General features: G+C 69.3%; 49 protein-coding genes, 1 tRNA gene, 1 pseudogene and 1 riboswitch (2 of these 52 cut by a window edge). Of the genes and pseudogenes, 20 read left to right on the top strand and 31 right to left on the bottom strand.

Going from position 1 to position 57,065, the window contains the following annotated elements; all coding sequences use genetic code 11:
- The 3 genes in view from L3V18_RS16650 to L3V18_RS16640 are tightly spaced (at most 38 nt apart) and all read right to left on the bottom strand, a layout consistent with a single transcriptional unit that may run on beyond the window.
- Positions 1-660 carry the 5' portion of a LytR/AlgR family response regulator transcription factor gene (locus tag L3V18_RS16650; protein ID WP_237056409.1) on the bottom strand. 75 nt of this gene lie to the left of the window's left edge, so only the first 660 of its 735 coding nucleotides appear in the window; its start codon is at positions 658-660; the stop codon falls past the left edge of the window.
- The gene (locus L3V18_RS16645; RefSeq protein ID WP_237056408.1) at positions 657-1,700 is read right to left on the bottom strand and encodes a sensor histidine kinase; all 1,044 of its coding nucleotides are present in this window, start codon (positions 1,698-1,700) and stop codon (positions 657-659) included. Before L3V18_RS16645 ends, L3V18_RS16650 begins: the two co-directional genes overlap by 4 nt.
- A gap of 38 nt (positions 1,701-1,738) precedes the next feature.
- Positions 1,739-2,668, bottom strand: a complete 930-nt coding sequence (locus tag L3V18_RS16640) for an alpha/beta fold hydrolase (protein ID WP_237056407.1) — start codon at positions 2,666-2,668, stop codon at positions 1,739-1,741.
- A gap of 188 nt (positions 2,669-2,856) precedes the next feature.
- Here L3V18_RS16640 and metF point away from each other — a divergent pair, with 188 nt between their 5' ends.
- The 3 genes from metF to L3V18_RS16625 all read left to right on the top strand — a co-directional run bounded on the left by metF (position 2,857) and on the right by L3V18_RS16625 (position 5,507).
- On the top strand, positions 2,857-3,681 hold the full coding sequence (metF, locus tag L3V18_RS16635; protein ID WP_237056406.1) for a methylenetetrahydrofolate reductase [NAD(P)H]: 825 nt from the start codon (positions 2,857-2,859) through the stop codon (positions 3,679-3,681).
- 127 nt (positions 3,682-3,808) lie between these two features.
- Positions 3,809-4,513 (top strand): hypothetical protein, encoded by a 705-nt coding sequence (locus tag L3V18_RS16630; protein WP_237056405.1) that lies wholly within the window; start codon positions 3,809-3,811, stop codon positions 4,511-4,513.
- Between the two features lie 73 nt (positions 4,514-4,586).
- Positions 4,587-5,507, top strand: coding sequence for a branched-chain amino acid transaminase (locus L3V18_RS16625; protein WP_425493551.1), 921 nt, complete (start codon positions 4,587-4,589; stop codon positions 5,505-5,507).
- Positions 5,508-5,776: 269 nt separating this feature from the next.
- Here L3V18_RS16625 and L3V18_RS16620 read toward each other — a convergent pair whose 3' ends face one another.
- From L3V18_RS16620 to L3V18_RS16590, 7 genes are all read right to left on the bottom strand, one after another.
- On the bottom strand, positions 5,777-7,111 hold the full coding sequence (locus L3V18_RS16620; protein WP_237056403.1) for a sensor histidine kinase: 1,335 nt from the start codon (positions 7,109-7,111) through the stop codon (positions 5,777-5,779).
- Positions 7,098-7,781 carry a response regulator transcription factor gene (locus tag L3V18_RS16615; protein ID WP_237056402.1) on the bottom strand — a complete coding sequence of 228 codons (684 nt, stop codon included), beginning with the start codon at positions 7,779-7,781 and terminating at the stop codon, positions 7,098-7,100. Before L3V18_RS16615 ends, L3V18_RS16620 begins: the two co-directional genes overlap by 14 nt.
- Before the next feature lie 408 nt (positions 7,782-8,189).
- Complete coding sequence (locus L3V18_RS16610) at positions 8,190-8,639, bottom strand: hypothetical protein (RefSeq protein WP_237056400.1); 450 nt, start codon at positions 8,637-8,639, stop codon at positions 8,190-8,192.
- 193 nt (positions 8,640-8,832) lie between these two features.
- Positions 8,833-9,744 (bottom strand): 30S ribosomal protein S6--L-glutamate ligase, encoded by a 912-nt coding sequence (rimK, locus tag L3V18_RS16605; protein WP_237056398.1) that lies wholly within the window; start codon positions 9,742-9,744, stop codon positions 8,833-8,835.
- Positions 9,745-9,780: 36 nt separating this feature from the next.
- Positions 9,781-10,299, bottom strand: coding sequence for an ATP-dependent zinc protease family protein (locus tag L3V18_RS16600; protein WP_237056396.1), 519 nt, complete (start codon positions 10,297-10,299; stop codon positions 9,781-9,783).
- A gap of 111 nt (positions 10,300-10,410) precedes the next feature.
- Positions 10,411-10,484, bottom strand: a tRNA-Gly gene (locus L3V18_RS16595).
- Positions 10,485-10,596: 112 nt separating this feature from the next.
- Positions 10,597-12,429 carry an autotransporter domain-containing protein gene (locus L3V18_RS16590; RefSeq protein ID WP_237056393.1) on the bottom strand — a complete coding sequence of 611 codons (1,833 nt, stop codon included), beginning with the start codon at positions 12,427-12,429 and terminating at the stop codon, positions 10,597-10,599.
- A 298-nt stretch (positions 12,430-12,727) separates the two neighbouring features.
- Between L3V18_RS16590 and thiS the strand changes: the two genes are divergently transcribed.
- The 4 genes from thiS to L3V18_RS16570 all read left to right on the top strand — a co-directional run bounded on the left by thiS (position 12,728) and on the right by L3V18_RS16570 (position 16,664).
- Entirely contained in the window at positions 12,728-12,925 is a 198-nt protein-coding gene (thiS, locus tag L3V18_RS16585; RefSeq protein ID WP_237056391.1) for a sulfur carrier protein ThiS, read from the top strand.
- A 224-nt stretch (positions 12,926-13,149) separates the two neighbouring features.
- Positions 13,150-13,944, top strand: coding sequence for a thiazole synthase (locus L3V18_RS16580; protein ID WP_237056389.1), 795 nt, complete (start codon positions 13,150-13,152; stop codon positions 13,942-13,944).
- Positions 13,944-14,726, top strand: a complete 783-nt coding sequence (gene trmB, locus L3V18_RS16575) for a tRNA (guanosine(46)-N7)-methyltransferase TrmB (protein ID WP_237056387.1) — start codon at positions 13,944-13,946, stop codon at positions 14,724-14,726. The genes L3V18_RS16580 and trmB overlap by 1 nt, the downstream gene beginning before the upstream one ends.
- Before the next feature lie 99 nt (positions 14,727-14,825).
- Positions 14,826-16,664 carry an SLC13 family permease gene (locus L3V18_RS16570; protein ID WP_237056386.1) on the top strand — a complete coding sequence of 613 codons (1,839 nt, stop codon included), beginning with the start codon at positions 14,826-14,828 and terminating at the stop codon, positions 16,662-16,664.
- A 332-nt stretch (positions 16,665-16,996) separates the two neighbouring features.
- On the opposite strand, the gene L3V18_RS16565 is transcribed toward L3V18_RS16570, so the two are convergent.
- Positions 16,997-17,869 carry an NAD(P)-dependent oxidoreductase gene (locus L3V18_RS16565; RefSeq protein ID WP_237056384.1) on the bottom strand — a complete coding sequence of 291 codons (873 nt, stop codon included), beginning with the start codon at positions 17,867-17,869 and terminating at the stop codon, positions 16,997-16,999.
- 176 nt (positions 17,870-18,045) lie between these two features.
- Here L3V18_RS16565 and L3V18_RS16560 point away from each other — a divergent pair, with 176 nt between their 5' ends.
- On the top strand, positions 18,046-18,873 hold the full coding sequence (locus L3V18_RS16560) for an AraC family transcriptional regulator (RefSeq protein WP_237056382.1): 828 nt from the start codon (positions 18,046-18,048) through the stop codon (positions 18,871-18,873).
- A 35-nt stretch (positions 18,874-18,908) separates the two neighbouring features.
- Here the strand turns inward: L3V18_RS16560 and L3V18_RS16555 are convergent, their stop codons facing one another.
- The gene (locus tag L3V18_RS16555) at positions 18,909-19,250 is read right to left on the bottom strand and encodes a Rieske (2Fe-2S) protein (protein WP_237056380.1); all 342 of its coding nucleotides are present in this window, start codon (positions 19,248-19,250) and stop codon (positions 18,909-18,911) included.
- A gap of 145 nt (positions 19,251-19,395) precedes the next feature.
- Here L3V18_RS16555 and L3V18_RS16550 point away from each other — a divergent pair, with 145 nt between their 5' ends.
- The 6 genes and pseudogenes from L3V18_RS16550 to L3V18_RS16525 all read left to right on the top strand — a co-directional run.
- Positions 19,396-19,722, top strand: a complete 327-nt coding sequence (locus L3V18_RS16550) for a hypothetical protein (RefSeq protein WP_237056379.1) — start codon at positions 19,396-19,398, stop codon at positions 19,720-19,722.
- Positions 19,723-19,785: 63 nt separating this feature from the next.
- The gene (locus tag L3V18_RS16545) at positions 19,786-20,508 is read left to right on the top strand and encodes a fumarylacetoacetate hydrolase family protein (protein ID WP_237056378.1); all 723 of its coding nucleotides are present in this window, start codon (positions 19,786-19,788) and stop codon (positions 20,506-20,508) included.
- Positions 20,509-20,595: 87 nt separating this feature from the next.
- Positions 20,596-21,015, top strand: coding sequence for a large-conductance mechanosensitive channel protein MscL (gene mscL / locus L3V18_RS16540; RefSeq protein ID WP_237056377.1), 420 nt, complete (start codon positions 20,596-20,598; stop codon positions 21,013-21,015).
- A gap of 181 nt (positions 21,016-21,196) precedes the next feature.
- Positions 21,197-22,654 (top strand): M28 family peptidase, encoded by a 1,458-nt coding sequence (locus L3V18_RS16535; protein WP_237056376.1) that lies wholly within the window; start codon positions 21,197-21,199, stop codon positions 22,652-22,654.
- Positions 22,655-22,711: 57 nt separating this feature from the next.
- The gene (locus L3V18_RS16530) at positions 22,712-23,176 is read left to right on the top strand and encodes an NIPSNAP family protein (RefSeq protein ID WP_237056375.1); all 465 of its coding nucleotides are present in this window, start codon (positions 22,712-22,714) and stop codon (positions 23,174-23,176) included.
- 86 nt (positions 23,177-23,262) lie between these two features.
- Positions 23,263-23,490, top strand: a pseudogene (locus tag L3V18_RS16525) (RebB family R body protein); the annotation flags it as partial.
- A 617-nt stretch (positions 23,491-24,107) separates the two neighbouring features.
- On the opposite strand, the gene L3V18_RS16520 reads toward L3V18_RS16525, so the two are convergent.
- From L3V18_RS16520 to pyk, 14 genes are all read right to left on the bottom strand, one after another.
- Positions 24,108-24,776 carry a methyltransferase domain-containing protein gene (locus L3V18_RS16520; protein WP_237056374.1) on the bottom strand — a complete coding sequence of 223 codons (669 nt, stop codon included), beginning with the start codon at positions 24,774-24,776 and terminating at the stop codon, positions 24,108-24,110.
- Positions 24,777-24,787: 11 nt separating this feature from the next.
- Complete coding sequence (locus tag L3V18_RS16515; RefSeq protein WP_343226352.1) at positions 24,788-25,639, bottom strand: TrmH family RNA methyltransferase; 852 nt, start codon at positions 25,637-25,639, stop codon at positions 24,788-24,790.
- 27 nt (positions 25,640-25,666) lie between these two features.
- On the bottom strand, positions 25,667-27,109 hold the full coding sequence (locus L3V18_RS16510; RefSeq protein ID WP_237056372.1) for an alanine/glycine:cation symporter family protein: 1,443 nt from the start codon (positions 27,107-27,109) through the stop codon (positions 25,667-25,669).
- A 145-nt stretch (positions 27,110-27,254) separates the two neighbouring features.
- Entirely contained in the window at positions 27,255-27,839 is a 585-nt protein-coding gene (locus L3V18_RS16505) for a GNAT family N-acetyltransferase (protein ID WP_237056435.1), read from the bottom strand.
- An 80-nt stretch (positions 27,840-27,919) separates the two neighbouring features.
- The gene (locus L3V18_RS16500; protein WP_237056370.1) at positions 27,920-31,057 is read right to left on the bottom strand and encodes an efflux RND transporter permease subunit; all 3,138 of its coding nucleotides are present in this window, start codon (positions 31,055-31,057) and stop codon (positions 27,920-27,922) included.
- Between the two features lie 3 nt (positions 31,058-31,060).
- The gene (locus tag L3V18_RS16495; RefSeq protein ID WP_237056369.1) at positions 31,061-32,257 is read right to left on the bottom strand and encodes an efflux RND transporter periplasmic adaptor subunit; all 1,197 of its coding nucleotides are present in this window, start codon (positions 32,255-32,257) and stop codon (positions 31,061-31,063) included.
- Between the two features lie 305 nt (positions 32,258-32,562).
- Positions 32,563-33,162, bottom strand: coding sequence for a NapC/NirT family cytochrome c (locus L3V18_RS16490; RefSeq protein ID WP_237056367.1), 600 nt, complete (start codon positions 33,160-33,162; stop codon positions 32,563-32,565).
- Position 33,163: 1 nt separating this feature from the next.
- Positions 33,164-33,709 carry a nitrate reductase cytochrome c-type subunit gene (locus tag L3V18_RS16485; protein WP_237056365.1) on the bottom strand — a complete coding sequence of 182 codons (546 nt, stop codon included), beginning with the start codon at positions 33,707-33,709 and terminating at the stop codon, positions 33,164-33,166.
- Between the two features lie 152 nt (positions 33,710-33,861).
- Positions 33,862-36,402, bottom strand: a complete 2,541-nt coding sequence (gene napA / locus L3V18_RS16480; protein ID WP_237056363.1) for a periplasmic nitrate reductase subunit alpha — start codon at positions 36,400-36,402, stop codon at positions 33,862-33,864.
- Complete coding sequence (locus L3V18_RS16475) at positions 36,399-36,707, bottom strand: chaperone NapD (RefSeq protein ID WP_237056361.1); 309 nt, start codon at positions 36,705-36,707, stop codon at positions 36,399-36,401. Before L3V18_RS16475 ends, napA begins: the two co-directional genes overlap by 4 nt.
- On the bottom strand, positions 36,700-37,209 hold the full coding sequence (gene napF / locus L3V18_RS16470; protein WP_237056359.1) for a ferredoxin-type protein NapF: 510 nt from the start codon (positions 37,207-37,209) through the stop codon (positions 36,700-36,702). The genes L3V18_RS16475 and napF overlap by 8 nt, the downstream gene beginning before the upstream one ends.
- Before the next feature lie 10 nt (positions 37,210-37,219).
- Positions 37,220-37,408, bottom strand: coding sequence for a periplasmic nitrate reductase, NapE protein (gene napE / locus L3V18_RS16465; protein WP_237056357.1), 189 nt, complete (start codon positions 37,406-37,408; stop codon positions 37,220-37,222).
- A 182-nt stretch (positions 37,409-37,590) separates the two neighbouring features.
- Positions 37,591-38,601, bottom strand: coding sequence for a class I fructose-bisphosphate aldolase (locus L3V18_RS16460; protein ID WP_237056355.1), 1,011 nt, complete (start codon positions 38,599-38,601; stop codon positions 37,591-37,593).
- Positions 38,602-38,965: 364 nt separating this feature from the next.
- On the bottom strand, positions 38,966-40,432 hold the full coding sequence (gene pyk, locus L3V18_RS16455) for a pyruvate kinase (protein WP_237056354.1): 1,467 nt from the start codon (positions 40,430-40,432) through the stop codon (positions 38,966-38,968).
- A gap of 237 nt (positions 40,433-40,669) precedes the next feature.
- Between pyk and L3V18_RS16450 the strand changes: the two genes are divergently transcribed.
- Positions 40,670-41,974 carry a short-chain fatty acid transporter gene (locus L3V18_RS16450; RefSeq protein ID WP_237056353.1) on the top strand — a complete coding sequence of 435 codons (1,305 nt, stop codon included), beginning with the start codon at positions 40,670-40,672 and terminating at the stop codon, positions 41,972-41,974.
- A gap of 66 nt (positions 41,975-42,040) precedes the next feature.
- On the top strand, positions 42,041-42,652 hold the full coding sequence (locus tag L3V18_RS16445; RefSeq protein ID WP_237056352.1) for a GNAT family N-acetyltransferase: 612 nt from the start codon (positions 42,041-42,043) through the stop codon (positions 42,650-42,652).
- 58 nt (positions 42,653-42,710) lie between these two features.
- Here L3V18_RS16445 and L3V18_RS16440 read toward each other — a convergent pair whose 3' ends face one another.
- From L3V18_RS16440 to L3V18_RS16425, 4 genes are all read right to left on the bottom strand, one after another.
- Complete coding sequence (locus L3V18_RS16440) at positions 42,711-43,358, bottom strand: HAD-IA family hydrolase (RefSeq protein ID WP_237056351.1); 648 nt, start codon at positions 43,356-43,358, stop codon at positions 42,711-42,713.
- Positions 43,358-44,548, bottom strand: a complete 1,191-nt coding sequence (locus tag L3V18_RS16435; protein WP_237056350.1) for a phosphoglycerate kinase — start codon at positions 44,546-44,548, stop codon at positions 43,358-43,360. Before L3V18_RS16435 ends, L3V18_RS16440 begins: the two co-directional genes overlap by 1 nt.
- A gap of 438 nt (positions 44,549-44,986) precedes the next feature.
- Positions 44,987-46,459 carry a DUF3999 domain-containing protein gene (locus L3V18_RS16430; RefSeq protein WP_237056349.1) on the bottom strand — a complete coding sequence of 491 codons (1,473 nt, stop codon included), beginning with the start codon at positions 46,457-46,459 and terminating at the stop codon, positions 44,987-44,989.
- Positions 46,456-49,182, bottom strand: coding sequence for a DUF2339 domain-containing protein (locus L3V18_RS16425; protein ID WP_237056347.1), 2,727 nt, complete (start codon positions 49,180-49,182; stop codon positions 46,456-46,458). Before L3V18_RS16425 ends, L3V18_RS16430 begins: the two co-directional genes overlap by 4 nt.
- Positions 49,183-49,308: 126 nt before the next feature.
- Positions 49,309-49,622, top strand: a riboswitch (cobalamin riboswitch).
- A 303-nt stretch (positions 49,623-49,925) separates the two neighbouring features.
- Between L3V18_RS16425 and L3V18_RS16420 the strand changes: the two genes are divergently transcribed.
- The 3 genes from L3V18_RS16420 (at position 49,926) to L3V18_RS16410 (ending at position 55,541) form a co-directional block, all read left to right on the top strand.
- A complete protein-coding gene (locus tag L3V18_RS16420; protein WP_425493553.1) occupies positions 49,926-52,343 on the top strand; it encodes a ribonucleoside-diphosphate reductase subunit alpha in 2,418 nt (805 codons plus the stop codon).
- On the top strand, positions 52,340-53,353 hold the full coding sequence (locus L3V18_RS16415) for a ribonucleotide-diphosphate reductase subunit beta (protein ID WP_237056345.1): 1,014 nt from the start codon (positions 52,340-52,342) through the stop codon (positions 53,351-53,353). The genes L3V18_RS16420 and L3V18_RS16415 overlap by 4 nt, the downstream gene beginning before the upstream one ends.
- 481 nt (positions 53,354-53,834) lie before the next feature.
- Complete coding sequence (locus L3V18_RS16410; RefSeq protein WP_237056344.1) at positions 53,835-55,541, top strand: sensor domain-containing diguanylate cyclase; 1,707 nt, start codon at positions 53,835-53,837, stop codon at positions 55,539-55,541.
- Positions 55,542-55,598: 57 nt separating this feature from the next.
- Here L3V18_RS16410 and gap read toward each other — a convergent pair whose 3' ends face one another.
- On the bottom strand, positions 55,599-56,600 hold the full coding sequence (gene gap, locus L3V18_RS16405; RefSeq protein WP_237056343.1) for a type I glyceraldehyde-3-phosphate dehydrogenase: 1,002 nt from the start codon (positions 56,598-56,600) through the stop codon (positions 55,599-55,601).
- 301 nt (positions 56,601-56,901) lie between these two features.
- On the opposite strand from gap, the gene L3V18_RS16400 reads away from it, so the two are divergent.
- On the top strand, positions 56,902-57,065 hold the 5' portion of the coding sequence (locus L3V18_RS16400) for an OmpW/AlkL family protein (RefSeq protein ID WP_425493550.1). It continues 460 nt past the right edge of the window; 164 of the gene's 624 nt are visible here — the first part of the coding sequence; the start codon lies at positions 56,902-56,904; its stop codon lies beyond the right edge, outside the window.

Genomic DNA, 57,065 nt, shown 5'->3' with positions numbered 1-57,065 from the left:
CAGTTCGTAGCCGTCGCCGACCGCCAGGTCGATCTTCCGCACCATCCGCAGGTTGACCAGGGTGTTGCGGTTGGCACGGAAGAACAGTGCCGGATCCAGCCGCGCTTCCAGCGCGCTCAGGCTGCGCGCGATCGTGGCCTTGTGCTCGCTGAACCGGACGCTGGCGTAGTTGCCGTCGACCACGATCCGGCTGACCTCGTCCAAAGTAACGAACCAGCAGCGCTCACCATCGCGCAGGAACACCTGGTCGCCGGCACCGAGAAACGGCCGTTCCGGCGCCGGAGCCGCTCCGCGCTGCGCCAGTCGCTCACGGACCCGCGCCAGCGCCTCGCCCAGGCGCGTCGGGTCGACCGGCTTGAGCAGGTAGTCGAGGGCGTTCGCGGCAAAGGCCTGCAGCGCGTAACGGTCGTAGGCGGTGGTGAACACGACCGCGGGCGCCGTTTCGAGCGCGTCCAGCAGGTCGAAGCCGGAACCGGACGGCATCTGGATGTCGAGCAGCAACAGATCCGGCAGCAGCCGCTCCACCGCCGCACGCGCGGCCGGCACGTCGTCGGCCTCGCCGACCACCTCGACCTCGTGGTGCGCGGCCAGCAGCGTGCGCAGCTCCTGTCGCGCCAGCCGGGTGTCGTCGACGATCAGCGTGCGCAGCGTTGCGGTCATTGCGCGATCTCCAGCCGCGCCAGCACGCGCGGACCGTTCTGCTGCAGTTCGAAACGGTTGCCGGGCTCGCGCGCGAGCCGCGTGCGCAGGTAGGCGAGGCCGACCCCATGGCCGCCGGCCGAGGCGTCCAGCCGCCCCGGGTTGCTGACCTCGATCATCAGGCGGTCGTCGTGCCGCCAGGCGGAAACTCCCAGGTCGCCGCCACCCGGCACGGTCGCGATGCCGTGCCTGATCGCGTTCTCCACCAGCAGCTGCAACAGCATCGGTGGCAGCTGCGCGTCGAGCGCGGCGCCGGCGATGTCGCGATGCACGCGCAGGCGGTCCTCGTAATGCAGGCTTTCCACCGCCAGGTAGTCGTCCACCACCGCCAGCTCTTCGACGAACGCGACCGATTCGCGCTGGCTGTGCTCCAGCGCGTGACGCAGGATGTTGGACAGGCGGGTGACCGCCTCGCGCGCCCGCGCCGGCTCCTCGTTGATCAGCGCCCGCACGTTGTTGAGGGCGTTGAACACGAAGTGCGGATTGAGCCGCGCGCGCAGTGCGTCCAGCTCCAGCACGCTGCGCTGCGACTCGGCCCGCAGCCGCGCGAGTTCGCTCTGCCGGCGCTGCGACAGCAGCTGCCAGCCGCTCCACAGGGCCAGCCACAAGCCCAGGATCAGGCTGGTCTGCACGGTGTAGAGCAGCATCGCACGCGGGCCATAGGCATCTCCGGCAGGCAAACCGACCCAGCCCAGCGCATCGGCCAGCACCAGCACGCTGCGTGCCGCCAGTTGCAGCAGGAATCCTCCCAGCACTACTGCCACCACCAGCCGCCACACCAACGCGAGCGGGGCCAGCGCGAACCAGCCATTGCGCAGTGCCAGCCAGCGCACCACGCCGGTCAACAGCCACAGACCGGCGCCGAGCGCTCCCGCCAGCCACGCCACCAGCGGGATGATCCGGCCTCCTGCGGCCAATGCCTGCAGGCCGAGGATGAATCCGGCGTAGGCCATCGCCGGCAGCAGGTTGAGCAGGGCGAAGCGCAGATCGGTACGGGTCATTGCATTCCCCGGAAGGATGGCGGCGCGGATGGAATGAACTACCGCCCCGCGGCGGGCAGGAAGTCGCGCACCTGCGCCTGCAGCCATTGCGGATCGTCCCACATCAGGAAATGGTAGCCGTCATCGCTGAGCTCGATGCGCGCGCCGTCCAGCTCCGCGTACTGCGTCTTGAAGGTCTGTTCGACCGAATCCCGGGTCGCCCCGAAGCGGGCGTACGCTGCCCATGAGCCCAGCACCAGGGTCGGCACGCGGACTTCGCCGAGCCGCCCGCGCAGATCGAGGGTCAGCATTTCGTACATCGCCTGCGCGGTGGTCGCACGGTCGCTGGCCTCGCCCCAGGCGACCAGGGTGTCGACCCGCCGCGGATCCCGGGTCATCCCCTGCACGGCGTTGACGATGCCGGCCCGGTAGGCGGCCTCGTCCTGCTCCCGCATGCGGGTACGCATCGCCTCGGCCATCGGCCGGGACGACTCGGCGGTGGCCGCCGGGTTCTGCACCGCGCCGAGGAAGGCGAGCGCGTCCACCACGATCACGCGATCGAACGCCGCGGGCCGTTCGACCGCCATCTGCAGCGCGACGAAGCCGCCCAGGCTGTGCCCCATCACCACCGGGCGCTCCAGCTTGCGGACCTCGACGTAGTCGAGCAGGCGATCGCGCATGGCATCCAGCCAGTCGCCCTCCGCCACCTGCCCGATCGCCGGCTGGCCGGCAAAGCCCGGCAGGGTCACGATGTGGCATTGCACATGGTCGGCCTGCAGCGCGGCACAGGTCTCGGTCCAGGTTTCGCCGGCGCTGTTGAGGCCGGGAATCATCAACACCGGCCGGCCTTCGCCGACGACCTCGACACGGATGTCGCGGAAGCCGTGCGTATCGGCCTTCGACTGACCGGAACCGATCGCGGCCATGATGGCGACGGCGATCGCGATCCAGCGCGATACCGGCTTGCAGAACGGGGACGAACTGGACATGTCGCATTCCTCGAAGTGGAGTGGCATCCAGCATGGGCATCGCCACTGCGACCGGGGACAAAAAATGAGGAACGGCCGCCTGGCCGGACGACCGGCGGCCGGGACGGACGGCCCACCGCGCCCCGTATTTGAATATTTATCGCGATGAAGCGATATAATTCCGCGGAAACCACCGCCCCGGCCGGCCCATGATCCCGATCAGCTTCGAGTTCTATCCGCCCAAGACCGATGAGCAGCGCACGCAACTCGACCGCACCGCGGCCAAGCTCAAGGCCCATGCACCGGAGTACGTAAGCGTGACCTTCGGCGCCGGCGGATCGACCCTCAGCCATACCCCGGAAGCGATCCAGCGCCTGGCGAGCGGTTACGGCTACAGCGCCGCACCGCACATCACCTGCATGGGCGGTTCGCGCGAGGAGATCCGTGGCCTGCTGAAGCTGTACAAGGCAATGGGCGCGCGACGCCTGGTCACGCTGCGCGGCGACCTGCCTTCGGGCATGGTCAGTCCCGGCGACCTGCGTTACGCGAGCGAGCTGGTCGAGTTCATCCGCGCCGAGACCGGCGACCACTTCCACGTCGAGGTCGCCGCCTATCCCGAGACCCACCCGCAGGCGCGCGACGCGCACGCCGACCTGGCCCACTTCAAGCGCAAGGTCGATGCGGGCGCGGACGGCGCGATCACCCAGTACTTCTACAACTCGGATGCCTACTTCCGTTTCGTCGACGACGTGCGGGCGGCCGGCGTCGGCATCCCGATCGTGCCGGGCATCATGCCGATCTCGAATTTCAGCCAGATCCGCCGTTTCTCCGAGATGTGCGGCGCCGAGATCCCGCGCTGGATCGCGCAGCGGATGCTGGCCTACGGCGACGACGCGGCCAGCGTGCGCGCGTTCGGTGCCGACGTGGTCGCCCAGTTGTGCCAGCGTTTGATCGATGGAGGTGCGCCGTCGCTGCACTTCTACACCCTCAACATGGCCCGGCCGACCCAGAGCGTCATCGAACGGCTGGCCTGAACGCGGTCCCGGAGCGCTGCCGAAAACCCGACCTCCGTATTACCCGCGACGGGCGCCACGGCGTTAGGCTCGCGGGATGCCATCGCCGCGCCCGTCCGCCGCTCTCCGCTCCCAGCACGCGGCGCCCGTGCTGACCGGGCTGCTGGCTGTCGGCGCCCTGCTCGCGCTGCCGGCGCCCGCGGCCGGCCAGATCCGGCGCTGCACCGCGGCCGACGGCACCAGCGTGTTCACCGACCGTCGCTGCGAGGACGTCGACAGCGTGTCCCGGCGTCCGGATGCCGGCGCGTCGACCGGCCGCTCCGGCCTGTACCGTCCGCGCTGCATGCGCAGCATCGACGAGCTGGTGTTCGAACTGGGGCTGGCCTTCGACAGCCAGGACGCCAACCGCCTGGCCGGGCTGTATCACTGGGCCGGGATGTCCTCCAGCAGCGGTTACGCGGTGATCGAGCGGCTCGACCGGCTGGTCCATCGACCGCTGATAGGCTTCGTGCCGATAATGCCGGCGCCACCGGATCCCATGCCCCTGCCCACGCCCGTGCCGGCCTCGATGGCGGAGCGCGGTGCTGCCGGCGACACGTCATCGCCATCGCCGGCGACGACCGGCGACTGGACCGACTGGGGCCGTCCGCTGCCGTCCGATCCGGAGCCTCCGCCGTCGGCAGACCCACCGCCGGCCTCGCCCGCCCCGCCGGAGCCTTCGCCGACATCCACGCCTCCGCCGCAACGCCCGGTCGCGCTGCGGATCGAGCAGACCCTGTCCGACGGCAGCACCCCGTCCAGCACGGTTTTCGGCCTGACCCGCCACTTCGGCTGCTGGTGGCTGCGCGACTGAGCCGGCCGCCGCATGCAGACACTTGGGCACGGTCGCGGCACGCGGCAGAATGGGCGAGTTTTCCCGACTTCGGATGCCCGCAATGCAGTACCCCGACTGGATCTGGCACAACGGCGACATCAAGCGCTGGCAGGACGCGACCACGCACATCATGGCCCACGGTCTGCACTACGGTTCGTCGGTGTTCGAAGGCATCCGCTGCTACGAGACCCCCGACGGCCCGGCGATCTTCCGCCTCACCGACCACAACAAGCGGCTGTATGCGTCGGCCCGGATCTACGACATGGCGTTGCCGTACGACCTGGACACGATCAACGCCGCCTGCCGCGAGGTGATCCGCCGCAACGGCCTGAGCCGCGCCTACCTGCGGCCGTTCGCGTGGCGCGGTCTGGGCGGCTTCGGACTGTCGGCGGAAACGCCGATCGAGATGGCGGTCGCGACCTGGTTCATGGGGCCGTACCTGGGCGATGAAGCGCTGGAGACCGGCATCGACGCCTGCGTGTCGAGCTGGCAGCGCTTCGCCCCCAACACCATTCCGGCCGGCGCCAAGGCCGGCGGCAACTACCTGTCGGGCCAGCTGATCGCGCGCGAGGCGCGGCGCCTGGGCTTCGGCGAGGGCATCGCGCTGGCGTCGACCGGCCTGCTCAGCGAGGGCGCCGGCGAGAACCTGTTCCTGGTCTTCGACGGCGCGCTGCACACGACCCCGGTCAGTGCCGCGCTGCTCAACGGCATCACCCGCAACAGCCTGATCACCCTGGCCCACGACCACGGCATCGAGGTGGTTGAACGCGACCTGCCGCGCGAGTACCTGTACCTGTGCGACGAGTTGTTCATGTGCGGCACCGCCGCCGAGATCACCCCGATCCGCTCCGTCGACGGTCGCCAGGTCGGCACCGGCAGGCCTGGCCCGGTGACCCGCAGGCTGCAGGAACTGTTCTTCGGACTGTTCGACGGCCGCACCCCCGACCGCCACGGCTGGCTGGAGGCCCTGTAGGCCGAGGTCTTCTCCGATCACGGGAGCTACGGTAGGAGCGGCGCAAGCCGCGATGGAGCTTTCATGGGACGGCTCGATCGCGGCTGAGCCGCTCCTGCGATATCGGCGCGCACCACCCTGGGTCGGGAGGCGATTCGCGTGGGCGCGAGTGGGAGATGGAAACGCGACGGCGGGGAGCCAGAGGTTGCGGTCGCGCCGCAGGCTTTGGGGACTCACGGGCACAGCCGGGGGATCGCGGCTTACGCTGCTCCTACACCCCTCCTACGGGGCTAGCGGGTGTGGAAGCTTAGCGTCGCGACCACGCCCTCGACCTCGCCGGGGGTGACCCGGACGCTCCAGCCGTAGAGGTCGCACAGCCGCCTCACGATCGACAGGCCGATGCCGCCGCCCTGCGAGTGGCCGGCATGGGTGCCGCGGTAGCCGCGCTCGAACAGCTTGGCCGCATCTTCCGCGCTCAGGCCGGGACCGGAATCGATCACCTCGACCGACTCCGGCAGCAGGCGGACGATCACTTCGCCGCGCTTGGTGTATTTGACCGCATTGCCGATCAGGTTGCCGAGCGCGACCGAGACCGCCGCCTCCGGGGCGTCCACGACCAGCTCCGAGCGCCCCTCGATCCGCAGCTCCAGCGGCTTGCCGGCGATCTGCGCGCGGTGGGCATCGAGCAGCTGTTCGGCGAGCCTGCCGACGTCGGTGGCCCCGTGGCCGCGCTCGTTGCGCGAGAGCAGCAGCAGCGCGCTGATCAGGTCGGTGCACTGCGCCTCGGCGCGCTGGATCCGCAACAGCCGGCTGCGGGTCTTGTCGTCGAGATCGGGCGCCGACAGCAGCAGTTCGACCGCACCCTTGACCACTGCCAGCGGTGTGCGCAGCTCGTGGCTGACGTCGGCGTTGAACTCGCGGTCGCGCTGGACCACGTCGGTCAGGCGCGCGGAATAGTCGTCCAGCGCCTCGGCCAGCTGGCCGACCTCGTCGTCCGGGAAGTGGCTGGCGAGCTGGTCGGGCCGCGAGCTGCTGCCCGATTCCTTCAGCCGCGTGGCCAGTTCGGACACCGGGCTCATCACCCGCGAGGCCGCCCACCAGCCGACCAGCAGCGACAACAGCGTGAACACCAGCACCGAGCCATAGATCGCGCGGTTGAACTGCTTCTCGCCCCTGACCGACTGGGTCATGTCGTAGGCGAGAAAAAACCATTCGTTGGGCGTCTTGCGCACCGCCAGCTTGTAGGCGAACGGCGAACCGTCGGGATTGGTGCCGGAGATGTTGTGGATGCCGTCGCCGAGCTCGTACCAGTCCGGCTGCTCGTAGCGCAGCGTCTCGAAGTTCTCGCGCTTGACCACACGCCCGACCATCTGCTGGAAATCGATGCCAGGGGTCTGTCCCGGCGCGGAGTAGTACTTGTCCGCGTAGGCGTCGATGTTGCTGTTCATCACGTCTTCGACCAACTGGTTCTCGACCCGGGTGCGGGTGTAGTTGGTCGCCCACGCGAACAGCGCGGTCAGCCCGAAACCGAGCAGGACGAAGGCCAGGATGATGCGGCTGCGGAGCTGGCGCCGGAACCGCCGGCGGCGGCGCAGGCGCCGGGGCGCTGCTTCAGCCTCGGTCATCGGGCGGTGCGATGCGGTAACCGATGCCATGGCGGGTCTGGATCAGCGGCGTCTCGAAGGGCTTGTCGGCGACCGCGCGCAGGCCGTGGATGTGCACGCGCAGGCTGTCGGAGTCGGGCAGCTCCTCGCCCCACACCCGGGTCTCCAGTTCCTGCCGCGTCACCACGGCCGGCGAGGCCTCCATCAGCGCCTGCAGGATCTTCAGCGCGGTCGGGTTCAACTGCAGCAGCTTGCCCTGGCGACGCACTTCCAAGGTGTCCAGGTTGTATTCCAGGTCGGCGACGTTGAGCACGCGGGTCTGCACGCCGCGGCCGCGCCGCGCCAGCGCGTTCAGCCGCACCTCGACCTCCTGCAGCGCGAACGGCTTGATCAGGTAGTCGTCGGCACCGGAGTCGAAGCCGGACAGCTTGTTTTCGAGGCTGTCGCGTGCGGTCAGCATCAGCACCGGCGTCTGCTTGCGGGCCTCGTTGCGCAGCTTGCGGCAGACCTCCAGGCCGTCCATCCCGGGCAGGTTGAGATCGAGCACGATCGCGTCGAAGTCGTGGACGACGGCCAGGTGCAGCCCGGTGATGCCGTCGGCAGCGAAGTCGACGGTATGGCCGCGATCTTCCAGGAAGTCGCCAAGATTGGCGGCGATGTCCTGATTGTCCTCGATCACAAGTATGCGCATCACGCCTTCCTTCAATGTGGGGTATCGGTGGCAACAGGATTTGGACAGGCGCCGCTGGCATCCGGTTCCGCGACTGTCGGTCACCGCTCAGCGCCGATTCTGCCAGAGCCGTCCGCGAACGCCGCGGCAAGAAAAAGCCCAGGGGCGGGATCGCCGCACCTGGGCCAACAATGCAAAGGGTACTGCCCCGATACCGTAACCCGCTGTATCCAGCCGACTGACTTGGAACCGGCAGAGCTGCGGTCAGGCAAGACTACCCCGGATCCGATTAAGCTGTCGTTAAAGGGTTCGACCTTCCTGCAACTTCGCCAGCAAGATACCGACAAATTCGCCGAAACTGCAGCCATATTCTACTAAAACACGAAATTCCGACTACTGGAGGGCCAATCGATCCAAGGCGACGGGCACTCACATGCTGCGGTCGCGCAGGACGCTTTCCGGGGTGACGTTGCCCGCGGGCAGCGATTCCACGCTGGCCTCCCTCTGACGACGGCGCTCGGCGACGGTCATGCAGGAGCTGGTCACGAACCGGCTTCCCGTCCGCTGTTCGCGCCGGCATACCAGCCGGCTGTCCTCGGCTGCCGCCGTGAGGATCTGGTTCACCGTTTCCTGCTCGTTGAACAGCTCGACCTGCTCGTCCGGCTGCATCTGCACGACCGGGCCGGACTGCTCGATCAGCCGCTGCATCCGGTCCAGCGAGGCCTTCACGCGCATCCGGTCCTCGGCCGTCAACTCGGCATATTTCTCGCCGTCGGCCAGGTCCCGCTCGATGACGGAGCGCTGCGAATCGAAGCTCCGGCTCCCGCGCAGGTCCATCTGCATCGCGGCCGCGTTGCCGGCGACGCCCGCGAGCAGCAACAGGACCAGGGACGGGAGCAAGGGGCGGGAACGGGAAAGACATGACTTCATCGGAAACTCCTTCTCACGGGTGATCGGCGCGTCGATCGGGCGCCGGAACGCCGACGCTACGCCAACGCCGGCCCGCCGCGAGCCCGCTCCTGCGATGCCGCCAGAAACGGCAAAAGCCGGAAGACCAGCCCTCTCCCCGCGCTCAGCCCCGGCGTGCGGCTGCGCGCTTGGCCGCGCGACGCTTGTGGCGGTCGGCCGAGTAGCGGACGATCTCGGTGGCGACGTCGACGCCGGTCGCCTCCTCGATCCCCTCCAGTCCCGGCGAGGCGTTGACCTCAAGCACCAGCGGCCCGCGCGCGGAACGGATCAGGTCGACGCCGGCCACGCCCAGTCCGAGGACACGGGCGGCGCGGATGGCGACGTCCTGTTCGGTCAGGCTCGCCTTCACTCCACGGGCGCGGCCGCCGCGATGGAGGTTGGAGCGGAAGTCGCCCTTGGGCGCCTGCCGCTTCATCGCCGCGACCACCTTGCCGCCGACCACGAAGCAGCGCAGATCGGCGCCCTTGGCTTCGGCGACGAACTCCTGCACCAGGAACTGCGCGTACAGGCCGCGCAATGCCTCGATCACGCCGCGCGATGCCGACAGCTTCTCGGTCAGCATCACCCCGGCACCCTGGGTGCCCTCGTTGAGCTTGATCACGTGCGGCGGCGGACCGAGCATCGACAGCAGGTCGTTGGTGTCGTCGGGGTTGTCGCCGAACACCGTGGCCGGCAGGCCGATACCCTGGGCGGCGAGCATCTGGTGGCTGCGCAGCTTGTCGCGCGCGCGCAGGATCGCGTCGGACGGATTCGGAGTGAAGGTGCCCATCAGCTCGAACTGGCGCAGCACCGCGCTGCCGTAGCGGGTCACCGACGCGCCGATGCGCGGGATCACCACGTGGTACCCGCTCATCTCGCGGCCCTTGTAGTGCATCTGGAAGCCGTCGGTGGCGATCCGCATGTAACAGCGCAGCGGATCGAGCACGCGCACGGAGTGGCCCTGTTCGCGCGCGGCTTCGGCCAGACGCCGGGTCGAGTACAGCTTGGTGTTGCGCGACAGGATCGCGAACTTCATGGCGGCGACATCCGGTGCGACGACTTCATGGCGGCGTCATCGGGGAACATGGGGACGGCGATGAACGGTGGCACCGTCCGCCGGGGGACGGCCGTGGAGAAAGGAGCGTGCCGGATCGATCGTGAACGTCGGGGCGATGGCGGTGCGTCCCAGCAGCATCGGGAACAGCATGCCGCGCCGGTCCGACAGATTGATTTCAATCTCGCGCTCGATGCCGGCCAGGCGCATGGTCGTGCACAGGAACACCCGGCGGGTGGTATGGCCACCGGAGTCGGTCACCTCGCGCTCGTCGAACACCGGCGCGACCGCTTCGACCGCGCGGATGCCGGCCTCTCCGTCCGTGTCCGGTCCCGCGCCCGGGGTCAGCGCGAAGCCGACCCACGGCGCCCCGCCCTCGACGAAACGCCATTGGCGATCGACATGCAACGCCGAACTGCGCGCGCCGCTGTCGACCTTGGCGCGGACCGCATCCAGACCGAGCGCCGGCAGCGCGACCCATTCGCGCCAGCCGAGCACGATGCTGGCAGCCGCCGGCGTCGGTGTCGGGTTCGACATCGGATCTCCTGGAGACGTTGGACGCTGCCGCAGCCGCGCAGCGCGACGGATGGGGGCCGGAACGAACGACGGCGGCCCCGTCCGCTAGGAATCGGGGCCGCCGCCGGAAACTGGAGCGGGTGATGGGAATCGAACCCACGCCATCAGCTTGGGAAGCTGAGGTTCTACCATTGAACTACACCCGCATGCGGCAGAGTCTACGCTCCGCGCCGGCCTCCAGGCAACGCGTCGGACCGGCGCCCGGGACAGGCGCCGGCCCTGCTTCGCGGCCGACCGGCTCGTGCAACGACCAACCGGTCAGAACCCGCGACCGAGGTTGAGGAACACCGAGACCGTGTCGGTCCCCTCGCGGGCCACCATTCCGGACAGGCCGACATCGGCATCCAGACCGAACATCCGGCTGCGCGCGCCCACGGTCAGCGTGCCGTAGTCGTCGTCGATCCGCAGCCCCGGCACCGCATAGGGCGCGGCGGCCGGCAACGACTGCAGACGCGCGAACGCCTCGTCGTCGCGGTCCTCGAACTCGTGCTCCCAGGCGACCCGCGCATACGGCGCGAGGTGCTCGCCGGCCTGGACCTGGAACTGCCAGCCGACGCTGCCGACCAGCGAATCGATGTCCTGTTCGGCGTAGGCCAGCGAGGTCGACAGCGATGCCTGGTTCTCGGCCAGTTCGTCGATCTCGATCGTCTGCGACACCAGCGAGACCACCGGGCCGTGCCGCAGCGCGCCGTGGACGAACTCGTAGCCGGCGTCGACGGCGACGGTCAGGTTGCTGCCGTCGGCCGAACCGCGATGCTGGCGGGTCGCCTCGCCCAGCGCGACCTTGCGGTCGAAGTCGTAGCTCGACCAGCTGTAGCCGAGCTGTCCGGTCACCCACGCGCGCTCGCCACGCCAGCCGAGATAGCCGCCGAGGCTCGCATCGTCGTAGGAAAACTCGCCATGGTCGCGACCGAAGTCGAGGGTCTGTCGGCCGTAGCCGAGATAGCCACCGTAGACCAGGTTGCCGCTGCGCCAGTCGACGCCGGCCATCAGCGCCGGCCCCAGTCCCTCGGCATCGACCATCAGCCCCGCATCCTCGTCGAAGCGCTGGTAGTCGCCGCGCAGGTCGGCCCAGCCGCGCATGCCGTCGCCGTCCGCACGCCCGTCCAGTTGTGCGGAAACGCGTCCGGCGCGGGTACGGCCGGTCAGGCTCTGCGCATGTGACATCAACGTGGCGTGGCGTGGCGCCTCGAGGATCGAGACCGCGTAGTCGGCCAGGATCCCGTGCGCCTTCGACGAAGGGTGCACGCCGTCGGCGAAGGCGTGGGTGTCGGCGGCGTCGGGGGTCACGTAGGTGCCCGGATTGCAGGTGACCGACTGCGCGGTGATCTGCGGCTGGCAGGCGGTGCCGGTGACGTTGCTGAAACCGTAGGCCGTCGGATCGGCGACGATCTCCTGCAGCAGGTGGAAGGTGTCCATCGGGATCACCCGCAGCCCGGCGCCGGCCAGGCCGTTGAACAGCGCGTCGTTGTAGCTCATCGACAGTTGGGTGCCGATGGCCGAGGCCTGCGCGCCCTGGGCGAGGAAGCCCGGGGTGCGGCCGATGTCGGGGATCGTCGGCACCAGCACGTAGCGTGCGCCGGCCGCCTGCAGGCTGCCGACCAGGCCGATCTGGGTGGTCACCGCAGCGCCGATCGTCTGCTCGGGCGGCGCGCCGGCGGTCACCGCGAAGATGTCGTTCGCGCCACCCCAGACCGTGTACAGCGCATTCGGATCGGCGCGGCCGCCGGTGCTGGCGAGATAGTTGGAAACCTGGGTGGCCAGCGACGGCGTCGGGCCGAGCGCACCCACGCTGTCGGTACCGACACGGGCACCGCCGACCGCGTAGTTGGTGCCGCCCTGGTTGGCGCTCCACGCCTCCGCGTCGTAGAAGTCGGCCAGGTATTCGGACCAGACCAGGCCGGGGTTGGTGGTGAAGCGGCCGAGGATCGCGGCACCCGGACCGGCCTGCTGGACCAGCGCCGGGCGGTAGTGGCCGGAGTCGGTCAGGCTGTCGCCGAAGAAGATGGTCTGCGAATAGGTCTGCGCCATGACCGGCGCGGCGGCCAGCGCCAGCGCGGTGGCTAGCAGGGTGCGTGCGGGTGTCTTCATCGATGTCCCTATGTGAGTCGGTGGTCAAGCCAAAAGGAGGTCGTGCGGGATTGCCGACGGATGCGCCAGGCGCTGTATCGCCGGTCGTCGCGTCGGAGCCGGTGAGCCGGCAATGGCGGCCGCCGGCATACGCCGGCGGATGGACACAGCAATACCGCGCACGCGGTCGCGATTCACGCCGCAGTGCGTCATGAATCCGTCATAGACCGCCGCATCCGGCGGCCGCCGCACGGCCCGCTCGGGCCTCGGAGCCGGCCGCCGGCTTCACACCCGCCGTCGCGGGCAGGACAATGGCCGCATGGAGATCATCCTCAACGGCGAGACGCGCCGCACCGACGCCACCACCATCGCCGCCCTGGTCGAAAGCGAGGGCCTGGCCGAACGCCGCGTCGCGGTCGAGGTCAACGGCGAGATCGTGCCTCGCAGTCGCCACGCAGGGCACCTGCTGCGCAACGGCGACCGTGTCGAAATCGTCCACGCCCTGGGCGGCGGGTGAGCGGCCGCCTTCATTGGCGCATACGCCAATGAAGCTCCCGAAGTTTGCGTTGCAAACTTCGGGCCCCAGGCCATGCCTCCAATCCCCGCTCGCGCCTGCAGTGCTCACCGCCCCCTTACCAAAGGGGCGCAAGGCGCCGGCGACGTGCCCGTAATCCAGCGGCCGGACCGGCCAGGCTCGTCGCAGCCCACCGCAAGACTTGCAGCAGATGTGATAATGCGCGGATGAACGCCCCCCACCGCACCGACCCGCTCGTCATCGCGGGCAAGACCTACGCCTCGCGCCTGCTCACCGGCACCGGCAAGTTCAAGGATCTCGAGGAAACCCGCCTGGCGACCGAGGCCGCCGGCGCCGGGATCGTCACCGTCGCGATCCGCCGCACGAACATCGGGCAGAACCCGGGCGAACCGAACCTGCTCGACGTGCTGCCGCCGGAAAAGTTCACGATCCTGCCGAACACCGCCGGCTGCTACACCGCCGACGACGCGGTGCGCACCTGCCGGCTCGCGCGCGAGCTGCTCGACGGCCACAACCTGGTCAAGCTGGAGGTGCTCGGCGACCAGAAGACCCTGTTCCCCGACGTGGTCGCCACCCTCTCCGCCGCCGAAACCCTGGTCCGGGACGGCTTCGAGGTGATGGTCTACACCTCCGACGACCCGATCCTGGCCAGGCGGCTGGAGGAGATCGGCTGCGTCGCGGTGATGCCGCTGGCCGCGCCGATCGGCTCCGGCCTGGGCGTGCAGAACCGCTACAACCTGCTGGAAATCGTCGAGAACGCGAAGGTGCCGGTCATCGTCGACGCCGGCGTCGGCACCGCCTCCGATGCGTCGATCGCGATGGAACTGGGCTGCGACGGCGTGCTGATGAACACCGCGATCGCCGGCGCGAAGGATCCGGTGCTGATGGCGCACGCGATGAAGCTGGCGGTCGAGGCCGGCCGCGCCGCGTTCAAGGCCGGCCGCATCCCGCGCAAGCGCTACGCCTCGGCCTCCAGCCCGGTGGACGGGCTGATCGCCTGATGGCCGGAGAGTCCGACAAGCCGTCCGGCGACGAGCCATCCGACAGCACCGCCGGCGACGGCCGTACCGGCGGCGGCAAGGCCCCACCCAAGCCGTTCACCGTCCACGAAGGACGTCGCCAGATCCGCAGCTTCGTGCTGCGCCAGGGCCGCTTCACCCCGGCCCAGCAGCGCGCGTTCGACGAACTCTGGCCACGCTTCGGGCTTGACTACGAAGGCCGGCTGCGCGATTTCGACGCGGTGTTCGGCCGCGCCGGCAAGCGGGTGCTGGAGATCGGCTTCGGCAACGGCGAGGCGCTGCGCTTCGCCGCCGGCCAGGACCCGGCCCGCGACTACATCGGCATCGAGGTGCACGCCCCCGGCGTCGGCCGCCTGCTCAACGCGCTCGCCGAGGACGGTGCCGGCAACGTCCGCCTCTACCATCACGATGCGGTCGAGGTGCTGGAGAACGAGATCGCCGACGGCAGCCTCGACGAAGTCCGGATCTACTTTCCCGACCCCTGGCACAAGAAGCGTCACCACAAGCGCCGGCTGGTGCAGCCGGCCTTCGCCGCGCTGCTGGTACGCAAGCTCGCAACGGGCGGGCGCTTGCACCTCGCCACCGATTGGCAGGACTATGCGGAACATATGTGGGACGTGCTCGACGCTACAGGGGGGCTGAGCAATCGCGCCGGCGCGCGCGGCTCGGTACCGCGGCCGCCGTGGCGCCCGCAGACGCACTTCGAGACCCGCGGCCAGCGGCTTGGGCACGGCGTCTGGGACCTGCTGTATGACAAGGGCTGAAGAGCAAGGGCCGAGGGCCGGCGGGGCAAGACGTGTGCCTGCCGCCCCTGTGCGCCCGCATCCCCAGCCCTCGGCCCTCAACCCCCAGCCCTGAAAGTAATGGACACCGCGCTGACGCTCACCACCGACATGAAGCTCGTCCTCGGGCTGGTGGGCTTCACGATGGTGATGTTCCTGTTCGAGCGGATCCGCGCCGACGTCGTCGCGCTGTGCGTGCTGGTGATGCTCGGACTGTCCGGACTGGTCGCCCCCGACGAGCTGTTCAATGGATTCTCCGGCCAGGCGGTGATCAGCGTGATCGCGACGATGGTCCTCGGCGCCGGACTCGACCGTACCGGCGCGCTGAACCGCCTCGCCGCCTGGCTGCTGCGTCGCGCGCATGGCATCGAACAGCGGCTGATGCTGTTGACCGGCGCGATCGCCGGCCTCAATTCCTCGTTCATGCAGAACCCGGCGGTGATGGCGCTGTACCTGCCGGTCGCTTCGCGGTTGTCCTCGCGCACCGGCCTGTCGCTGCCGAGGCTGCTGCTGCCGATCGCCGCGGCGATCATCATGGGCAGCGCGCTGACGATGGTCGGCAATTCTCCGCTGATCCTGCTCAACGACCTGCTGGTCGCGGCCAACAGCAACCTGCCGTCGGGCGCGGCCACGCTGGAACCGCTGAAGATGTTCGCGCCGCTGCCGATCGGCCTGACCCTGCTGGCGGCGGCGCTGGCCTACTTCCACTTCTTCGGCCACAAGCTCGAGCGCGAGGAGGTCGGCAAGGGCGTGACCCCCGCACGCACCCAGAGCTACTTCGCCAAGGCCTACGGCATCGAGGGCGACGTCTACGAGCTCACCGTGACCGCGGAAAGTCCGCTGGTCGGCATGTCGCTGGGCGAGGCCGAGACCCTGCACGGGGTGCCGTTGCTGCTGGCGCTGAAGAGCAACAGCGAGGAACGGCTGGCGCCGCCGGCCGACACCCGGATCTGGGTGGGCAGCGTGCTCGGCGCGATGGGTCCGAAGCAGCAGGTCGCCGATTTCGCGCAGAACAACTTCCTGCGCATGAGCTCGCGGCTGCGCAACTTCGGCGACCTGTTCAACCCGAGCCGCGCCGGCATCTCCGAGGCGGTGATTCCGCCGACCTCTGGCTTCATCGGCAAGACCGGCCGGGAACTCGAGCTGCGCAAGCAGCGGGGCATCAGCCTGCTGGCGATCAACCGCGAAAGGACGGTGTTGCGCGACGACGTGCGCAACCAGCCGCTGCGCTCGGGCGACATGCTGGTCCTGCACAGCATCTGGACCGACCTGGCCAAGGCCGCCGCGGGCAAGGACCTGGTCGTGGTCACCGACTACCCGAAGGGCGAGCAGCGCCCGCACAAGTTCAAGATCGCGATGGGCATCTTCGCCGTCGCGATGCTGCTGGCGCTGTCGTCGCGGCTGCCGGTCTCGCTGGCGCTTATGACCGGCGTGGCCGGCATGCTGATCGCCGGGGTGATCCACATCGACGAGGCCTACGCGGCGATCAACTGGAAGACCGTCTTCATGATGGCCTGCCTGATTCCGCTGGGCTGGGCGATGGACTCCAGCGGCGCGGCCGCCTGGGTCGCCGGGCACAGCATCGAGCAACTGCCCGAAGGCACCCCGACCTGGATCATGCAACTGCTGCTGGGCCTGCTCACCACGGCGTTCTCGCTGGTGATCAGCCATGTCGGGGCGACGATCGTGGTGGTGCCGCTTGCGATCAACATCGCGCTCGCGGCCGGCGGCAACCCGACCGCGTTCGCGCTGATCGTCGCGCTGTCGGCATCGAACAATTTCATGACCGCCTCCAACCCCGTGATCTCGATGATCACCGGGCCGGCCGGCTACAGCGCCAGGGAACTGTGGAAGATCGGCGCGCCGCTGTCGCTGGCCTATACCGCGATCGCGGTGCTGATGGTCAACCTGCTGTTCTGACGGGGCTGAGGGCGGGCAGCCTTCGCCACTCGCAGGAGCGGCGCAAGCCGCGACTGGAGCATCATGAAGGCCCGGTCACGGTCTACGCCGTTCCCACGCCATTGGCCCCGGCCCCTCGAGTCAGGGGGCGATTCGCGCTGCAGGCGCGAACTGAAGCCGCGAGCGCGAACGAGGGTGTGGGAGCGCAACGGCGGGGCCCAAGGTTTGTGCAGCAACCTTTGGGGATTCCCGTGCACAGCCCGGGAATCGCGGGTTGCGCCGCTCCTACGGCTGCTGCGGCGGCCATGGTCGTCCCGCGGCCGCGGTCTCGTGCCACCCCGCCTGCCGCAGGATCAGGTCCGCGGACGCAGCAGCTTGATCAGCGCCGCGGCTTCTTCGTCGGCGTAACCCGCGTCGGCGGCCCGGCGGAACAGATCCGCGATGAAGCGCGGGATCTCCTCTCCGATGCCGCTGTCGCGCGCGCCCTGGAGGATGCGGGCGGTCGCTTCGACCGAGATGCTCAACGGACTCTCTCCAACCCGGAAATCGCCCGACTGGATCACGTCGGCCTCGTACTTGAGGAAGTCCGCGAACGTCGGCCCGATACCCGCGACCAGGGCGCCGTAGCGGTCGACGCGGAAGCCCTCGGCCTCGGCGATGCGCGCGCCGTGCAGGAATCCGACCATCGAGCCGTAGATGTACGACAGCGTCGCCATGTCCATCGCCGCGGCGAGTCCGGCGTCGTCGCCCAGCCAGGTCCAGCCGCCACCGAATGCGCGCAGCAGCGATTCGTGCCGTTCCCACGCGTCCTGCGCACCCGACAACAGGATGGGCGTGTCCGGCCGCCCCATCTGGCCGGGCGCGGCCTGGATCGCGCCATCGAGATAGCGGCCACCGTGGGCACGCACCCAGGCCTCGGCGTCGCGGGCTTCGGCCGGGCTGCCGGTGGTGAGCTGGACCACCAGCTTTCCGTCCAGGGCCGCAGCCACCGAAGACGTGCGCAGAACGGCGTCGGTGGCCGCGTAATCGTGCACGCAGACGACGATCACCTCGCCGGCCCGCACCGCCTCCAGCGGCGTGGACGCCTGCAGGGCACCACGTTCGAGCAGGGCAGCGGCCTTGTCCGGAGTGCGGTTCCATACCGTGACCCGGTGGCCGGCTTCCAGCAGCAGTCGCGCAAGCGTGCTGCCCATCTGTCCCAATCCGATCACGCTGACGTGCTTCATTCGATGTACTCCAGAGAAATGAGGAGCCGCCATCGTCCCTGGCCGTCCAGGGGTGGTCGCGCCGGATCGGGCGCGGAATGAGCACATCCGGCCGACGGGACAGTGTGTCCACCGCGCTGGGCCAACGCGTTGCCGATAATGCCGCACGTCCCGCCCCGCCCGTCGCGGAGTCCCGCATGTCCTCGCCGTCTCCCCTGCGCATCCCTTTCGCCGTCGACATACGCGTCGAACGGCAGACGACGCCCCCGGGACCGGTGCGGCTCGATGCAGCCGCCGAGCATCGCATCAAGCTGCACACCGGCCGCGCGGTGACCGGCACCTGCGACCGCCAGCGTTTCCGCTACACCCATGGCGATGTCGACCTGCTGCCGGCGGGCAGCGCCGACGCCTGGGAGGAAGACCAGGGCAGCACCAGCGTGCTGCTGCATTTCGCTCCCGCGCTGTTGCGTCGCACCGCGGACGAGCTGGGCCTGGACGGCACGCGGGTCGGACTGCAGCCTCACCACCAGTTCCGGGATGCACGGATCGCGCACCTCGCCTGGGCGCTGGATGCCGACCATCGCGCCGGCCAGCCCAGCGGCCGTCTGTACACGGACAGCCTGTCCACTGCCCTGCTCGCGCATCTGGCAGCGCAGCATCACACCCTGCAATCTCCGGCGCAGGGATTGGCGCCGTCACGGCTGCAGCGTGTGACGGAGTACATCGACGCGCACCTGGATCAGGACCTTTCGCTGGCATGCCTGGCGCGGGTGGCGAATCTGAGCCCGTCCCATCTGAAGACGCAGTTCAAGCGCGCGACCGGTTCGCCGGTGCATGCGCATGTGATCCGTCGCCGGGTCGAACGTGCCCGCGAACTGCTGCTCCGGCGCGACCTGCCCGCCAGCCAGATCGCGCTGGAGGCCGGCTTCGCGCACCAGAGCCACATGATGCGCACGCTGCGGCGCGTGCTGGGCGATGCATCGGTTGCGCTGCTGCGCGGGAGCGGCCCGCGGCGACGCGGGTGACCCGGCAGCAGACGACGGCCGCGCCCTCGCCCTGCCTAGTCGCCGGCGGTCAGCCAGACCGCGCCATCCCGCACCTCGACCGCCACCTCGCGCAGATGCTCGCCGCGGCAGGGGCCGGCGACGCACTCGCCGCGCCCGAGTTCGAAGCTGGCGCCGTGGGCCGCACAGACCAGCAGACCGTCCTTGCTGCGCAGGAACCGGCCCGGCGACCAGTCCAGGCGGCGGCCGGCATGCGGACAGATGTTGAACCACGCGCGCACGCGGTCGCCGTCACGGAAGAGCAGCAGCGATTCGGCATCGCCATCGACGACGGCCTCGACCTCGGCCAGGCCGTCGTCGGGGAAATGGTCCAGCTTCAGCAGGGGATCGGCTTTCATGACGGCGGCGGAAGCGGTGTCCGGGACGGGCAGCGCTCTCACGCTCTTTTAACGAATCCATTACACGGTCATATGCGCGGGGCCCGATACTCGCGCCTCGGCAATGTTGCCGCATTGTGTCACGACTGTCCCTGCGACCGAGCCTATGTTCGCCCACGCCTTCCGTTTCGATCACGCCCGCTTCCAAGATCGCGTCCGTGCCGCCGTCTCGCCGCACAAGCCGCGGCAGCGCTGGCTGCGGTTCGCGTTCGGGCTGCTGGGGCTGGCGATCCTCGCGGTGCTGGTGATGTTCAGCGTGGTGGTAGGCGCGGCAATGATCGCCGCCGGCCTGCTGCTGCGCCTGTGGCAGCAACGCGGCCGGCCGACCGCCAGCCATCGCGTGCACGGCCGGGGCGGCCGGGTCGTCGACGGTGAGTTCCGGGTCGTCGACACGCCACGGCTGCATGACCGCCCCCCTCCGCCGGTACGCTGAAATACCGGCCACGCCGCACCCGCCTGCCGGCATCCGCCGGCCGCCAGCCACGAGACTCCGAACATGGGCGACGTCATCCCGGCGCCGGCAGCGCCTCGCATCCCGGTTCACAGCGACACGGACCCGGGCACGTTCCCGGTCCGCCGGATCTACTGCGTCGGCCGCAACTTCGCCGACCACGCCCGCGAGATGGGCGCCAGCGCACCGGCCGGAAAGGCCGATCGCGGCCGGCCGGTGTTCTTCCTCAAACCGGCCGACGCCGTCGTGGTCAACGGCCAGACGCCGTATCCGCCCGGCACCGGCGAGCTGCATCACGAGGTCGAGCTGGTGGTCGCCCTCGGCGCCGACGCGCCGCCGGGCGAACTGCCGGTGGAGCACGCCGGGCCCCTGATCTACGGCTATGCGCTCGGGCTGGACCTGACCCGGCGCGATCTGCAGGCCGCGGCCAAGGCCAAGGGACTGCCGTGGGACACCGGCAAGTCGTTCGACTTCGCCGCGCCGGTCGGCGCGCTGGTGCCCGCGAACGAACTCGGTGCCCTGTCCGGACGCACGATCGCGCTGGCGGTCAACGGGGAGATCCGCCAGCGCGGCTCGCTCGACGACCTGATCTGGAGTGTCCCGGAGATCCTGCACGAGCTGTCGAAGCTGTACGCGCTGCGCGCCGGCGACCTGGTGTTCATGGGTACCCCGGCCGGGGTCGGCCCGCTGCGGCCCGGCGACGCGTTCGAGGCGACGCTGGACGGCCTGCCGCCGTTGTCCGGAACGATCCTGCCGCCGATCGGCTGAGCGCAGGCTGCCGGCGCACGATCCGCTGTCTGTACGCGCAGGCTTTGCGGTAGCCTGTCGGCCACGTACAGACACGGAGCACGCCAGATGGGCATGGTCAGCGAGTTCAAGGAATTCATCGCGCGCGGCAACGTCATCGACCTCGCCGTCGGCGTGGTGATCGGCGCCGCGTTCGGAAAGATCGTCACCGCGCTGGTAGACGGCATCGTGATGCCGGCACTCGGCATGCTGACCGGCGGCGTCGACATCAGCGACCTGAAGGTGGTGCTCAGTCCAGCCGGCGTCGATGCGGCAGGGGCCGAAATCGCCGAGGTCGCGATCCGTTACGGCGCCTTCATCCAGACCGTCGTCGACTTCGTGCTGATCGCCTTCGTGATCTTCCTCTTCATCAAGGGCTACAACCGGCTGAAGAAGTCGACCGAGGCCGAAGCCGAGGCCGCGCCGGCCGAGCCCTCCGAGGACATACTGCTGCTGCGCGAGATCCGCGATTCGTTGAAGCGCGGTTGATCGCGGCACACCAGGAACGGGCAGACATCGTCCGGTCGTGTCGAGCCACGAACCTCGCTCAAGGCAGCCGACGAAAACCCTCAAGTCACGCATGACTTGAGACACCCCGGCATGAAGCCGCGAGTTGTTAAGCTCGCGGCTTCGTTCGTTTCTGCCCCTTCTTCCGTTTCTGGAGCCCCGAATGCGAGTATCCCAGCTGGCCCAGGCCACCGCCCTGGCCGTCGTCCTGCTCTTCGCGAATACCGCCACGATCGGCCATGCCAACGCGGCGGAGGCTGAAAGCATGATTCCGCAGGAGGCGCTGGATTCGGTCGCTGCACTACGCGAACAGGCGCTGGCCAGCGATCTGGGCTACCGGATCACCGAGTCGCTGACCACCGAGGTCGGGCCACGCCTGGCCGGCAGCGAGGCCGATGCGCGTGCGGTCGCCTGGGCGATCGCCCGGTTCAAGGCGCTGGGCTACGACAAGGTCTGGACCGAACCGGTGACCTTCCCGAAGTGGGAGCGTCGCAGCGAGCGCGCGCGCGTCGTCGGCGCCAACGCACAGCCGCTGGCCGTCACCGCGCTGGGCGGCAGCCCGGCCGGCACGGTCGAAGCCGAGGTGGTGCGTTTCGCCGATCTGGCCGCGCTTGAGGCCGCTCCGGCAGGTTCGCTGGCCGGCAGGATCGCCTTCATCGACTACAGGATGGAGCGCGCCCGCGACGGCAGCGGCTACGGCCCCGGCAGTCGCGTGCGCAGCCGCGGCCCGTCGGCCGCGATCCACGCCGGCGCCGCCGCCTTCGTGATGCGCTCGGCCGGTACCGACTCGCATCGCAACCCGCACACCGGCATCACCCGCTTCGACGAAGGCCTGACCCCGATCCCCTCGGCCGCGCTGTCGGTGCCCGACGCCGACCAGCTGTCGCGCCTGCTGGCGCTCGGTCCGGTGCGCATGCAGCTGGCGCTCGACTGCGGCTGGGACGGCGAGTACACCTCGCAGAACGTGATCGGCCAGATCGACGGCAGCGAACGTCCCGACGAGGTCGTGCTGATCGGCGGCCACCTCGACTCCTGGGATCTCGGCACCGGTGCGGTCGACGATGCCGCCGGCGTCGGCATCACCATGGCCGCCGGTGCGCTGATCGGCAAACTGCCGCAGCGCCCGGCGCGCAGCATCCGCGTGGTCGCGTTCGCCAACGAGGAACAGGGATTGCACGGCGGCAAGGCCTACGCCGAGGCGCACGCGGTCGACGTCGGCAAGCACGTGATCGCGGCCGAGAGCGACTTCGGCGCCGGGCGCATCTACGGCTATTCCAGCTCCGCCCCGGAGTACGCGGCCGAAGCCGACCGCCGCATCGCCGAGGCGCTGGCGCCGCTCGGCATCGAGCACCTGCCCGGCAAGGGCGGCCCCGGCCCCGACATCGGCCCGATCGCCGCCAAGGGTGCGGCCTGGGGATGGCTGGCGCAGGACGGCACCGACTATTTCGACCTGCACCACACCCCGGACGACACCTTCGACAAGATCGACCCGCAGGCACTGGCGCAGAACGTCGCCGCCTACGCGGTATTCGCCTATCTCGCCGCCTCGGTCGAGAACGACCGGGCGTCGGGCTTCGGCAGCGCTCCCACGTCCGAGGACGGCACGGCGATCGGCAAGTAGACGGGCAGGACCTGCAGATCGCCCCCGGCATCACCCGCTTTGAAGAGGAGGCTCCGCATGATCGTCCCCCACCGCTTCCGCAATCGCGTCGGTATGGCGGCGCTGCTGCTGACGCTCGTCACCGGGATGGCTTCGCTGCCCGCATTCGCGGGCGGGGGCGACATCGCCCGTGCCGCGCCGGTCCAGCAGCTGCGCATCTACCGGGTCCATCCGGGCAATGAGCAGGCCTTCCACGACCGCTTCCGCGACCATGCGCTGCGGATCATGGCGCGGCATGGTTTCGACGTCGTCGCGACCTGGGAAACGGAGGCCGAGGATCATGTCGAGTTCGCGTATCTGCTCGAATGGCCCGATGCCGAGACGATGCAGGCGCGCTGGGACGCCTTCATGGCCGACGAGGAATGGGCCGCGATCAAGCGCGAGACCGGCCAGGTCCATGGCCGTTTCGTCGACGGGATCGAGGACCGGACGCTGCGGCCGACGCCGTACTCGCCGCGCAGCCGGTTCCTTCCCGCCGACTGAGCCGGCGCCGCGATCGTCGCTCCGGCACGCCTGCGGCAGCGTAGACTGCGACACGAAAGTCCACCCACACAGCAAGGAGCGCAGCCATGGCTTTCCCGACCTCGGTCAACGACCAGATCACCGACGCCGTCACCCAATCCAACGTCAAGATCGTAGGGGAGGCGCCGGCGATGGCGATGGGCTCTATCTACCAGAGCCTGGCCCACTCGACCGGCATCCTGTTCGAGAACGCCGTCGCCGCCCAGCAGCAGCAGAACACGCTGATGCAGGCCGCGACGGCCCAGGGCGTGATGCAGATCTACTCGGTGGACACGTTGTCCGCCGATGGCGCCGGGCAGTTGCAGGACCAGCTGCGCCAGAGCGCGGCCGAGCTCGAGGCCGCGGGCATGGGCGGCGTCAACCCGCAGATCGCCGACGCGGTGAAATCGAACCTGCGCAACGTGCTGGACAACGCCGGCGACTTCTCCTTCGCGGTACGCAGCGTCGCCGAGGCGATGCAGACCACATTGGACGACATCAGCGCCGCCAGCCACCACGACGGCCTGCGTACGCTGCAACTGGCCGCGACCGCGAGCTGCCTGCGCGCGATGCTCGCCGACCCCTCCCAGGCCAATGCCTATGCCGGCGTGCTGGACACCATCCGCCGCCTGGGCTGAGCCTGCAGCGCGCGCCAACGCGATCCGGCTGCGCTCTCGAAAACACGGATGCACCGCGGCCAGGCCGGTGCCAAGGCCGCCGATCGACGGTGGTATGCCGCTGTTGCCGCGTCCGCGGGCGGTGCGCTAGCGCCGCGCCAGTACGACCCACTGCCCCTGCGGCGGCCCTGCGCCCGGATCCTGGATCCGGCACAACCCGGCCGTCGCGAACCCGTCGGCGCGCAGATCGTCCAGCAACTGCCATCCGAAATGATGGAAGCAGGCGACACCGCCGCTCAGCGGATCGCCGTGATACTCGGGCTCGCCAAAGAACCGGACCCGTCCGGCTCCGCGATCCGCACGTTCGTGGCCTGCGCATGATGGAAGGGCACGGTCAGCACCAGCACGCCGCCCGGCGCGAGCACCCGGGCGAACTCGCGCAGGGCCGCCCGGTAGTCCGGCACGTGCTCGAGCACGTCCAGGCTGAGCATGCCGTCGATGCTCCCGTCGCGCATCGACAACGCGGTCACGTCATCGTGGCGGGCGAAGCCGGCGACGCCGTGACGCCACAGCCAGGCCGTCAACCGCAGCCGCAACCGCCACGACCCCAGATACTCGCTCCCGCGCAGGCGGCCGATGCGACGACGCAGCGCCAGGAACAGGCGGCTGGCCTGTTCGGTCACCGCCACCGTCGCCCGCGAGGGTGCGGCGAGGTTGTCGAGCAACACGCGCGCAGCCGCCCGCTGGCGCGCATTGCAGCCACAGCGGCGACACGCCAGTCCCTCGCGCATGTCCTGCGCCGCTCCCGGCTCGAAACCGACGGAAGCGCCGCACAGATCGCAGCGTCCGGGCACGAACGCCGCCGCAGCCGCCGCGGCGACGGCGGCGGCCTCGTCCGCGAGCACGCGCGTCAGGTCGGCCCGCCAACCCTCCAGCGTCGTCCACGGACCGGCCGTCACGCTCACCTGCCCCGCGGTCAATGCCGCGCCCGCCAGGCCGCCAGCAGCACCGCGGCCGCGGCCGCGACGTTGAGGCTTTCCACCGCACCGGTACCCGGAATCGACAGCCGCAGCTCGCAGGCTTCGGCGAACGCGCGGTCCATGCCCTCGCCCTCGGCGCCAAGCACGTAGACGAGCCGTTCCGGCAATGCCGCGGCGAACAGGTCGTCGCCGCCGTCCACCACGGTCGCGGCGAGGCTGAAACCTGCGGCGCGCAACTGCGCCAGTGCGTTCTCCGGACGTCCCAACCGCACCATCGGCACCGCCTCGGCACCGCCTTCGGCGACCCGCGCCGCGGCGCCGGACAACGCCAGTTCCGAATGCTTTGGCAGCAGGATCGCGGCGACACCGAAATGCGCCGCCGAACGCAGGATCGCACCGAGGTTGTGCGGATTGCCGACGCCGTCCAGCCACAGCGCCAGCTGCGGCCCCGCGGGCAATGTCTCCAGCCACGCCGACAGCGACAGCGGCGCCTCGCGCAGCAGATCGGCGACCACGCCCTCATGATGCTGGCTGGCGGCGAGGCGCTGCAGATCCCCCTCGCCGACCACGCGATAGCCGACGCGGTGCGCGACGCACCACTTCAGCAGCGGCTGCAGCTCCGGGATCCGCGACTCGGCCAGGTACAGCTTGCGCAACGCCTGCGGCCGGCGGTCGAACGCCGCGCGTACCGCGTTCAGGCCATACAGGCGCAGCTCGCGGGCAGGGTCGGCCTGTCCGCTGCGGGCGGACGCGCGTGGCTGCTCATCACGGCGCGAACCGGCGCGTTCCGGCGCATCGCGACCCGCGCCGCGCCGGCCTTGAGCCCAGGGTGACTTGCGTTCGGTCATCTGTGGCGACCTGCGCGAGCGTACGGATCACTGCCCGTCGATGCGACGCTGCCAGAAGCCGGCGTTGCGGATGCCGAGCGCATCGGGGTCGAACACCGGATCGAGCCCCGCCCTCTTCTGCCGTTCGTAGTCGCGCAGCGCCAGGAATGCCGGTTTCTGCAGGATCAGGATCGCGATGATGTTGAGCCAGGCCATCAGGCCGACGCCGATGTCGCCCAGTCCCCAGGCCAGCGCCGCGCTTTTGATCGCGCCGTAGGCGACCGCCGCCATGATGCCGACGCGCAGCAGCAGCGTCAGCCACGGCCGGTGCGCCTTGCGGTTGATGTAGGCGATGTTGGTCTCGGCCATGTAGTAGTAGGCGACGATGGTGGTGAACGCGAAGAACAGCAGCGCCAGTGCCACGAACGGCGCACCGAAGCCCTGCAGCGCGGTTTCGACCGCGGCCTGCGCGTAACCCGGGCCGGCCTCGACGCCGGGCAGTTCGTTGACCAGCATCGTGCCGTCCGGCCCCTGCACGTTGTACATGCCGGTGGACAGGATCAGGAACGCGGTGGCCGAGCACACCAGCAGGGTGTCGACATACACCGAGAACGCCTGCACATAGCCCTGCTTGGCCGGATGCGAGACCTCGGCAGCGGCGGCGGCATGCGGCCCGGTGCCCTGTCCGGCTTCGTTCGAATAGATGCCGCGCTTGACGCCCCACTCCACCGCCAGGCCCAGGACCGCGCCGAACGCGGCCTCCCTGCCGAACGCGCTGTTGAAGATCAGCGCGACCATGTCCGGCACCATCTGCGCGTTCATCGACACGATCACGACCGCGATGATCATGTAGGCCACGGCCATGAACGGCACCACGACCTGTGCGAAGTGGGCGATGCGCTTGACGCCGCCGAAGATGATGAAGCCCAGCGCCGCCACGACCACCAGCGCGGTCGCCCAGGTCGGTACGTTCCAGGCGGTGTTCATGCTCTGCGCGATGCTGTTGGCCTGCACGCCCGGCAGCAACAGGCCGGTCGCGATCACCGTGACCAGGGCGAACAGCCATGCGTACCACTTCTGGCCCATCGCCTTCTCGATGAAATACGCCGGGCCGCCGCGATACTGGCCGTTGTCGTCCTTCTCCTTGTAGATCTGCGCCAGGGTCGATTCGACATAGGCCGTCGACGCGCCGAGGAACGCCACCACCCACATCCAGAACACCGCGCCCGGACCGCCGAAGGTGATCGCGGTGGCGACGCCGGCGATGTTACCGGTGCCGACGCGGCCGGACAGCGACATCGCCAGCGCCTGGAACGACGACACGCCGGCGCTGGACGACTGGCCCCGGAACAGCAGGCGCAGCATCTCGCCGAAGCCGCGCACCTGCATGAAGCGCGACCTGATCGAGAAGTACAGGCCGGCGCCCAGGCACAGGTAGATCAGCGCCTTGCTCCAGATGATGTCGTTGAGTGCAGTGACCAAAGCTTCCACGTATCTCTCTCCCCGGGGACGAGGCCGCATCGCGGCGAAGCAGGGGCGGCGCCATCCCGCGCTCCGCCCCGCGAATCAGGCGCCCACGATACCCGGAATCGACGCCCGGGTCGTCCCGCCGCCACGGCCCGGGTATGGATCGGGGTCACCGCATGCAATCCAGGCCGTCCCGGGTGCGCGCGAACATCCGCAGGTCGTGCAGGCGCCCACGCTTGATCACCGCGCAACGCAGCGTGCCCTCCTCGACGAAGCGGTTCTTCAGCAGCACCGCCGCCGAGGCGGGATTGTCGTCCTGCACGGTCGCGAACAGGCGGTGCAGCGACAGCCTCTGCATCACCCATGGCGCGTATGCCGCGACCACCCGGCTCATCAAACCGCGGCCCCAGTACGCGCGCCCGAGCCAGTAGCCGAGCTCGGCGGCGCAGGCGCGCTCGTCGACGCCGGGCCGTACACCGATACCGCCGCAGGCCTCGCCGTCGACTTCGATCGCGAATACCGGCTGGGACAGATCGACTACCTCGCCGGACAGGAACCGCAGGCCGTCCGCGCGCGTGTACGGGTACGGGAAACGGTCGCTGACCGCACGCGAGACCTGCTCGTCGTCCGCATGCCGCACCAGCGACTCGAGATCGTCCATCCGCCACGCGCGCAGCGCGAAGCCTTCGCCGGGCAATGTCGTCGCGAAGCGATCCGCTCCGGCCTGCTGCTCCCGCTGCCGCGCCACCACCATGCCGCTCCGTTCTTCGTCCCACCCGGTCATGGATGTTGCGTGAGCGGCACGGGAGCCTGCAAGTCGGGGCCGTGGGCGGCTCAGGCGATGCCGCCGACCTCGGGCGTCTTCGACTCCAGCGTTTCGAGTTCGTGCTTCACCGCGTCCGGCGAACGCGTGTAGCGCGCCAGCAGCACGTAGAACACCGGCACCACGAACAGCGACAGCAGGGTCGAGAAGGAAACGCCGAAGATCACCACCACGCCGATCGTGGCACGGCTGGCCGAGCCCGGCCCGCCGGCGATCACCAGCGGAAGCGCGCCGGCAACGGTCGCGATCGAAGTCATCAGGATCGGCCTCAGGCGCACCGCCGAGGCCTCGACGATCGCCTCGTGGATGCCGCGGCCGGCATCGCGCAGCTGGTTGGCGAACTCGACGATCAGGATGCCGTTCTTCGCCGCAAGGCCGACCAGCATCACGATGCCGATCTGGCTGAACAGATTCAGCGTGCCGCCAGTCACCAGCAGCCCGAGCAGCGCACCGAGCACGCCCAGCGGCACCGTCAGCATGATCGTGAACGGATGGACGAAGCTCTCGAACTGCGCCGCCAGCACCAGATAGACGATCAGCAGGGCCAATGCGAACGTCAGCAACACCGCGCCGCCGGCCTTCTGGTGTTCGCGCGATTCGCCCTTCCAGTCGATCTGCGCGTGCTCGGGCAGCTCCTCGCGGACGATCTGGTTCATCCATTCGATCGCGTCGCCGAGGCGGTAGCCGTCCGCCAGGCCGGCGCTGATGGTGATCGCGCGCAGCCGGTTGAAGCGGTTCAGGCTGCCGGCCTCGGCCAGTTCGGTCAGTGTGACCAGGTTCGACAACGGCACCAGCTCGCCGCCGCGCGCGCGGACCTGGATCTTCTCCAGATCCGCCGGAGTCGCCCGCGCGGGCTTGTCGGCCTGCACGATCACGTCGTACTCCTCGCCATCCTGCACGAAGGTGGTGACGCGGCGGCTGCCCATCATCGTCTCCAGCGAGCGCCCGATCGCCGACACACTGACGCCGAGATCGGCGGCGCGCTGGCGGTTGATCTGCACGCGCATCTGCGGACGGGTTTCCTTGTAGTCGGAGTCGGCACCGTACAGGCCGGGATTGTCGTCCATCCGCCTGATGATGCGATCGCGCCACTCGGCCAGCTCCTCATAGTCAGGACCGCCGATCACGACCTGCAACGGCTGGCCTCCGCTGCGCACCAGGCCGGTGCGCACGCGCGGAACCGCGCGCACGCCGGTCAGCTGGCCCAGTTCGCTGCGCAGCTGGTCGACCACCTCGGCCGTGCTCGCCTCGCGCTTGTCCCAGTCGGACAGGAACACGATCACGTTGCCGGTGTGCATTTCCTCGCTCGCGCCCCAGCCTCCGGGTACGCGGGTGTTGGCACGCTGGACCGGCCGGCTGCCGTTGCCGTTGCCGGCAATCTGTTCGGCCATCACCGCCTCGACCTGCTTGATCTGCTCGACGGTGTAGTCGAAGCCCGCGCCCTCCGGCCCTTCGACCGAGATGAAGAACGCACCGCGATCCTCCGGAGGCGCCAGCTCGGTCGGCATCCAGCGGAACAGGCCGCCGATCGCGACGACCGCGACCACCATCAACGCGCCGAACAGCCACGGACGCTCGACGCTGCGGTCGAGGAAGCGCCGGTAACGGGCGCCGACGGCGTCGAGCCGGCGGGTGATCCAGCGGTGCACGGGGTTGGATTTCTCCTCGCTGTGCGGGCGGATCAGCTTGGACGCCATCATCGGGCTGAGGGTCAGCGCGACGAACGCCGAGATCGCAACCGCGCTGGCCAGCGCCACCGACAGTTCGCGGAACAGCCGGCCGGTATTGCCTTCCATGAAACCGACCGGCAGGAATACCGCGACCAGCACCGCAGTGGTCGCGATCACCGCGAACGCGACCTGGCGGGTGCCGCGCTTGGCCGCGACCAGTCGCGGCTCGCCCAGGTCGGTACGGCGCTGGATGTTCTCCAGCACCACGATCGCGTCGTCGACGACCAGGCCGATGCACAGCACCAGCGCCAGCAGGGTCAGCAGGTTGATCGAGAAGCCGAACAGGTACAGTGGGATGAAGGCGGCGATCAGGCATACCGGTACCGTGACCGCCGGAATCAGCGCGGCGCGGAAGCTGCCCAGGAACAGCCATATCACCAGCAGCACCAGCACGATCGCCTCGGCGAGCGTGTGGTAGACGCGCTCGATCGCGGCCTCGATGAACAGCGTGCTGTCGAAGGCGACGAAGATGCGGGTGCCTTCCGGCAGTGTCGGCTGGATGCGCTCGGCCTCGGCCCGGGCGGCGCGCGCGACTTCCAGCGCGTTCGCGGTCGAGGTCTTGTTGATGCCCAGCCCAATGTTCGGTTCGCCGTTGCTGCGGTAGTACGCGCGCCGCTCGGCCGATGCCAGTTCGACCCGGGCGACGTCGCCCAGCCGCACCACGTAACCGTCCTCGCCCTTGCGCAGCGGGATGCGCGCGAAGTCCTCCGGCTCCTGGTAGCTGCGCGCCAGCCGCAGGGTGAAGTCGCGATTGTCCGATTCGATGCGGCCGGCCGGCAGCTCGACGTTCTCGGCGCGCAGCGCGTCCTCGACGTCGTTGGCGGTAATCCCGCGCGCGGCCAGCGCATCGCTGTCGAGCCAGATCCGCATCGCGTAGCGCTGCTGTCCACCGATCCGCACCGTCGACACGCCGTCGAGGCTGGACAGCCGGTCGACCACGTAGCGCTCGGCGTAGTCGCTCAGCTGCAGCGGATCCATCGTGGTGCTGCTCATGTTGAGCCAGATCACCGTGTCCGAGTCGCTGTCGGCCTTCTCGACCTCGGGCGGATCGGCCTCCTCGGGCATCCGGTCTGCGACGCCGCTGATCGCATCGCGCACATCGTTCGCAGCGGCCTCGATGTCGCGTTCCAGGGTGAACTCGATGGTGACCTGCGAGCGTCCGTTCACGCTGCGCGAGGAGATCGTCTCCACGCCCTCGATCCCCGACAGCGCGTCTTCCAGCACCTGGGTCACGCGGGTCTCGACGACCGCCGCGGACGCGCCCGGATAGTTGACGTCGACCGACACCACCGGCGGATCGATCGCCGGCAGCTCGCGCAGGGTCAGGCGCGAGAACGCCATGATCCCGAGCACGATCAGCATCAGGCTCATCACCGTCGCGAACACCGGCCGACGAATCGACAGCTCGGAGAAGTTCATCGCTCAGTCTCCATTGGATGGAGTGGCCGTCGGCGCGGCCCGGGAATCGTCCTTCGATGCGCCCTCCTCTGCGACGTCCGCGTCCGCAGCGGCGGCACCAGCCGGCACAGCCCCTTCCGGGGCAGCCTCTTCACCAAAGGCTCCCTCGCGGATGGCGCCCTCGCGGATCAGGCTGCCCGGACGCAGCTTGCCGGTGCCGTCGACCACGATGCGGTCGCCGATCTCCAGCCCCGAGGTCACCTCGGCCAGGCCGGCACGGCGCGCGCCGACGCCTACCTCGACGCGCTCCACCGTGTCGTCGGCCTTCACGCGGTAGACATACGCGCTGTTGCCGATCTGGATGATCGATATTTCCGGCACCAGCAGCGCCTGCCGCTCCGGGCGGCTGAGGGTGATCTGGAGCAGCATGCCCGGGCGCAACGCGCGGTCGGGGTTCGGGAAATCGCCGCGCACCGTCACCGCGCGGGTCGCCGCGTCGATGCGCGCATCGATGGTGCTGACGATGCCCTCGAACTCGCGCTCGGGCCAGGCTTCGCTGCGACCGCTCAGGCGCTGGCCGACCGCCAGATGGGACAGCTGCGACTCGGGCACCGGGAAGTCGACGTAGACGCGGCGGGTATCGTCCAGCGTCGCGATCGCGGTGCCGGGCGTGACCAGCGCGCCGGGGCTGACCTGGCGGATGCCGAGCACGCCCGGGAACGGCGCGGTGATCACGCGATCTCCGAGCTGGGCGCGGATCTGCGCAACCCGGGCGCGGGCAGCGTCGCGGATCGCGCGCTGGGCATCGAACTGCGAGGTCGCGATCAATTGCTGCTGCACGAGCTCGCTCTGGCGCTTGTACAGGCGCTCGGCTTCCTCGGCCGCCGCCTGCGCCTCGTTCAGCGCGGCGCGCTGCTGCTGGCCGCTGAGGGTGACCAGCGGCGCGCCGGCCTCGACCTCGTCGCCGCTGTCGAAGTGCACGTCCTCGACGATCTCGCTGACCTTGGCGGTCACCGTGATCGACTCGCGCGCCTTGACCGTACCGAGCGCCTGCACGGTGTCGCTCCAGGACTGCAGCTGCAACTGCCGGGTGGTGACCGGAATCGCGGGGGCGCTCCCGCCTTCGACGGGCGTACCGCGGTCGCAGGCGGCCAGTCCCGCGATCATGATCATGGCCAGCAGCGTCGGCAGGCGGCGGGAGTCGGGGGAGGAAGGGGGCATGCCTGTCTCGATCGAAAGGAAGTGCAGCCAGCAAGTCTAGCCACCGGTGGCCAACGCACGCGTAGGCCATTGGTTGACACCGCCGGTCGGCAACGACCGGATCGGCAAAGCCGCGGCCCTGCCCGGTACGGCTGCAGCGATGGCGCCCGGCGCCCGTGTCCAGCCAGGATCCCGGTTGCTGAACGACGCGCCCGGCCGAACGGGAGGTTCACCCGGGTAGCGCTTCCCGGAACCCCGGTGCGATCTTGAATGCGGCCATCGTTACGTCCCCGGTCACGAACACGAGGACAGCCCCCAGCGGACGCTCAACCCTGCGGCACTCCCGCCATGTCCGGCAATGTGTGGGCGACGCCCTTGTGGCAGTCGATGCAGGTTTTCTCGCCGGTGCCGAGCCAGCGCTGGTGGATCCAGGCCGAACGCGGCGCCTGCCGGGTCAGATCCATGGAGTCGTAATCGTGGCAGTTGCGGCACTCCAGGGAGTCGTTCGCCTTCAGCCGGGCCCATTCGTGGGTGGCCAGCACCAGCCGTTCGTCGAGGAACTTCTCGCGGGTATCGATCGTCCCGAAGATCTTGCCCCACACTTCCTTGGAAGCCTGCATCTTGCGGGCGATCTTGTCGGTCCAGTCGTGCGGGACGTGGCAGTCCGGACAGGTGGCGCGGACGCCGGAGCGGTTGTTGTAGTGGATCGTGGTCTTCAGCTCCTCGAACACGTTGTCGCGCATTTCGTGACAGCTGGTGCAGAAGGTCTCGGTATTGGTCGCCTCCAGCGCGGTGTTGAAGCCGCCCCAGAACACGATGCCGGCGATGAACCCGCCCAGCGCCAGGAAGCCGAGGCTGAAGTGCGCGCTGGGCCTGCGGAAGGTGTCCCAGAACGCCGCCACGGCCCCGCGGATGCGTCGCCACATGTCAGCGGTCTCCGCCGGCTGCCGCCTGTTCCGCAGCCAGCACGGTGTCGATGTCGCGGAAACCGTTCGCGACCAGCGGCTGGGCATCGGTCTGGACGACGTGGCACTGGTTGCAGAAGTAGCGTCGCGGCGAAATGGTCGCGAGGAACTGGTCGTCGCGGTCCATGTAATGGGTCACGCTGACCGGCGGGGCCTGGAAGTCGGCTGCGTTCGCGCGCGCATGGCACAACATGCAGCGATTGGTGTTCACCGTGACCTGGTAGTTGTCGATGCTGTGGGGAATCGTCGGCGGCTGCATCGGATAGCCCCGCTCGCGCTTCAGGTCGGTGTTGAGCACCCGCGCCATCGGCAGCGGCGTGGCCTCTTCGTCGATCGGAATGCCGCGTCGCATCGCGTCGATCTGCGACCCGTGCGGCAACACGTGCTCGGCCACCGGCGCGGCGGGCGGGACGCTCGCGACCTGCTTCCTGTCGCCGAGCCTGAACGACAGCGCGATCACGATGCCGAGCAGCACGGCGACCGCGGCGGCGAGCAGCAGGATGGCCATCTGTGTGCCGAGGGCGCCACGCTGGAGGCAGGCGGAGGTTGGCGGGATCGGATGGAGGCGCATCGCCCTGGTTCCTCTGGCAGATTGTCCAAGCGCATGTCACGCGCGTTTGAGATCACGGGGCCGGCAGAGTCGGCCCCGCTTGCGACGACTCAGCCGTCAGCGGACGGCTCCGCAGACTGCATCTCGACGGCCTGGCGGACGGCCAGCACCTTGACGGCACATTTCTTGAAGTCGGTCTGCCTGGAGATCGGGTCGGTCGCGTCCAGGGTGACCTTGTTGATCAGCTGGGCGGCGTCGAACCAGGGGACGAAGACCAGTCCGCGCGGAACGCGGTTCCTGCCCCGGGTCTCCACGCGCGTCCTCAGCTCGCCACGCCGTGACACCACGCGCACCTCGTCGCCGCGTTTGAGTCCGCGCGCATGGGCGTCGTCCGGATGCATGAACGCCACCGCGGACGGAAACGCGCGGTACAGCTCCGGCACGCGCATGGTCATCGATCCGGAGTGCCAGTGCTCGAGCACCCGCCCGGTGGACAGCCACAGGTCGTATTCGGCGTCCGGCGCCTCGGCAGGCGGTTCGTACGGCAGCGCCCAGATCACCGCGCGTCCGTCCTTGTTGCCGTAGAACTCGAACCCCTTGCCCTTGCCGACGTAGGGATCGCTGCCTTCGCGGTAGCGCCAGAGTGTCTCCCTGCCATCGACCACCGGCCAGCGCAGGCCGCGCACCTCGTGATAGCGGTCGAAGGGCGCCAGGTCGTGGCCGTGACCGCGGCCGAACTCGGCATACTCCTCGAACAGCCCCTTCTGTGGATAGAATCCGTACGCCGCGGCCTCGTCGTTGGCATAGCCCTCTGCGACGTCCGACGCCGGGAACGCGTCGACCTTGCCGTTGCGGAACAACACCTCGAACAGCGTCCTGCCCCGGTATTGCGGGTTCGCCTCGAGGATCTCCGCGGGCCAGCACTCTTCGGTGGTGAAGCGCTTGGAGAACTCCATCAGGTGCCACAGATCCGAGCGCGCCTCACCTGGCGCTTTCACCAACTGGTGCCAGAAGTGCGTCCGGCGCTCGGCGTTGCCATAGGCCCCTTCCTTCTCCACCCACATCGCCGCCGGAAGCACCAGGTCCGCGGCCTGGGCCGTCACGGTCGGATAGGCATCGGAAACGACAATGAAATTGTCCGGATTGCGATAGCCCGGCCACCCCTCCTCGCGCAGGTTGGCGGCCGCCTGCATGTTGTTGTTGACCATCACCCAGTACGCGTTGAGCTTGCCGTCGCGCAGCGCGCGGTTCTGCGCAACGGCGTGGTAGCCCGGCTTCTCCTGGATGATCCCGTGCGGGATCTTCCAGATCTCCTCCGCGTGTCTGCGGTGCTCGGGATTGGTGACCTCCATGTCGGCCGGCAAGCGATGCGCGAACGTGCCGACCTCGCGCGCGGTGCCGCAGGCGGAAGGCTGCCCGGTCAGCGAGAACGGGCTGTTGCCGGGCGTTGAGATCTTGCCGGTCAGAAGATGCAGGTTGTAGACCATGTTGTTGGCCCAGACACCGCGGGTGTGTTGGTTGAAGCCCATGGTCCAGAACGACATCACCTTGATGTCCGGGTCCGCGTAGAGCTCGGCGAGCCGCTCCAGCCAGCCGCGCTCCACGCCGGTCATCTCCACCGCCCTGTCGAGGGTGTATGGCGCGACGAAGGCCGCGAAGGCGTCGAAGTCGATGTCCTCGCCGCCCCCGGGATCGGCTGCATTGACCGCCGCCTGCTGCAGCGGATGCTCGTCGCGCAGCCCGTAGCCGATGTCGGTGTTGCCCTTGCGGAACCGGGCATGCCTGCCGACGAAATCGCGGTCGACACGACCGCTGCGGATGATGTGGTTCGCGATGTAGTTCAGGATCACCAGGTCCGTCTGCGGGGTGAACACGATCGGGATGTCGGCCAGCTCGAAGCTGCGGTGTTCGAAGGTCGACAGCACCGCGACCTTGACGTGCGGATGCGAAAGCCTGCGGTCGGTCACCCGGGTCCACAGGATCGGGTGCATCTCGGCCATGTTCGAGCCCCACAGCACGAAGGCATCGGCGGCCTCGATGTCGTCGTAGCAGCCCATCGGCTCGTCCATGCCGAAGGTGCGCATGAAGCCCACCGCGGCCGATGCCATGCAGTGACGGGCGTTGGGGTCGATGCTGTTGCTGCGGAAGCCGGCCTTCATCAGTTTGTTGGCGGCGTACCCCTCCCAGATCGTCCACTGGCCGGAGCCGAACATGCCGATCGCCTCGGGTCCCTTCTCCTTCAGCACGCGCTTGAACTGCGCGGCCATCACGTCGAAGGCCTCGTCCCACGACACCGGCGTGAACTCGCCGTCCTTCGCATAGACGCCGTCCTTCTTGCGCAGCAGGGGGGAGGTCAGGCGGTCGTTGCCGTACATGATCTTGGACAGGAAGTAGCCCTTGATGCAGTTGAGGCCACGGTTGACCTCGGCATGCACGTCACCGTGCGTGGCGACGACGCGGCCGTTCCTGACCGCGACGTTGACGCCGCAGCCGGTGCCGCAGAAGCGGCACGGAGCCTTGTCCCATTTCAGGCCGGTGCGGTCGCCTTCCAGCAGCACTTCCTGTGCACCGCCGCCGATCGGGAGGCCGGCGGCGGCCGCAGCGGCGGCAACCGCGCTGTTGCGGATGAATTCGCGTCGGGTAATCGTCATGTGCTGGCTCCGGGGCCGGCCGTCGGGGCGGGGCCGGCGGCGATGTCGATCGGTTCGCCCAGCTGTTCGGCGGGTTCCACGTGGTGGTAGACCAGCGCCACCGACAGCACGCCGTCCACCGCCTGCAGTTCGTCGATACGGTCCATCAGTACCCGCGATGCGTCGCTCTCGCACAGCACGATGCTGCGGCCGCCGTCGCGCCGCGCGAGCTCCAGCTCCTTGCAGGCCGCGATGCAGGCATCCACCCCGGCGCCGGCCTCGGGCCGGTGCTGGACCAGCAGGCTGGCGATATGCACATCAGTCACGGTGCCTCCCGTCGTCCGCCTGTACCAGTACGACCGCATCGGCCGGGCACACCGGCACGCATGCGCCGCAGCCGCTGCAGCGGGCGGTATCGATACGGGGCTCGCGACGGCCGCCGGAAACCGGAGGCAGCGCGATCGCCTGCTCCGGACAGGCGTCCTGGCAGACCTGGCACGCGACGCCTCCGCGCGACAGGCAGGCGTCGCCGACGGTTGCGCTCCAGTTCCACGGCGGCATTCCCGCGACCCGATGCAGCGCGCCGGTCCCGCAATGCGTCGCGCAATCGCCGCAGAACGTGCATTCGCCGCGGCCCGGATCGAACACCGGATACCCGCCCCCGCCTCGCGCGAGCACCGCCTCGGGACAGGCATCGATGCAGGCGCCGCAGGCGGTACAGGCATCGAGAAAGCCGGCTTCGGCCAGCGCCCAAGGCGGCCGGTGCACCGGCACGGCACGCGCACGCCCCAGCAGGAAGGCACGGCGGGCGGCGACGGGAACGCTCACGGTCGCCACCTCATGCGCCAGGCGGCCCATTGAACATCTGCCAGATCCAGACCGAAAAGCCGTAGGCGGCGACCAGCCCCACCGCCAGCACCGGGAAGATCACCACGGTGATCAGCAGGAATACGGTCAGTTCGGCCCGTTGTGTTTTCCGTGGCTCGACCCCTGGCTCGGCCGGAGGTGCCTGGCTACCGGATCGCATCGCACGCCTCCCTTGCACAATGCCCGCAGCGCCGACCCGCGGACTGGTCACTGCCGGGCCAGTCTATTGAGAAGGCATCGAGGAGATGTCAATGCGGCGTCAAGGCCGTCGCCGCGGAGGCTGGAAAGCGGAACGCCGGCACAGGGCCGGCGTTCCTCGGGTACCGCTATGGCGCCAGAACCTCAGGCGGCCTTGCTCCACTCGCCCAGCGCGGCCAGGCCATTGTCGCGGGCGCGTTCGTAGACGGTCTGCTGCGCGGCGGCGACGTTGCCGGCGATGTCCTGCGCCCACAGCTTCAGCGCGGCCTGCTGCATCGCGCGGCCGTAGGAGAACGAAAGCGGCCACGGGCTCGGGCCCATGCGGTTGATCATGTCCAGGTGCGCGGTCGCGTCGTCGTCGCTCTGGCCGCCGGACAGGAACACGATGCCCGGCAGGGTCGCCGGCACGGTCGACTTCAGGCACTGCAGGGTCGCCGCGGCGACTTCCTCGACGCTGGCCTTCTCGCCGCTGGTGGTACCCGGCAGGACCATCGAGGCCTTCAGGATGGTGCCTTCCAGCATCACGTTGTGCTCGTACAGCGAGGCGAACAGCGAGCGCAGGGTCACCTCGGTGACTTCGTAGCAGGTATCGATGTCGTGGTTGCCGTCCATGATCACTTCCGGCTCGACCATCGGCACCAGGCCCTGCTCCTGGCACAGCGCGGCATAGCGGGCCAGCGCATGCGCGTTGGCATCGATGCAGGTCCCGGACGGAATGTCGTCGCCGATGTTGATGACCGCGCGCCACTTGGCGAAACGCGCACCGAGCCTGTAGTACTCCTCCAGCCGGCCGCGCAGGCCGTCCAGGCCCTCGGTGACCACCTCGCCCGGGAAACCGGCCAGGGCGTGGGTGCCCTTGTCGACCTTGATGCCCGGGATCATGCCGGCGTCGGTCATGACCTTGGCGAACGGCACGCCGTCCCGGGTCGACTGGCGCAGGGTCTCGTCGTACAGGATCGCGCCGGAGATGTGGTCGCTCAGCTTCGGCGTGGTCAGCAGCAGCTCGCGGTAAGCGCGGCGGTTCTCTTCGGTGTTCTCGACGCCGACGCCGGCGAAGCGCTTCGCTATCGTGCCGGTCGACTCGTCGATCGCGATGATGCCCTTGCCCGGGGCGACCATGGCCTGGGCGGTTTCGGCAAGCTGTTCGATGCTCATGGGGATCCTGCAGGGAGCGGGTGGGAAGCCCGCGATTATAGCCGCGCCCGGGCGGCTCCGCCTCCCTCCGGCAACCGACAATCAACGACTTGCAGACCAGACATCCCGTTTTTCAATACCAGTTGACGCTCGACGGCGTGGCACCGCGACAAGGGCAGCGATGCGCGCGAGTACTGGTTGTTCGTCTACCGCGCCGGCAAGCCCAATCTCGCCGCGCGCTACCGGCTGGAGAGCGAAGACGAGTAGCCGGTGGTCGGGCTGGGAATCGTCTGCGGCGGCCAGCCCGATGCCTGCGACGAGGCGACTGCCTTCCTGATGAAGGGCTTCCCGTTCGCCAGGGCACGCCGCCGCTGAGCGGCGCCGATCAGAGCTCGCCCAGCCCCACCGCCTGGCCGTCGGGGCCGACCTCGAGCAGGCGCAGGGTGTTGGTGGAGCCGCGGTGCTCCATGCGTTCGCCGCTGGTGAAGACCACCCGCTCGCCCGCTTCCAGCAGGCCGGCCTGGACCAGGCGTTCGATCGCGCCACGGCCCGCCTCGCCCGGGGTCTGGCCGCGACTGTCGTAGTCGATCGGGAACACGTCGCGCATCATCGCCATCCGCCGCCGCGCGCCGGCGTGGCGGGAGAACGCGTAGATCGGCACCCCCGAGCGGAACCGCGACAGGAAGCGCGCGGTGCCGCCGGATTCGGTCATCGCGACGATCGCGCGCAGGCCGATGTGCTCGCTCAGGAACATCGAGGCCATCGCGATCGCCTGGTCGACGCGCTCCAGATTGCGCGGCGCGGACTCGAAGTCGGTGTCGTGGGCAAACTGGCGCTCGGCACCGAGGCAGATGCGCGCCATCGCCTCGACCGCGCGGACCGGGTAACGGCCGGCGGCGGATTCGGCCGACAGCATCACCGCATCGGTGCCGTCGATCACCGCATTGGCGACGTCGAGCACCTCGGCGCGGGTCGGAATCGGGCTTTCCACCATCGACTGCAGCATCTGGGTCGCGGTGATCACCACCTTGTTGCGCGCCAGCGACTCCTTGATGATCTTCTTCTGCAGGCCGGGCAGCTCGGCGTCGCCGATCTCCACGCCGAGGTCGCCGCGCGCGACCATCACCACGTCACTGGCGTCGACGATCTCGGTGAGGTTGGCGATCGCCTCGGCGCGTTCGACCTTGGCGACCATCGCCGCGTCACAGCCGGCTTCGCGGGCGACCCGGCGCGCTTCGTCCATGTCGGCGGCGTTGCGGCAGAACGACACCGCGATGAAATCGACGTCGGCCTCGGCGGCGACCTTGATCAGCTCGCGGTCGCGCTCGGTCAGCGCCCCCAGCGAGAGGCCGCCGCCGAGCTTGTTCAGGCCCTTGCGGTCGGACAGCACGCCGTCGTTGAGCACGCTGCAGTGGATGCGCTCGCCCTCGACCCGCTCGACCCGCAGCTGCATCAGGCCGTCATCGAGCAGCAGGGTGTCGCCGGGAGCGACGTCGCCGGGCAGCCCGAGGTAGCTGACGCCGACCTCGCGCCGGTTGCCCGGCGGCGCGTCCTCGCGCGCGACCAGGTCGAAGGCGTCGCCGGCCTTCAGCTCGACCCTGCCGTCGGCAAAGCGCTCGATGCGGATCTTCGGGCCCGGCAGGTCGGCGAGGATGCCGACTTCGGTGCCGACCCGTTTCGCCGCCGCCCGGACGGCCTCCGCGCGTGCCAGCTGCGACGACGGATCGCCGTGCGAGAAGTTCAGCCTTACCACGTCCACGCCCGCCTTCAGCAGCTGATCGAGCACCCCCGGCGGATCGGTGGCGGGGCCGAGGGTGGCGAGGATCCTGGTGCGGCGCAGCTGTGCGGTCATCTGTCGATCGTTGGGTCGGGTGATCTCCCCGACGCTAGCACAGCTGCCTGACGATCCATGCGGAAACCGGAAACGGGCGTCGCCGGGCACTCCAGTGGTATCGAATGTCCACGGGCAACAAAGACCAGCGGACGCGGAAATTGCTGCACCTGCGCAACGTCTGCGCGATCCCGCACCGGTCCGATTTCGGTTAGCTTTCACCGGCCGGCGGGTGCCGGCGCCGAACCGGGTAAGCCGATGCTCAACCGCCTGTCGCGACCGGCCGTCCGCCTGGTCGAACGCTACCTGCCCGACGCCTACGTGCTGGTGCTGCTGCTGACCCTGGTCGCCGCCATCGCCGCGATGGCGGTCGAGCGGCATACGCCGCTGGCGGTGCTGCGGATGTGGGGCGGCGGGTTCTGGGAGCTGCTGGGCTTCTCGATGCAGATGCTGCTGGTGCTGGTCACCGGCTTCATGCTCGCCAGCACACCGCCGGTAAAGGCGATGCTGGTGCGCTTGGCCGCGCTCGCGCGCTCGCCGGGCGCGGCGATCGTCCTGGTCAGCCTGGTATCGCTGCTCGCGAGCTGGATCAACTGGGGCTTCGGCCTGGTGGTCGGCGCGCTGTTCGCGCGCGAGCTTGCCCGCCAGATCCACGTCGACTACCGGCTGCTGGTCGCCAGCGCGTATTCGGGCTTCGTCGTCTGGCACGGCGGGCTGGCCGGCTCGATCCCGTTGACGATCGCGACCGACGGCCATTTTCTCGCCGACACGATGGGCGTGGTACCGACCTCCCGGACAATATTCGCTGGCTACAACCTGGCGATCGTCGCCGCGCTGTTCGTACTGGTGCCGCTGGTCAACCGCTGGATGCTGCCGCCCGGCAACGAGTCGGTGGTGCACCGGCCCGACGCCGAACGGATCACGGCCGTTCCCGCCGCGCAGTCCCAGCCGGCCGACCGGCTGGAGGACAGCCGCCTGCTCGCCTGGATCGTCGGCCTGGCCGGCGTCGCGTTCCTCGTCGACCACTTCGTCGGCGGTGGCGGGCTCAACCTCAACGTCGTCAACTTCGCCTTCCTGATGTTGGCGATCGTGCTCCATAGCACGCCGCGACGGCTGCTGGCCAGCCTCGCGCAGGCGATCCGCGGTGGTGCCGGCATCGTCGTCCAGTTCCCGTTCTATGCCGGAATCATGGCGATCATGGTCAAGTCGGGACTGGCGGTGACCTTGTCGCAGGCCTTCGTAGCGATCGCCGATGCCGACACCCTGCCGTTCTGGAGCTTCATCGCCGGCGGCGTGCTGAACGTGTTCGTGCCGTCCGGCGGCGGCCAATGGGCAGTGCAGGCGCCGATCATGGTGCCGGCGGCCGAGGCGCTGGGCGCGGACGTGGCGAAGGTCGCGATGGGCGTGGCATGGGGCGATGCGTGGACCAACCTGATCCAGCCGTTCTGGGCGTTGCCGGCGCTTGCCCTGGCCGGACTGAAGGCACGCGACATCATGGGCTTCTGCCTGATCCAGCTGGTCGTCACCGGCGTGGTGATCGGCGCGGCCCTGCTGTGGCTTTGAGCGCAAAGCACGCAAAACAAAATGAGTACGGACCCGACAAGACCAGACCTGACGAAACCGGACGTCATGGAGACGGCGATACCCTACCGGCCACCGGTCATCGCCGGCGCGCGCATCCGTCTTCGTCCCTATCGCGAGGACGACCTGCCGGCATTCTTCGCGGTGCACGCCGACCCCGAGGTGATGCGCTACGGCAGCCATCCGCCCTGGACTCGGATCGAACAGGCGTATCCGAAATTCCACAGCAGCCTCCACGACAACGCTCCCGACCGCCAGCTCTGCTGGGTGATCGCCGCCGCCGACGACCGCCTGATCGGCGGGGTGGCGCTGTTCCGGATCAACGCCGCGCAACGGCTGGCCGAATTCGGCTATGCGCTCGAGCGCGCATCGTGGGGGCAGGGATTCGCGCGCGAAGCGGCCGCGCTCGCACTCGGCCACGCTTTCGATGGGTTGGACCTGCGCCGGATCGAGGCAGACATCGACCCGCGCAACCTCGCTTCCTGCCGCCTCGCCGAGCGGCTGGGCTTCGTTCGCGAAGGCCTGCTGCGCGAGCGCTGGCAGGTGAACGGCGAGATCAGCGACACCGCGCTGTACGGGCTGCTCGCGCGCGACTGGAACGCCGCAGGCCCGCGCCACCGCCGCAGGAGCGGCGTGAGCCGAGATGAAGCCTTTCCATGAAAGCCCGATCTCGGCTCACGCCGCTCCTGCGGGGATCCCTGCAAACATGCCGGGGAAGTCAGATCAGCAACGCGGCCAGTTCACCTGGGGATGCCGCCAGGCGCGCTGCGCCAGCGGCGCGCAGTTCCGCCTCGCCCCCGAAGCCCCACAGCACGCCGATGTTGCGCATGCGATGGCAGCGCGCGCCTTCGATGTCCATGCGACGGTCGCCGATCATCCAGCAGTCGTCGGGATCAAGCCCGAGTCGCGCGAGCGCTTCGGCGATCAGCTCGGGCTTGTCGCTGCGCGTGCCGCATGGGGTCGCGCCGATCACGTCGACGAAGCGGTCGCCGAACGGCAGATGCTCCACGATCCGCCTCGCGTGCGGCTCGTTCTTCGCGGTGACCACCGCGAGCCGGTGGCCACGCGCATGCAGCGCTTCGACGGTCTCGCCGATGCCGGCATAGATCGCATGCTCGGTCCAGCCGACCCGTTCGAAGCGGTCGCGATAGTGCGAAACCGCCGACTCGACCTCGGACGGGTCGTCGAACAGCGGTCCGAAGCTGGTGCGCAGCGACGGGCCGATCCAGCCGCGCAGTTCCGCCTCTGCCGGCATCGGCCGTCCCATCGCGCCCAGCGCATGGGCGATGCAGCGGGTGATGCCGGCGGCCGAATCGATCAGGGTGCCGTCGAGGTCGAAGAACAGCGTCGGCCGCGGTTCGCCCATCAGGCGGCACGCGCCTTCAGCGCCGCGACCGCCGGCAGTTCCTTGCCTTCCAGGAATTCGAGGAACGCGCCGCCGCCGGTGGAGATGTAGCCGACGTCGGCGGCGATGCCGTACTTGTCGACCGCGGCGAGGGTATCGCCGCCACCGGCGATCGAGAACGCCCTGCTGGACGCGATCGCACGCGCCATGGCCTCGGTGCCCTTGCCGAAGGCGTCGAACTCGAACACGCCGACCGGGCCGTTCCAGACCACCGTGCCGGCCTTCGCGATCAGTGCGGCGTAGGCCTTGGCGGTGTCCGGGCCGATGTCGAGGATCATGTCGTCGGCGCCCACCGCGTCGACAGCCCTGACGGTGGCCGGTGCGTCGGCCGAGAACGCCGGCGCGACCACCACATCGGTCGGCAGCGGGATGCTGGCGCCACGCGCCTGCGCGTCGGCGATGATCTGCTTCGCGGTGTCGATCAGGTCCATCTCGACCAGCGACTTGCCGACCCCAAAGCCCATCGCGGCAATGAACGTGTTGGCGATGCCGCCGCCGACGATCAGCTGGTCGACCTTGCCGACCAGCGACGACAGCAGCTCGAGCTTGGTGCTGACCTTGGAACCGGCGACGATCGCCAGCAGTGGCCGCGCCGGCTCGTCGAGCGCCTTGGCCAGCGCATCGAGTTCGGCCATCAGCAGCGGGCCGCCGGCGGCAACCTTCGCCGCGCGGATCACGCCGTGGGTCGAGGCCTGCGCGCGGTGGGCGGTGCCGAACGCATCCATCACGAAGACGTCGCACAGCGCCGCGTACTTCTTCGACAACACCTCGTCGTCGGCTTTCTCACCGATGTTCATCCGGCAGTTCTCGAGCAGCACCAGTTGGCCGGGCGCGAGATCCTTGCCATCGATGCCGAAGCCGTCGACCCAGTCGCGCACCAGCGGCACCTCGATTCCGAGCAGCTCCGACAGGCGGGCGGCGACGGGTGCCAGCGAGTCGGCCTCGCTCCACTGCCCTTCCTTCGGCCGGCCGAGGTGCGAGGTGACCATCACCGCCGCGCCCTTCTCCAGCGCCAGCTTCATCGTCGGCAACGCCGCCAGGATGCGCTGTTCGGAGGTGATCCGGCCCTCGCTGATCGGCACGTTGAGGTCCTCGCGGATCAGTACGCGCTTGCCGGCGAGGTCGAGGTCGGTCATTCGCAGGATGGTCATCGTGTTCGCTCGTTGGGAATTGTTCGGGGAAAAGGACAGCTGTGCCGTCCCTGGCGCTGCTGGCCGTCTTCGGGTCGTCCGGCCCGGCCGTCCATGGCCGGGCGCTCGCCGGCGCGGCCTGCCGATAGGGCAGCCCGCGTCAGCCCGGCTCGCCCTCGCGGATCAGTACGCGCTTGCCGGCGAGGTCGAGGTCGGTCATTCGCAGGATGGTCATCGTGTTCGCTCGTTGGGAATTGTTCGGGGAAAAGGACAGCTGTGCCGTCCCTGGCGCTGCTGGCCGTCTTCGGATCGTCCGGCCCGGGCCAGGTCGCAGGAGGGGTCGGCATCTTGCGCCGCAGGCGCTGGCGTACAGCGCCGATGTCCCCGGCCCGGTATTGTCGCGGTCCGCTGCCGCGAATGAAACCGCGTGTGCGACGCGCGCGGGTGCCGCGAGGGCGCTCAGTCGTCGCCGGGCTTGCCCTCGACGATGTCGTCCGGGGTCCCTGCCGTAGACTCCGCGACGGCGTCGCCGGCGGCTTCCGCCGGCGCATCCACGGCGGCAGTCCTGCGGGTGGAGCGCAGCAGGCTGATCGCGAGGCCCGCGACCACCAGCGCAGCGATCAGCAGCACGCCCCAGAGCAGCCAGCTGCGCCAGTCACGGCGCGGCTCGAGTGCCTGTTCACCGGCGAGCACGCGGACATTTCCGGCGTACGCGGTGGCCGGCTGCCAGGCGCGGCCATGGCGCTCGCGCAGGGCATCGACCAGGCGGGGGACCGGCGAGTCCTCGCGCAGCGTCCGCCTGCTTCCGGCCGCAAGCGAGTACGGCGGCGTGCCCTGGGCGACGAACACGGCGACCTCCGGGCGATAGCCCAGGCGCAACGTCGGCGTACCGCTGACCGCGGTGCTCGCCCGCAATCGCCAGTGACGGTCGCGGACCGGCCCGGCCAGCACCGCCGGTTCCGAGCGGCCGCCGTCGGCGCCGACGCGGTAGCCCATCCATGGTGCGGCGCGCGGGCGCCAGTCCCCGTCGGACACGTCGCGGCTTTCCAGTTGCCATTCGACCGCATGGTTGCCGACCAGCGCGACATCGGCCTGCTGGACGGGAAAGCGGCCTTCGAGCACGAACTCGTATGCCAGTCCATCGGCGGATGTCCGCACCGGCGACAGCTCGACCCAGCTCGGCGGGGCCACGTCCGCCCGGGGCGCGAACACCGCCGTCACCGCGGTAACCGCCAGCGGCTGGTCGGTCCGGTCGGGGGTCAGTCGCAGGTAGCGGGCGCGCTGGTGATGGGGCAGCAATCCGTACAGCTCGATGCGACGGTGCAGCAGTTGCCGCCCCTCGCGCTGCAGATCGACGAGGCGCCCGCGGGTGGCCAGCGGCGTCCAGTGATCCAGATCGTCGCTGGCCTCGACGTGATAGCCGAGATCGAGCCCCTCGACCGGCTTCCATTCCAGCTCCAGCGCGGCGACCGCCTCGCGTACGCGGCTGAGGTCGACCACCAGCGCGTCGGCCAGCGCGCGCTCGCCGGACATGCTCCCACGCACCTCGACCCGGCGCAGTCGCCCGTCCGCATCCGATTCGCTGACCAGGTCCCAGCGCCGCGCCGTCGTCGCACTCGGCAGCGGTACCGGAAACCACGGAAGCTCCAGTCTCGGCACCGGCCGGGCCAGTGGCTGCTCGGGCTCGAACAACGCCGTCGGCGCGGCGGCGCCGGTGCCGTCGAACACGACCAGGTCCCGCATGCCCGGATCCTGGACCCGGCGGTAGACGGACTCGTCCAGGGTCACCCGATAGGCGCCGGCGTCGTCGTGCGACAGGGTCAGCGGCCATTCCCAGCCATAGTCCCCGCGGCCGCCGGCGAGCGCCGTCATGCACGGCAGCAGCACGAGGACGGCGGCGATCCGGCTACGGACCCTGATTTGCGGCTTCATGCGGATTCTCCCGACGGCTGTACCGGCGATGGCGTCCTGGGCGGGGCGGGCGCGAAATAACCGACGGCGGTACACAGCAGCCCGTAGGCGATGAAGGAAGCGATCCCGAGCAGATTGCCCAGGTGCTGGCGATCGATCAGGACAAGCTTCGCCAGCACCACCGCCATCAGCACCGCGCCCGCCAGCCACAGCGTACGACGCCCGCGCCGGGAACCGACGATCCAGCCGATCACGCCGAGCATGCTCCAGACCACGGTCAGCGCGGTCTGGACCAGGCTGGTCTGCAGTATCTGCGCCTGCCACGCCTCCCCACCCCAGTGGTGCGCGGCACGCAGCGTGATCACGCTGACCAGGACGAAGCCGGCGCCGGCAAGTACGATCGGTCGCGCCGCGCGCAGGCCCAGGCCACCGGGCACCGACTGCAGGCCGGCGCCGATGACCAGGATCGCGCCGATCTGGAACACGTCGAGCGGATTGAGGACGGGCAGCCACGGCAGCGGATCGGCGGCACCCGGCCAGAAGAGCGCGATCACGAACGCCAGGGCGAGCACCAGCAGGAAGCCGCCGAGCAGCGGCGCCCGCCAGCCATCGAATGCGTCGGCCAGCGGCCAACCGACCTGGCGCGGCCGCCACTGGATCGCCGCGGCGACGGCCAGCCAGGGTCCCGCGCCCAGGGCCAGCTGCCAGCCATCGCCCAGATCCAGCCCTTGCGCCAGCTCGCTCAGGCCCAGCCCGATCGCGACCGGCCACGCCGCGACCCATCCGGCATGGGCGGCCGCACGGCCGCCGCTGCCGGCGCCACGCAGACCGGTCAACGCGAGCGCACCGCCCACGGCGTAGGCCGCCCATGCCGCCAGTCCCAGCCCTGCGAACGGCTGCGCATGCGCGTCGGCCTGGGCAAAGGCGAGCGGCAAGGCGACCGCGAGCGCTGCCGCCACCGTCCAGTCCAGCGGCGTCGCGTCGACCCGGCGTCTGGCCACGCCGGCCAGCAGCGCGGTCAGCGCCGCGAACATCAGGCACAGGTCGGCGTCCCGCGCCGGCGGCGCGAAGCGATCGATCTCGGCCAGTCCGATTCCACCCCACCAGACCAGCCCCCACAGGTAATACGGCAATCCCGGCGCCCGGGTCGGAGTACGCCAGTAGCTCCACGCACTGGCGAAGCCGGCGACGGCGATCAGCAGACCGCCGGTGAAGCGCGGATTGGCCAGCGCGCGCGCCGCAGGAGCCGCGCCTTCCAGGCCGATCAGGAAACTCACCGCGGCGGCAAGCTGCAGCAGCAGGCCGGCGATCTGCGGCAGGCGCCGTTGCTGGCGCAGGCCCAGCCATACCGCTGCCGCGCCTTCCAGCGCGAACACGCTGGCGGTCGCCTGCGCCGACAGCGCAAGCGGTACCGCGAGCGTGGCGAACCCGACCGCCAGCACCGCATAGGGCGCGACCAGCGCCGCGTAGCGCTCGCGCGAGCGCAGCATCCAGGCCAGCAGCAGGTAGACAGCAGCCAGCGCCAACGCGCACAGCGCCAATGGCATCCGCGCGCCTTCGAGCAAACCGGCCTGCAGCGAGAACGCGACCAGCGGCGTGCCGAACACCAGGCAGGCATCGACGGCATTGCGTCGGCCGGCCACCCGCCTGCGGGCATACAGGACCGGGATGACCAGATAGAAGGCGAAGAACAGCAGCAGGAACGGCTCGGTCGTCGCGAAATGGTCCGGCCGGTACTGCAGCACGCCCCAGACGGTGCCGATGCCGAAGGTGAAGACGAAGCCGAGCAGGTTCAGCACCCGCCACGGGCGCCACCACGCGATCGCGAGAACCGCCGCGTTGAGTACCGCGTAGTAGCCGAACAGGGCGGCATGGTTGCCGCTCCCCGTCGACAGCCACACCGGCGCAAGGAACCCTGCGAGGATGCCCAGCACCGCCAGCGCGATCGCCCGCTGTACCACCGCAAGCACGCCGGCGCCCGCCACCAGCGCCACGCTCAGCGCGAACGCCGCGCCCGCGGGCAGCAGCGGGTGGACCTTGAACGCGGCGAACACCACCAGCAACAGCACCCCGATCGTGCCGCCCTGCAGCGCCAGCGCGAACGTGCGCTTGCGCTCGCGCTGGCGCCAGCCGAATACCAGCCCGGCCAGCGCGGCGGCCGCGATGCCGGCATAGCGAAGCTCGATCGGCAGCGTCATCCAGCCCTGGTCACTGGCGTACTTGAGCAGGGCGGCGACGCCCGCGAACAGCACCAGCATGCCGACCTTGACCGGCACGTTGCCCTCGGTGAACCAGCGCTTGATCACGCGCACGCCCGCGGCGACCGGATCGGGACCGGTACGGACCGGTACCGGCCGCGCCTGCGGCGGCACTGGCGGCAATGGAGGCAATGGCGGCAATGGAGGCAATGGAGGCGGCGATGGCATCGAAGTTTCCTCCGATGCCGGGGTCGCGTCGACGACCGCAGGGCGTGGCATCGGTCGAGGTTCGGGTCGCGGCCCGGATTGGGCCGTGGGAGCGGCCTCCGCCGGCTGCGAGGCCTGCATGATCTCGGCGAGCGTCGGTTCCGGCGCGGCCGCCGTCGCCGTGCCGGCCTCCGTCGTCGCGGACTCGCGCAACCACGCCACCTCGCGCTCGAGCGCGCCTACCCGCGACCGCAGCCCGCCGATCATCACCAACGCCACGATCAGCAGTACCGGCACCAGCAGCACCACCAGCCCGAGCAGCACGAGCAGACCTTCCATTACGCCCCGCCTCGCATTCAGCTGGAAGCGAGGCTACACCACCTGTGCCGTTTCGGCAGCGTACGGGCGCAATCGACGCCCTTCACGCAAATCACAACATATCGGATTGACTGGACCTGATACCCACACTATGTTGTGCCCGTCGGTGCTGGCCGCCTCCGGGCGGCTGGCTTAATAGGGAAGTCCGGTGCGGTGCCGCCTGCATGGCGCACCCAGGCCGGCGCTGCCCCGCAGCGGTAGTGGAAACGAAACCCGTCATGGCACTGGGGACAGCCCCGGGAAGCGACGGGCGGTAGGTGGAGTCCGGTTGTCGTAGGAGCGGCGTGAGCCGCGATGAAGCCTTCTCGTGAAGGCCCGATCGCGGCTCACGCCGCTCCTACGGAAGCGCAACCGGCTTCCGCGTCCAGAGCCCGAAGACCTGCCGACAGCCGTGCGAAGCACACCGCGCGGTGACCGGCCAGGGAGTCTCCGGGGGGAGACGGTCGGTGTCGTCGCAGCGGCCGCCTCGTCCGCTGCGCAGCGCCGGATCCTCCGCCGGCGCGGGAGGCCCGTCCGGCCCTGCGACACCCCGTCTTCATTCCGCAGACTCCGCGCCCGCGGGGGCACGGCTGGATCGGCGCCGTTCCTGTTCCGGGCGCCATCCGCCGTGCCTCCGTGCGCCGCCCTCGCGGGAAGGGCGGCGAACCGTGCGCCTGCACAGGAGTACCGCGATGACCACCGACAGCCCCGACACCCTGGCCGCCATGCCGCCAACCGCCTCCACCGCACCTGCGAAGACGACGAGCGACGGCTTCGCGCTGACGCCGCCGGCCGCGAACCTGACCATGACCGTGACCAAGCGCAACGGTCGCCGCGAACCGGTCGACCTCAACAAGATCGTGCGCGCGGTGACCCGCTGCAGCGAGGATCTCTACTCGGTCGACCCGATGCGGGTCGCGACCCGCACCATCTCCGGGCTCTACGACGGCGCCACCACCCGCGAGCTGGACGAGCTGTCGATCCGCACCGCCGCCCTGCTGACCGCCGAGGAGCCCGAGTACGGCCGCCTCGCCGCCCGCCTGCTGGCCGGGGTGATCGAGAAGGAGGTCGCCGCGCTCGACATCAACGCGTTTTCGCAGTCGGTGCAGCGCGGCCACGAGCTTGGCGTGATCAACGACCGCCTGCTCGGCTTCGTGCAGGCGAACGCACGCAAGCTCAACGACGCGATCGACAACACGCTCAACAACCGGTTCGACTACTTCGGCCTGCGCACGCTGTACGACCGCTACCTGCTGCGCCACCCGACCGCGCGCACGGTGATCGAGACCCCGCAGCAGTTCTTCCTGCGCATCGCCTGCGCGCTCAGCGAGGACGTCGGCGACGCGCTGGCGCTGTACCGGCGGATGGCGCAGCTGGACTACGTGCCCTCCTCACCGACCCTGTTCAACGCCGGCACCACCCACGAACAGCTGTCGAGCTGCTTCCTGCTCGACTCGCCCGAGGACTCGCTGGAAGGCATCTACAAGCGCTACATGGACGTGGCCAAGCTCTCCAAGTTCAGCGGCGGCATCGGCCTGAGCTACACCCGCATCCGCTCGCACGGTTCGCTGATCCGCAGCACCAATGGCCTGAGCAACGGCATCGTGCCGTGGCTGAAGACGCTCGACGCCTCGGTCGCCGCGGTCAACCAGGGCGGCAAGCGCAAGGGCGCGGCGTGCGTGTACCTCGAACCCTGGCATGCCGACGTCGAGGAGTTCCTGGAACTGCGCGACAACACCGGCGACGAGGCGCGGCGCACCCACAACCTCAACCTCGCCAACTGGATCCCGGACGAGTTCATGCGCCGGGTCGAGGCCGACGCGGAGTGGTCGCTGTTCGATCCGGCCCGGGTGCCTCAGCTGACGGACCTGTGGGGCGACGCCTTCGACACCGCCTACCGCGCCGCCGAGGCAGCCGGGCTGGCGACGAAGCAGGTCAAGGCGCGCGAGTTGTACGCGCGGATGATGCGCACCCTCGCCCAGACCGGCAACGGCTGGATGAACTTCAAGGACAAGTCCAACCGTGCCTGCAACCAGACCCTGCGCGAAGGCAACGTGGTCCACCTGTCGAACCTGTGCACCGAGATCCTCGAGGTCACCTCGCAGGACGAGACCGCGGTCTGCAACCTCGGTTCGATCAACCTCTCCCACCATGTTGAGTTGTTCGAAGAGGGGCCGGTGCATGGCCAGGCCGGGACATTCGATTTCGGGAAGCTGAGCGAGACGGTACGGCTCGCGATACGCCAGCTCGACCGCGTGATCGACCTGAATTTCTACCCGATCGAGACCGCGCGCCGCGCCAACCTGAAGTGGCGGCCGGTCGGGCTCGGGGTGATGGGCCTGCAGGACGTGTTCTTCAAGCTGAGGCTTCCGTTCGATTCCGAACCGGCACGCGCACTGTCGATGCAGATCGCCGAGCACATCTATTTCCACGCGCTGTCGGCATCGAACGAGCTGGCAATGGAACGCGGCAGGCATCCCGGCTTCGAGGACACCCGCGCCTCGCGCGGCGAGCTGCAGTTCGAGGCCTGGGGCGTCGGACCTTCCGCATCGCTGGAGTGGGACGCGCTGCGGGCGCGGATCGGGGAGCATGGCCTGCGCAACTCGTTGCTGATCGCGATCGCTCCGACCGCGACGATCGCGTCCATCGCCGGTTGCTACGAGTGCATCGAGCCGCAGGTATCGAACCTGTTCAAGCGCGAGACGCTGTCGGGCGACTTCATCGTGGTCAATCGCTACCTCGTGGAAGAGCTGAAGAAGCTGGGCCAGTGGACGCCGGAACTGCGCGACCGGATCAAGATGGCCGAGGGCTCGATCCAGGGCATCGACGCGATCCCCGAAGCGCTGCGCGCGGTCTACCGCACCGCCTGGGAACTGCCGATGCGCTCGTTGATCGACATGGCGGCGGACCGTGGCGCCTTCATCGACCAGAGCCAGTCGCTGAACCTGTTCATCGAGAGTCCGAACATCGGCCAGCTGTCGTCGATGTACATGTACGCGTGGAAGAAGGGGCTGAAGACCACCTACTACCTGCGCTCGCGGCCTGCCACGAAGATCGCCAAGTCGACCGTGAGCAGCGTCGCGCCGGCTGCCGCCGTCGCCTGTTCGCTGGAGAACCCCGAATCCTGCGAGGCCTGCCAATGAGCACCGACAGCCACCTCCTCGACCCCGGCTTTGACCTCACCCTGCGACCGATGCGCTATCCGCGCTTCTACGAGATGTACCGCGACGCGATCCGCAACACCTGGACCGTCGAGGAAGTCGACTTCTCGCTCGATGTCAACGACCTGCGCCAGAAGTTCGGCCCGGCCGAACGGCACCTGATCGAACGGCTGGTGGCGTTCTTCGCCACCGGTGATTCGATCGTCGCCAACAACCTGGTGCTGAACCTCTACCAGCACATCAACGCGCCCGAGGCGCGCATGTACCTGTCGCGCCAGCTGTACGAGGAGGCGCTGCACGTGCAGTTCTACCTGACCCTGCTCGACACCTACCTGCCGGATCCGGTCGCGCGTGCGAAGGCCTTCGCCGCGGTGGAGAACATTCCGTCGATCCGCGCCAAGGCCGAGTTCTGCTTCAGGTGGATGGATTCGATCCAGGACCTGCGACGGATCGAGACGCCCGGGCAGCGCCGCCAGTTCCTGCTCAACCTGATCTGCTTCGCCTGCTGCATCGAAGGCCTGTTCTTCTTCGCCGCGTTCGCCTATGTCTACTACCTGCGTTCACGCGGGCTGCTGCACGGGCTGGCCTCGGGCACCAACTGGGTGTTCCGCGACGAAAGCTGCCACATGGCGTTCGCATTCGAGGTCATCGACACCGTGCGCAAGGAAGAGCCCGGGCTGTTCGACGAAGAACTGAAACAGCGCGTCGTTACGATGCTGGAGGAAGCGGTGGATTGCGAGATGCAGTTCGCGCAGGACGTGCTGTCGGGCGGCGTGGTCGGCCTGTCGCTGAAGGACATGCGCCAGTACCTGGAGTACTGCGCGGACCAGCGACTGGGACAGCTCGGACTGCCAAAGCGGTTCGGCGCCGTCAATCCGTTCGGCTTCATGGATCTGCAGGACGTGCAGGAGGTCACCAACTTCTTCGAGCGGCGCGTGTCCGCATATCAGGTCGGCGTCAGCGGCGAGGTCGCCTTCGATGCGGCGTTCTGAGCGTTCCGCGTCGCCACCCGTGTTCGCCGGGACGCGGTCCACGCGGTGGACGGAGCCATCGCCGGCACGGACGCACCGGTAAGGATGCCGCGCAGGGATGCATCGGGGGACGAAGGAGACTCCCTGTTCCAAGCAGCGTGAACGGCGGCACGGACGCCGCCACTTCGCGCCGCTCCCCCGAGTGGACGCGGAGGTCGGGGTCCTGCCGGCCGGCGCTGTCTGCGTCCACGATTCTGCACGCCGCCTGCGGGGTCCACGGGACGATCTCCCTCTTCCGACCACGCAGCTGTCCGGCCTCGTCGCCGGCGGGCGCCGCGACCCGGTTGCCGTCGTTCGCGGCAGCGGCACGCGATTCGCGACCCTCGTCACAGAGCCCCGCTGGCGACGCCGGACACGGGAAAACGCGGCCGCGCAGGCGATTGCCCCGTCTCATCGCGCGCGGTAGCGTACGGCCATCAATACTCCGAGCGCGCCCGCACCCTTGGTCTCTCCCGGACAATCGTGGTCCCTGCGCCGGCGGTTCACCCAGCTGCTTCTCTTTGCCGCGCTGGTGCCGGCGCTGTTGTTCAGCGGGGTCATGCTCTGGCAGCAGTACCAGTCCGAGCATCGCTCGCTCGGCGAGCAGACCGGCCTGTCCGCCAGCCTGACCGCCTCGTCGATCGACGACTTCATCCACAGCCGGCTCGCCGGCATGGCCATGCTTGCGCAGAACCGCGGAAACGGCAGCGACGACTGGTCGGCCGACCTGGACAGCCTGCTCGCCGCCTACCCGGGCCTGATCAGCGCATTGGTGACCGATCGCGACGGGCGCATCATCGCCCACGCCCCGTCGACGGTCGTCATGCAGAGGGACGACGCGCCACGGAGCGTCGCCGACCGCGAGTATTTCCGGAATCCCGAACGCCACCTGCGGCCGTACGTCTCCAACGCATTCCAGGGCCGGGCGCTGGGCGAGGATCCGCTGGTCGCGATTTCCGCCCCGATCATCCGCAACGGCGACTTCAACGGCATCGTCGAAGCGTCGATCCACGTCGAGACCTTCGTCGACCAGCGCGGCGACGTGTTCCGTTCGCGCGGCTACGAGATGCTGCTGCTCGACCGCCGCGGGCGGATCATCCATGCCACCGAGGGTTTGCCTTACCGGTTCCTCGACATCGTCGACGATCCCCGCCTTACCCTGCAGGGGGAGGTCCCGCTGCATCTGGCTCGGACGAGCTTCGAACGGCGCATCCTTGGCGACGGCAATGCATTCGTGTCGCGCTCGCGGATGCGCAGCGGCTGGACCCTCGTCCTGCTGGCGCCCGACCGCCAGCTGCTGGAGACGATCAGTCGCAACACCCTCGTTCTCGTCGCGCTGCTGATCCTGATCAGCCTGGGCGTGCTGGCCGCAACCTGGGCGCAGTTGCGGGCGTTGGCCTCGGGCACCGGCCGTCTGCTCGACGCACTGCGCAACTTCGCAGTCGGCGCTCCGGTCGACCGCGACGGCACCGACCGCATGCCGATGGAGCTGCAGCCGGTCGCCGACGCGGTCAGCGAGCTCTCTGACCGGCTGAGTCGCGCCTACGGCGAACTCAACGCCTCGCTCGACGAACAACGCAGGCTGGCGGCCTCGCTGCAGACCGTGATCGAAGAACGCGACGACGAGATCGCCGCACGCACCGCCGATCTGCGGCAGGCGGTCGAAGAGCTGGAGCGGGTCGCCAGCATCGACGCGCTGACCGGCGCGCTGAACGTGCGCGGCTTCCGTCGCGCGGTCAACGCGCTGGTCGAAGAGCCGGAATACGACGACACCTCGATCGCCGCGCTGATCGTCGACGTCGACCACTTCAAGGCCTACAACGACCGCTACGGCCATCCGGCCGGCGACACCGTGCTCAAGCGGGTGGTCGGCATCATGACCAGCCTGTTGCGCGGCCCGGGCGACGTGCTGGCCCGGGTCGGCGGCGAGGAGTTCGCGATCCTGCTGTGCGATGCCGACGAAGGGATCGCGACCGAGGTCGCCCAGCGGCTGAGCAGCAACGTGCGCAACACCGGCATCCCGCATGCCGACGGCATCCACGGCGTGGTCACGATCAGCATCGGCGTCGCCGTGCAGCCGTCGCCGCAGTTCATGGACCGGCTGCTGTCGCAGGCCGACGAGGCGTTGTACCGGGCCAAACGCAACGGGCGCGACCGGGTCGGCGTCTAGGGCATCCCCTTTCCCCGACCGGATCGCGCCCGCGATGGGTCGCTCAGCGGCGCACGGTCAGCCCGCGACGACCTTGGCCATCTCCAGGCACTTGTTGGAGTAGCCCCACTCGTTGTCGTACCAGCTGACCAGCTTGACGAAGGTGCCGTCCAGCGCGATGCCGGCCTCGGCATCGAAGATCGAGGTGCGCGCATCACCGCGGAAGTCGGTCGCCACGACTTTGTCCTCGGTGTAGCCGAGGATGCCCTTCAGTGCGCCTTCGGACTGCGCCTTCATCTCGGCACAGATCTCGGCATAGCTGGCGTCCTTCTCGAGCTCGACGGTCAGGTCGACCACCGACACGTCCGAGGTCGGCACGCGGAACGCCATGCCGGTGAGCTTCTTGTTGAGCTCGGGGATCACCACACCGACCGCCTTGGCCGCGCCCGTCGAGGACGGGATGATGTTCTCGAGGATGCCGCGTCCGCCGCGCCAGTCCTTGTTGGACGGGCCGTCGACGGTCTTCTGGGTTGCGGTGGCGGCGTGCACGGTGGTCATCAGGCCGCGCTTGATGCCCCACTTGTCGTTGATCACCTTGGCCAGCGGCGCCAGGCAGTTGGTGGTGCACGAGGCATTGGAGATGATCGCCTCGCCCTTGTAGGTCGCATGGTTGACGCCGTAGACGAACATCGGAGTGTCGTCCTTCGACGGTGCCGACATGATCACCTTCTTCGCGCCGGCATCGATGTGCTTCTGCGCGGTTTCCTTGGTCAGGAACAGACCGGTCGACTCGATGACGACGTCGGCGCCGACCTCGTCCCACTTCAGGTTGGCCGGGTCGCGCTCGGCGGTCAGGCGGATCTTGCGTCCATTGACGATCAGGTCGCTGCCCTCGACCGAAACCTCGCCCTGGAAGCGGCCGTGCACGGAGTCGTAGCGCAGCATGTAGGCCAGGTAGTCGGGCTCGAGCAGGTCGTTGATGGCGACGATCTCGATCTCGCCGGCGAAGTTCTGCACGGCCGAACGCAGCACGTTGCGTCCGATGCGGCCGAAGCCGTTGATGCCTACCTTGATGGTCATTGCTGGGAGCTCCTGCGACCGCGCACGGGCGCGGCGAATGGGTGGACGGAGCCCCATATTCTAGCAGCCCGTTCTCGCAGCCCGTCCCGCGCGGCCCGTCCCGCACCCCGGCCGCGGCCCCCGCGCGGACGGCGTCTGCCTTGACTCGCGACCGGCACCATCCCGCCACGCTCCGGCGGACGGTTCGCACCTTCGAGGCCAGGAGCTTTTCCAGCCGGGTTCACGGATTTGAGCTCGGTCAAGTCGCGACACTGGCGAAGGCGGATAGTGGCGCCAACCCAACTGGAAAGGAGTCTTGCCCATGCGTATGCACCCGATCACCTGCACCCTCGCCCTGGCCGTCGCGACCTTCGCGACGCCGGTCCTGGCCCAGTCCCAGGGCGAGTGGACCCTTGGCGTGGGTGCCCACGTCGTCGACCCCAAGTCCGACAACGGCAGCCTCGCCGGCGGCACCCTGGACGTCGA

Origin of the sequence: Marilutibacter chinensis, assembly GCF_021725675.1 — a bacterium.
Lineage (GTDB): Bacteria > Pseudomonadota > Gammaproteobacteria > Xanthomonadales > Xanthomonadaceae > Marilutibacter > Marilutibacter chinensis.
Note: the sequence above shows the minus strand (reverse complement) of the source record. Positions and strands in the feature narration are given on the sequence as shown.

Bases quoted from the DNA above. Each gene is read 5' to 3' on its own strand.
- L3V18_RS16600 (WP_237056396.1), bottom strand. From the start codon at position 10,299: ATGTCGAACCCGACACCGACGCCGGCGGCTGCCAGCATCGTGCTCGGC.
- napA (WP_237056363.1), bottom strand. From the start codon at position 36,402: ATGACGATTACCCGACGCGAATTCATCCGCAACAGCGCGGTTGCCGCC.
- L3V18_RS16560 (WP_237056382.1), top strand. From the start codon at position 18,046: ATGTCCTCGCCGTCTCCCCTGCGCATCCCTTTCGCCGTCGACATACGC.
- L3V18_RS16450 (WP_237056353.1), top strand. From the start codon at position 40,670: ATGCTCAACCGCCTGTCGCGACCGGCCGTCCGCCTGGTCGAACGCTAC.
- L3V18_RS16570 (WP_237056386.1), top strand. From the start codon at position 14,826: ATGGACACCGCGCTGACGCTCACCACCGACATGAAGCTCGTCCTCGGG.
- trmB (WP_237056387.1), top strand. From the start codon at position 13,944: ATGGCCGGAGAGTCCGACAAGCCGTCCGGCGACGAGCCATCCGACAGC.
- L3V18_RS16565 (WP_237056384.1), bottom strand. From the start codon at position 17,869: ATGAAGCACGTCAGCGTGATCGGATTGGGACAGATGGGCAGCACGCTT.
- L3V18_RS16485 (WP_237056365.1), bottom strand. From the start codon at position 33,709: ATGGCCATCCTGCTGCTCGCCGCCGCGGTCGCCGTGCTGCTCGGCATC.
- L3V18_RS16445 (WP_237056352.1), top strand. From the start codon at position 42,041: ATGGAGACGGCGATACCCTACCGGCCACCGGTCATCGCCGGCGCGCGC.
- L3V18_RS16625 (WP_425493551.1), top strand. From the start codon at position 4,587: ATGCCCGCAATGCAGTACCCCGACTGGATCTGGCACAACGGCGACATC.
- L3V18_RS16645 (WP_237056408.1), bottom strand. From the start codon at position 1,700: ATGACCCGTACCGATCTGCGCTTCGCCCTGCTCAACCTGCTGCCGGCG.
- L3V18_RS16535 (WP_237056376.1), top strand. From the start codon at position 21,197: ATGCGAGTATCCCAGCTGGCCCAGGCCACCGCCCTGGCCGTCGTCCTG.
- L3V18_RS16590 (WP_237056393.1), bottom strand. From the start codon at position 12,429: ATGAAGACACCCGCACGCACCCTGCTAGCCACCGCGCTGGCGCTGGCC.
- rimK (WP_237056398.1), bottom strand. From the start codon at position 9,744: ATGAAGTTCGCGATCCTGTCGCGCAACACCAAGCTGTACTCGACCCGG.
- L3V18_RS16640 (WP_237056407.1), bottom strand. From the start codon at position 2,668: ATGTCCAGTTCGTCCCCGTTCTGCAAGCCGGTATCGCGCTGGATCGCG.
- L3V18_RS16500 (WP_237056370.1), bottom strand. From the start codon at position 31,057: ATGAACTTCTCCGAGCTGTCGATTCGTCGGCCGGTGTTCGCGACGGTG.
- L3V18_RS16435 (WP_237056350.1), bottom strand. From the start codon at position 44,548: ATGACCATCCTGCGAATGACCGACCTCGACCTCGCCGGCAAGCGCGTA.
- L3V18_RS16550 (WP_237056379.1), top strand. From the start codon at position 19,396: ATGTTCGCCCACGCCTTCCGTTTCGATCACGCCCGCTTCCAAGATCGC.
- L3V18_RS16460 (WP_237056355.1), bottom strand. From the start codon at position 38,601: ATGAGCATCGAACAGCTTGCCGAAACCGCCCAGGCCATGGTCGCCCCG.
- L3V18_RS16425 (WP_237056347.1), bottom strand. From the start codon at position 49,182: ATGGAAGGTCTGCTCGTGCTGCTCGGGCTGGTGGTGCTGCTGGTGCCG.
- L3V18_RS16555 (WP_237056380.1), bottom strand. From the start codon at position 19,250: ATGAAAGCCGATCCCCTGCTGAAGCTGGACCATTTCCCCGACGACGGC.
- L3V18_RS16545 (WP_237056378.1), top strand. From the start codon at position 19,786: ATGGGCGACGTCATCCCGGCGCCGGCAGCGCCTCGCATCCCGGTTCAC.
- metF (WP_237056406.1), top strand. From the start codon at position 2,857: ATGATCCCGATCAGCTTCGAGTTCTATCCGCCCAAGACCGATGAGCAG.
- L3V18_RS16430 (WP_237056349.1), bottom strand. From the start codon at position 46,459: ATGAAGCCGCAAATCAGGGTCCGTAGCCGGATCGCCGCCGTCCTCGTG.
- L3V18_RS16620 (WP_237056403.1), bottom strand. From the start codon at position 7,111: ATGACCGAGGCTGAAGCAGCGCCCCGGCGCCTGCGCCGCCGCCGGCGG.
- L3V18_RS16580 (WP_237056389.1), top strand. From the start codon at position 13,150: ATGAACGCCCCCCACCGCACCGACCCGCTCGTCATCGCGGGCAAGACC.
- L3V18_RS16420 (WP_425493553.1), top strand. From the start codon at position 49,926: ATGCCGCCAACCGCCTCCACCGCACCTGCGAAGACGACGAGCGACGGC.
- L3V18_RS16530 (WP_237056375.1), top strand. From the start codon at position 22,712: ATGATCGTCCCCCACCGCTTCCGCAATCGCGTCGGTATGGCGGCGCTG.
- L3V18_RS16505 (WP_237056435.1), bottom strand. From the start codon at position 27,839: ATGGTGGTGGCGCGGCAGCGGGAGCAGCAGGCCGGAGCGGATCGCTTC.
- L3V18_RS16495 (WP_237056369.1), bottom strand. From the start codon at position 32,257: ATGCCCCCTTCCTCCCCCGACTCCCGCCGCCTGCCGACGCTGCTGGCC.
- L3V18_RS16515 (WP_343226352.1), bottom strand. From the start codon at position 25,639: ATGACCGAACGCAAGTCACCCTGGGCTCAAGGCCGGCGCGGCGCGGGT.
- L3V18_RS16490 (WP_237056367.1), bottom strand. From the start codon at position 33,162: ATGTGGCGACGCATCCGCGGGGCCGTGGCGGCGTTCTGGGACACCTTC.
- L3V18_RS16440 (WP_237056351.1), bottom strand. From the start codon at position 43,358: ATGGGCGAACCGCGGCCGACGCTGTTCTTCGACCTCGACGGCACCCTG.
- gap (WP_237056343.1), bottom strand. From the start codon at position 56,600: ATGACCATCAAGGTAGGCATCAACGGCTTCGGCCGCATCGGACGCAAC.
- napE (WP_237056357.1), bottom strand. From the start codon at position 37,408: ATGCGATCCGGTAGCCAGGCACCTCCGGCCGAGCCAGGGGTCGAGCCA.
- L3V18_RS16415 (WP_237056345.1), top strand. From the start codon at position 52,340: ATGAGCACCGACAGCCACCTCCTCGACCCCGGCTTTGACCTCACCCTG.
- pyk (WP_237056354.1), bottom strand. From the start codon at position 40,432: ATGACCGCACAGCTGCGCCGCACCAGGATCCTCGCCACCCTCGGCCCC.
- thiS (WP_237056391.1), top strand. From the start codon at position 12,728: ATGGAGATCATCCTCAACGGCGAGACGCGCCGCACCGACGCCACCACC.
- L3V18_RS16615 (WP_237056402.1), bottom strand. From the start codon at position 7,781: ATGCGCATACTTGTGATCGAGGACAATCAGGACATCGCCGCCAATCTT.
- mscL (WP_237056377.1), top strand. From the start codon at position 20,596: ATGGGCATGGTCAGCGAGTTCAAGGAATTCATCGCGCGCGGCAACGTC.